Origin of the sequence: Desulforamulus aeronauticus DSM 10349, assembly GCF_900142375.1 — a bacterium.
Classification (GTDB): Bacteria; Bacillota; Desulfotomaculia; order Desulfotomaculales; family Desulfotomaculaceae; genus Desulfotomaculum; species Desulfotomaculum aeronauticum.
On sequence record NZ_FRAR01000007.1, the window covers coordinates 57,672 to 115,342 of the forward strand.

Consider the following 57,671-nt stretch of genomic DNA (forward strand, 5'->3'; position numbering starts at 1 on the left):
GAGGATTTCAAAATCACAGCCATAGATTTCAGCCAAGACATGGCGGCCCAAAGGTTTCATTCTAGTTATCCTCCTCCATTTCTTTAATAAAATGTTGGAACTAACAAGCCCAGTTACCAAATTACGGGCTGGCTAATTCCAACCAAAATCAATTTTAGCATAAACTTGCCTCTTGTCAATAAATTTTTACGCAAAAATTGCCTTTATGTGGCGAATTTATTTGTTAGCACCTTTATTCACGAATTTAATGAATTTACCTGATTATTCTACCATTATTTATAGGTTTTACTCACACTTAGTTCTCTTTGCACTAGCTTATTTTATGTTTGTCACCATATTTTTGTTCTGAAAGCACCAGATAGACCAACGGTGGTGCGCCAAAAATCATGGTTGTGGCCGCCGCCACAACACCGGAGTCATTAACGGCAAAGGCCACTAGTGCACCAACAACCACTCCAATAAATCCTTTATAAAGGTAGGGATACTTGATTCTGATATTTTGCATAACACCCCGGGGGCGGTAAAATAACAGTGCCAAAACCGCCAAACTCGCTAGCAATACCCGGCTCCAAACAGTATACCGTAATAGTTTCATATTCATAGCCCATTTTCTTTGCATAATGTCTAACGCCTGACCCGGGCCTGAATGTAGAATTAAAGAAGCCGTTGTTCCCATATGGGAGCGTAATTCCGGGGGGCGCGAAAGATCAAAGGCGATAAAAGCCAATACTGCCATAGCAACGATCCCCGCCACCATGATCACCGTGCGCAGCCCAAAACGCACATTATACAGCAGTAGGAACGTTACCACAAGTGCCGCGGTGCCGGCGATGGTACCACCCACATTTGTTCCCAGAAAGGGAGCCGCCAGAGCATAAATTGTAAAAAGATATGCTATACCCGTGATGACAATAAGAGGCTTCCTGCAATTTGACCAGGACTGGATAGCAGCTGTTGTACCTATAATAAGTGAGCCGATCAATACCCCCATATATTCATTACCAATACCATAAAATCTGGCTCCTACAATAGGATCATAGCCTAATAATGATTGCTTCTGTAAATAAGAGGCATTCACCACGTCAATTAAAATAGTCCCTGCTGTAGCGATACAAATAAAAATAAAGGGGTCTAAATTAAACTTCCTCTGCATCAAGATAGCGATCCCGGCTATTAACAGGGTAGTAATAATCAGTTGTATCGCCAAAAGAGCCACAGATTGTACTGGCAACAACGGCATTAAGAGCTCTGCTAGCGGTACAGCCATGATAACTAATAGAAAGGGTTTAATATGTTCTGCCATATGACGTTTAAAAAATATACCAAAAAGACCCATGAAAAGTACAATTATTTGTACTAAAACATAGGCAGATTGCAGTGGTGCTCTACCTTGATACGTTGTTATCAAACGATCATTGACATTTTTTAAGTAGTCAATGCTGTCACCCTGGGGCAAAACGGCGGATGAAACAAAGGGACGCCCGGACATTTCAGCCACTGGCTGTAACCCGAAGCTCTTTAAAATAGTTGGAGCAATATCTGTGTTCATGATGATACCATCTCGCTTAGTCGTTCCAGAGGTGAGTAATGTACCCGGTTCAAAGCCAGGTCCCACTGCGAAGATTGGTGTTAAATTTTTACTTTCTTTCAGTGCTTCACTGGTTGGGGTAGGAGTGACCACCAGTAATATTTCTTGATCAAAGTCCATCTGCTTAGTTAAACTGTCCACAAAACGGTCAATCTCTACTAAAGCAGTTCTCCTTTGTTGGTTGTAAGCCTTATCCAAAGCAACTCCCCGAGACTCAAAGATTCTCGTCATATCCCCTGTCTCTATAACAATCAAAGATGCTCCGGCTTTTCTATATTCTTCCATCCTCTGCAATACCTTCGTAAAATCTGTACGAAAGGAACCTAACCGGGTTTTCTTTTCGGTTAAAATAGCCCGGTCGATGGCGCTAAAATCTGTAATGCCCTTTTGGTCCATGGTGATGGTGGTTGCTAATCTTCTATGTTTTTCCCTGGTGTCGGCATTACCGATCACCGCTGTTTGATACCCGGCATCTCTAATAGCTTGCCCCAATGCACCCGGAATAGCCGGGTATCGTAGCTCATTATTTAGACGCGCAAGTTTGCCGAGTCCCAGTTGAACTGCTGAACCAGCAGGCGCCTGCCACCCTGTCCGGCTTTGATATTCTTCAGAGCCAAAGGCATCTACTATCTTTTCCCGCTCTGCAAAGGCATAGTTTCCTTCATCGGTGCCAACGAGATGTGCTCCGCCCCCAATGCTGGGGTAAGTGTGTTCGGAATATATACCCGCTCCCGTGTTGTTATTAAGCAGGCCTACACTTCCCTTTTGAGTTAACGACTTTATATGTTCTAAGGTATTATCCTCGTAGTCATCAATAGTTATCTTATCCACAATAACCATAATCACTCTACTAGCCTTCTGGCTTTGCTCTACCGCAAAGGAAACCTTGCCAAAGGACAACGTAACCACAAATAGTACTAGTAAACTGGCAAATAATTTCTGCCAGAAAGAATCTTTCAAGCTTATCCCTCCATGCCTCCAGGTATGTCTTTGGGCTGGTCAGGCGGACCATTGGTGTCTAAATTCTTTTCTGCCAGCAAGTGCGCATACAACTCCATCGTTTTATCTGCCATGTGCTTAATGGTAAATTTCTCGGCAACATGCTTTTGACCGTTGGCACCCATTCGATTCAATTTATCTCTCTCGGACAACATACCGGCTAAAGCTACTGCTAACGCTTCCGGGTCCTTGGGTGCCACCACTAAACCTGTTTTACCTTCCAAAATGGCTTCCGGCACACCCCCAACCCTGGTAGCTACCACAGGTTTGCCTGCTGCCATGGCTTCTAGGATGCTTAAAGGCAGGCCCTCAGTAACAGAGGGTAAAACAAAGATATCCATAATAGATAAAATTTCCGCTATATTCTCTCGCTTCCCAGCAAAGATCACCCTTTTTTGTAAGCTTAGCTCTGCAACTTCCTGTTCTAAAGCTTCTTTTAGGGGACCATCCCCCACCACCAGGAAATTAACCTGATATTCTTTAAGAAGAGAAGCAGCCTTTAAAAAATAGCTGACCCCCTTCTGAGGGGCTAACCGGGCAATTGTACCAATAACCGGTCCCAGTTCGGGAATGGCAAGGCCTCTTCTGGTGGCTACGGCGTCCACCTGGGCAGCAAAGTTCTCCACTTCTATGCCATTATAAATTATAGATATCTGTGGGGCGGGGATGCCCTCTTTTTCCATCAATTCTTGTTTCAAGGCATCTGAAACAGTAATAATTCGATCGGTGAAGCGTGCCAGAAAACGTTCCACAGAAGCAAACAACTTCTTCTTCCACTCGGGCCATTCCTCATAAAAGATGCTATTGTGAGCCGTAAAAATAACCACCGGCGTTCTGGCAATCATGGCGGCTATGCGTCCCACCAGTGCACCCTTGGAACTATGGGCATGAAGTATGGTCGTGCCGGATTGGTGAAGATATTTAACCAAAGTATGGATTGCTGCATAATCTCTGGTTGGTGAAAGTTCTCCGCTCAAGGAAATAGGCAAGGTTTTTATTCCCTGGTTGGCTAGTTCTTCAAATAAAGGACTATTTGGGGGACAAGCCACCGTAACCTCAAACTTGTTTTTATCAGTATACCGCACTAGGTTGATCAGGTGGTTTTTTAAACCTCCCGCGGCGGGTCTGACCACGTGCAATATTTTTATTTTGGACAATGGTTTTCACCCCTGCAACTGTATATCTTTTCCAAAGGGCCCCAATTGTATGCATCCCACCAGTATTCGCCACTTTAAAGGGTTTCACCTGCCCCAGTCCAGAAAAAACCATTTGGAAAGAGAGCTCTAGAAACGAAAAATGGCCGCCAGATAGGGCGGCCTTCCTCATTAACTTACTTTAATAGCTTCGGTGGGACAGCCATCAGCTGCTTCTTTAGCTTGCTCTTCCTGCCCATCGGGTACCTCTTCTACAATAGCATGGGCCTTTTCCTCGTCATTCCATTCAAAAACTTCCGGACAAACATCAATACAGGCACCGCAGCTAATGCAAAGGTCCTGGTCTACCACTGCTTTCATGGTAACACCTCCATTTCGTTTAGCAGCCCTAGTTGGCTGCCAATATCGGGAATTATGCCCGTTTTTAGGTAATTTTATCCACGCCTTAGAGCAGTCAACACCAACTTGCAAATCTAAATATTTTCTTTCTTACGTATGGTAAGTGCCCTAGCGTAGTCTAATAGTGATTCCTTCCAGTATCAACTCTTTTTTCATCATCTAAACCAACCGTGGCAAATAACTCTTGAAATCTTACAAAATCCTCCACGCTCATAACTTCAGTATTCGAATAAAAGACCCGCCCGGCATTGTTTACTGCACCCCAAGTTACTTTAACAATATCTTTATCTAAGCCCTGGGTGGTCTTAGTCTTGATAAATAATTTAACACTCATGGTAGCTCCTCCATTTTCGGTAACTATTAGATAGATTATAGCATTAGAGAAACGTAGCTGCCACTAAGTCTTTAGAAGCAGGGAAAGCCTTGGTTCTTACTATTATCATTTTCTGATGGAGCCGAATCTAGTTGGCATGTAGGTCTTACACTCCTGCAAATAAAAAAAAAGAAAGGGCGGTTAACCCGCCCTTTCAAAAGTGTTACTCGTGGCAATCGGAGGAAAGAGTTCCACAACCGTCGGAAGATGAGCTGCAACTGTTAGGGCACTCACTGGAACAACTGGAACTAATCTGTTCCGTTTCTTCTTGAACCTTAGTGGTACGTTTCTCTTTAGCCATTTTTGTAACACCTCCCGTACTATATTGCCCCAAAACAGCAAAAAAACACTTTCCTTTATTTTCTTTTTTTAAATTTTTATTACCATTCCCTGGTGGGAAAAGCCATTTGCTCCAAAAAAACGGCTTGAAAATTAGCCTCAGCGGCCAATTCTCTATGAATAAACCGTTGGCTAAGTTGCTCAGCCCTTTGCCTGGATTGATAGGAGAGCAACAGCAGCACTGCTCCGGCCCCGGCTGCATTCCCTACTTGTTGAGGATTCATATTACGTTGCTCTCCCAGTAAACCAATTCTTAAAGCATTGCTTGGGTTAAGATAACTACCAAAACCACCGGCTAATAGTACTAAAAGAGGCTTGTGGCTTACCTGAGCCTCAGTGGTTACTAACTGGATACCGCCAGCCACCGCCGCTTTGGCCAGTTGTACTGCCCGGATATCTTTTTGGCTAAGATAGACCTGCTCGGCTAAGACAAATCTCAGGTTTTCTCCAACTTGTTTAAGCCGTTGTTTAATTTTAAAACTGACGATCGGAGGCACCTGAGAGGCTGGGAGCAGCTTACCACTGCTGTCAATTAAACCTAAGCGAAGCATCTCAGCGAGGGCGTCTACCAAGCCTGAGCCGCAAATTCCTGTTGCCCGTCCGCCGCCAATAACTTCCAGCCGAACATCGTAATCCAGAGTAACCCTGCTAATCGCTCCTGCTGATGCCACCATACCACACTCAATGCCGGCACCTTCTAGGGCAGGGCCTGCTGGCACCGAAGCTGCCAGCAGCTGTTCGCCAACTTGCAACAGGATTTCACCGTTGGTGCCGATATCCACCAGCATTTTCTCAGTGCCTGCACTGCCAAAGTTTTGGACTACCGCCGCTGCCAAGGCATCGGACCCCACAAAACCTCCGATAAAGGGAGGAACATAGCAAATTGCTTGAGGGACTGTAGTTACTTCAAGCTCAGCAGCCTTGCGATAAAAGGGACCCTTTTGATAGGGTTTGAAAGGAGCAACCGCCAACCCCTGGATCGGTAGGTTTAAAAAGAAATGCATGATGGGTGTATTGCCAACTACCACCAGTTCCCTAACCAGGTCAGTAGTTGTCCCTACAGACTGACAACAGCGCTCAATTAAGTCGTTGAGGCTGTCTAAAAGCCTCTGACGCAACTTCTGATAGTTTTCCTGTCCTTGCAAGGCATAACCCAAGCGAGAGATAACATCCGCACCAAAAATTCGTTGGCCGTTGACTACCGAGTTAACCGCCAACAAACTGCCATCCAGTAAGTTATACAGATACGCCACTAACGTAGTGGTTCCTACATCTACGGCCAGTCCTAGGACTTCCTCCCTTTGGTTGGCCGATGGCAACAGAGGAAAGCCCTGCTGATGATAAAGTTCACCCTGGTCATCCCGTTGTACGGCCGGGTCCAGTGGGATAGCTGTTGTCTCAGCCGCTTCCAAAATAACCGGTGGCTGGGTTGCTAGCTCCACGCTAAGGTCATCTGTAACCACTGTTTTGCAGGCTAACAGCCAACCTTCCCCTTGTTGAGAAACGATTTTGACCAAACACTTGCCGCAACGACCCGTTCCTCCACAGGGAGCGGCCAGGTTTACACCCGCCAGTCTGGCTGCTTCCAGGATGGTGGTACCAACCGCAACCTCAATCACTGGCCCTCCTGGGTGAAAGGAGATTTTCACTGTTTCCTTGTGCAACCTGCATCAGCTCCGTAATCTAGCTTACCAGTTTTTTAGCCAAATCCACAGCTTCCACCGCATCAAAGGCATAGCCGTCCGCACCAATTTCCTGGGCATACTGGTCGGTCACCGCTGCACCACCCACCATGACTTTACAAGATAAACCCGCTTCCTTCACCTTGGCGATACAATCAGGCATATGTACCATGGTGGTGGTCATCAACGCACTGAGGGCAATAATGTCTGCTTGGTGTGCTATGGCCGCCTGCAGGATTTCCTGATTGTCCACATTTTTCCCCAGATCAATGACCTCGAAACCATGGTTTGCCAGCATTACCGACAGTATGTTCTTACCAATATCGTGAATGTCACCCTTAACCGTGGCCAATATCACCGTCCCCAGCTTCCTGGAGGGGCCTTTGGCCAGTTCCGGCTTCAGCCGTTCAAAGCTCTTGGTCATGGTTTCTCCGGCCATCATCAACTGTGGTAAAAAATAGATCCCTGCTCCGTACCGCCGACCCACTTCTTCGATGCCTGGGATAAGGGCTTTATCCAACAATTCCATCGGGCTTAGGCCGCTGTCTATCGCTTTATTAATATGATCCACCACATTATCCTTATCCCCGGACAGCACCGCCTGGTATAACACTTCCAAAGGAGTGCTAGCCACTGGCTCCGATACCTTTGGGGGTTGGTTCCCCCCCTGGGCGGTCTGCTCCCGAGCAATATATTGTTCCGCTCGTACATCCCGTCCAGTGAGAACTGCAGCTGCCCGCAAAGTTTCCATCATCCGTTGATCCTGGGGATTTAGAATAGCGGCATCCAGCCCTGCTGCCAGCGCCATGGCAAAAAAGGCGGTATTGATCAGCCCCCGATTTGGCAGACCGAAGGAAACGTTACTTACCCCCAGACTGGTGGTAAGGCCCAAATCCCTTTTGATGTACCGGATGGCATTTAAGGTTTCCGGTACTCCTTCCGGTTGAGCACTGACAGTCAGTACCAGGGTATCAATCATCAAGTCTTGCTTAGGAATTCCCAGTTCCTCCACCCGCTGCATCAGTTTGCGGGCCACAGCTAACCGTTCCTTGGCCGTGGCGGGAATTCCCTGGTCATCCAAGGTTAAGCCAATGAGTGCTGCCCCGTAACGCTTTGCCAGCGGCAGGATCGTGTCCAGGCTTTGTTCTTCCCCGTTCACCGAATTGATTAGGGCTTTGCCATGATAATTTTTCAAGGCCTGTTCAATGACTTGGGGATCAGTGCTATCAATACAGAGGGGTGCATCCACCAGCACCTGCACAGCATTGACAGCCCGTTCCATGGCGGCTACTTGATCAACCCCACCAACACCCACATTGACATCTAAAATGGCAGATCCGGCTGCCACCTGGGCCAGGGCGTCGCGACGGGTGATCTCTGTTTTTCCCTCCCGAATTTCTGCCTGCAGGGCCTTTTTACCCGTAGGATTCAAACGCTCTCCAATGGCTACGGGCATCCCCTTTGGGTCTATGGTGGCGGTTTTTACCCGACTGGCAAGCCGCAAGCCAAAGAGCCGATGCCTGGGTTTTAGCGTTAATTCTTTTACACTTTGCCTAATCGCTTTAATATGTAGCGGGGTCGTGCCGCAACACCCCCCGAGAATGGATGCTCCGTATTCTACAAAACGTACCGCATAGTCAGCCATCATTTCCGGAGTTTCCCGGAAAACGGTCTGCCCCTCTACCATCTCAGGCATGCCCGCATTGGGGGAAACCAAAATGGGTAGGTTGGTGCTCTGGGTTAACCTTTGCACCACATCGGCAAGCTGCCGGGGACCCACTGAGCAATTGACCCCAATGGCAGACACCCCCAGCCGTTCCACCACCACGGCAGCTGTTTCTGGGTCGGTTCCCGTAAAGGTGCGGCCTGATTCATCAAAGGTGAAACTGGCCACCACCGGTACATCACCAGCATCCGCTGCAGCAATTAAGGCCACCCGCATTTCTCCGATATCACCAAAGGTCTCAAAAAGAATTAAATCTACCCCGGCCTCCACCATGGCCTGACACTGTTCAAAAAATTGCTGATAGGCCTCGTCAAAGGATATCTCACCCAACGGCTGCAGGAATTTGCCTAACGGTCCTATGGAGCCAGCAACCAAGGCTCCATAAGGCTTGGCCACTTCTTTGGCCAGGGTTACAGCGGCCTGGTTTAACTCCTTAACCCGGTCCTCTAGACCGTAATCGGCCAGTTTACTACGGATAGCGCCAAAGGTGTTGGTGGTAATAATATCTGCTCCTGCCTCTAAGTAAAGCCTATGTACTTCTTGAATGACTTCCGGGTGACTAACATTCCACTCATCGGGGCACCACCCAGAGGGTAATCCCCGTTGCTGCAGCAAGGTACCCATAGCTCCATCAATTACTAGAATTTCTTTTTCTACTCTATTCCGAAAGGACAACAATGACCCTCCCTTTCATAAATTATTCTTCACTTATCCAATGTCAAGGTAATTTCCCTGGGGAGCATGGCGGAAATAACAACTATGATTATGACACTGCTTGCATTTATGACCGTCCAGCGTTGGCTGATGGCTCCAGCCCACCAGAAAAACCAAGGATTTTTTGGGGTGCATCTGACCATATTCATCGCTCGTCAAGCCAATCTGCTCGGCCCCAGCCCAGGTTAAAAACCGGGAAGTCTGCAAAAGATCCACCCCTGGGTAACCGGGACCGATTTTAGCCGTGGCATAAAGTCCTCTCAACCGCTGCTGTCTAGCCTTACCTGCCAAAACCCACTGGGCAGCTTCCTCCACTGCAACAGTACCTAGTGCGTCGGTGGCTAGTCCGGCGGTGGGTTCTTTTACTTTAAAAAGACGGTTGACTTCATCCTCTATAGCCTTGCCAACCGTTACGGCTATTACGCTTGCAGTTTTACAGCAATGCAGTGTGCTACTGATAGCGGGTGATAAAAAAAACTGCGGTGGAATAGTACAGTCGTTACAAACGGCCCGGGGGTACACCAAATGCTTAGCCCCCTGTACCATCCTTCCGATCTGTTGTTGAAGTTCTTGGCTTTGTTTATTAACCGGCTGCCCCATATATCGTAAGACTTGCTGTGGATCGATGGCAATCGGTATTTCGGCGAAGAGCACTACCTCACCCCTTCGTGATAAGATAACACCATACCCTGCGACAGTATCATTTTCCGATATGCCAAAAAAACACCCAATTAGGGTGTTTTCGGTATTAATGCACATTAAACCTCAGCACCCTCATCTCTCAGAACCTTTTCTGGTTCCGCAGGAGTTGGCACCGTCGCCAGTTATTATGGCCGGTTGCCGGGCTTCATAGGGCCAGTCCCTCCACCACTCTAGATAAGATCGCTACATTTTATATTAATGGTAATTTACACTAAGAACGTTCATTCGTCAAGTGCCTTCCTGGGCTAAAGAAGCCGCTGCTTCCCCGGCCACATACCCCGTGCTAAAGGCCACTTGCATATTAAACCCCCCTGTATGGGCATCCACATCGATAATTTCCCCGGCAAAGAACAACCCTTGGATAAGCTTTGAGGCCATGGTGCGGGGGTCAATTTCCTTGATATGCACCCCACCGGCGGTTACAGTAGCCTCTGCCAGAGGTCTCGTCCCGGTAATCCTAATGGGTAGTGCCTTCATCTGACGAATTAGGAACTCCAAGGAAGATCTGTTGAGTTTTTCAAAGGGGCATTCGGAGTTAAGTTGAGCTAAGGAAATTAGAACTTTACACAATCGTTCCGGCAAAATGGCAGACAAAATATTCTTCAGAGTCCGCTTACTGCCTGTGGCAGCCTTCCCTTTGACTAACTCCTCCAGGCTTTGCCAGGTATGTCCGGGAAATAAATCTATTTCTCCCCGTAGTGGTCCTTGTCCTTTAGCACAGGCTAAGGCCACCACCCGCCCCAACCGCAACGCTCCGGGGCCGGACAAGCCCCAGTGGGTGATGATGACATCTCCTGCCTCTGAGGCCAGTACTTTGCCGTTTTCACGATAAAGGGTAATGGTGACCCGAGGCAACGAAACACCCTGTACTTCCCTTTGCACAATCCAAGGATCATTGCAGGTAATGGCAACTGCCGAGGGATACAGCGGTGTAATGGTATGTCCAACAGTTTTAGCCATTTTATGTCCTTCTCCAGTGCTGCCTGTCTTGGGGTAGGAAAGACCCCCAGTGGCTATCACCACTGCTTTAGCCGGTAAGAACCGATCCCCCACCCAAACACCTTGACAACTTCCATGCTCAATTTGCAATGCGTCCACCAAAGTTTGATAACCCAAGGTTACTCCCCGCTGCTGTAGGTATTTGATGAGCGTATTCACTACATCTACCGCTTGATCACTGGCCGGAAAAACCCTGCCTTGTTCCTCTACCTTTGTTCGTAGCCCCAATTGCTTCAGTAAGGAGCGTACATCCTGCCCAGAAAATCGATGTAGCACACTATAAACAAATTTGCCATTGCCAGGTATGTTGGCAATGGTCTCTTCAAGATTGGCATCGTTGGTTAAATTACAGCGCCCACCACCGGTAATGAGCATCTTTCTGCCTAAGACATCGTTTTTTTCTAACAACAGTACCCTGGCACCTATTTCTGCTGCCCGGGCTGCCGCCATCATGCCCGCCGGCCCACCACCGACAATAATCACATCATAACCCTTGGTCAATCCTATCGACTCCTATTACATCTGCTTAATGATTGATAAATGCTACTATATTTTAACACTTTATGACAAAATTCATCTGTGCTTTGGGGATTATACTTGGGTTGTTGTACTGAAAAACCCCGGCTAGCCGGGGTTATCTGCTATACGTTAAATCTGAAGTTTATGATGTCGCCGTCTTTGACAATATATTCCTTGCCCTCCAGACGAAATAACCCTTTTTCCTTTACTTTGGCCATAGAACCGACCTCTGCCAAATCTTCAAAGGCTACTACCTCAGCGCGGATAAAGCCCCGTTCAATATCAGAGTGAATTTTACCTGCCGCTTTTTTGGCATCCGTACTTTTTTTAATAGTCCATGCCCTTACTTCGTCTTCACCCGCGGTTAGGAAAGAAATTAAGCCCAGGTAATCATAAACCGCTCTGGCCAGCCTGTCGATGCCCGGCTCGGTAATGCCCAGGTCCTCCATAAAAAGGGCCCGATCCTCTTCCGGCAACTGGCTGATTTCCATTTCCATCCGGCCACAGATTTCAATGACAGCAATCCCCTTAGAGGCAGCATAGCTTACTACCTCTTCTTTGCCAGGATAGGTTCCTGCCCGGAACTGGTCTTCATCAATATTAACCACCAGCATCATGGGCTTCTCGGTTAAAAAGGCATAGTTACGAAGGGTTACCTTTTCCTCCTCTGTGAGACCCAGTTGACTGATGGGAGATTCCTCTTCCAGGGCAGCCAAGCATTTCTTTAAGACTTCTAATTCGAAGGCATTTTCTTTGGTGATTTTTTTACCGGATTGAATTCTTTCGATCCGCTTTTCCACCAAATCCATATCTGCCAGCAGAACTTCCACTGCAATGGTTTCAATATCCCGCAAGGGGTTAACATCATCTTCTACGTGAGGTACATCTGAATTGTTAAAGGCTCTTACTACATGCACCAATAAATCAGCATTCCGAATAGCACTGAGGAACTGGTTGCCGACACCTTTACCTTCACTGGCACCACGAACTAAGCCGGGAACTTCGCTAAACTGAATCTGCGCAAAGGTGATTTTGCGGGGCTTGTACATATTCGTCAAAAAATCGATCCGCTTGTCCGGAACCTTGGCAGAAGCGGTGATGGTTTCCGTTTTACCACTTAAAAAATTGGATATTTCTTGATTAGAGTTGGTTAACAAATTAAAAATGGTCGTCTTTCCCACCAGCGGCAAACCAATAATGCCACTTATCAAATTTGTTGACACGTTGTGATCACCTCTATTATTTCACTACCAGAGGATTGTATCATATATTACCGTACTTTACCACTCCTGGCAAAAGTATGGAGTGGCGTAAAACTATTTCTGGTGCCACTTCCCTTTTTGCCATCAGCCATCGACCTTCAGCCGCTAAATACCGCCCAGGACAATGCCCATGACCAGGATAAATAGAGCAACACCGGTAAAAACATACTTGCCGAGGTAACCCCACCACTCACCCACTGGTTTTACTGCCCCTTTGTTTACTTGAGCCACCGCTCTTTTTACACCATAAACCCAGAAGAACACAAAGGCTGCTAGCACAGCACCAAAGGGCACCATATAAATGGTGACAAAATCAGAGAATTTGCCAAAGATTTCTATGTTTAAGTCGAGGGGTAACCCGATCACAAAGCCTGTTATGGCCACTATTATAGAAGCCTTTCTACGGTTCATCTTAAAACGATCCATCACCGCTTCCACCGGCACCTCCATTAGATTAATAGCAGAGGAGATCGCGGCAAAAAGAACTGCCAGGAAAAACAACAAACCAAAGAAAAAACCCCCAACCATGTGGCTAAAGATATAGGGAATCGTGATAAACAATAATGGTGGCCCTGCCTGTGGATCCTGCCCAAAGGCAAAGGCCGCAGGAATAACAACAAAGGCTGACAGCATTGAAGCGATGGTAGTCCAAAAGGCAGTATGGAAAGCGGAAAAGGGAATATCTTCGCTTTCACGCAGGTAACTGCCATAAACCAACATGGCCGCTCCCCCCAAGGATACAGTAAAAAAAGCTTGGCCCAGTGCATTTACCCAAGTCAAAGGTTCCTGCAATTTAGACCAATCCGGTACGGTTAAAAACCTAATTCCTTCTGAAGCTCCCTCCAAGCTTAAGGAACGTACCAATAGTAGCACCAGAATAATAAACAAACCTGGCATCATGATCTTGTTTGCTTTTTCGATTCCAGCAGCAACACCTTTTACGATGATCGCTAACGTTATTAGCAGTGCTAAGGCATGCCAGAAGATGCTTTCCGGTTGCCCGGCAAAACTGCCAAAATATGAGCCAGGATTAATCTTAGTAAAGGCTCCTGTTAGTGATAGCCACAAATACTTTAGGACCCAGCCACAAACGATTAGGTAGAAGGTAAACACCCCGGTTACACCCAGCACCGGAATAACCCCCAAAGCTGCTCCTAATCCTCCCTTGCCCTTTTCCTTAAATACATTTTCAAAGGCACTAATGGCTCCTTTTTGCTGACTTCGGCCAAAGGCAAATTCACCCATCAGTCCAGTTACACCCAGAACGAAAGTAAAAAACAAATAGGGCACCAAAAAGGCACCGCCTCCAAAGGCTCCGATCCGAAAGGGGAACATCCAAATGGACCCCAAGCCCATGGCAGCACCCACAGCAGCTAAAATAAAACCATGCTTACCTGACCAAGCTTCACGTTCAGCCATCGTTCAACTCACTTCCTTTTAATGAATCTAAGGGTATAGCTTGATACTTAACCATTCACAAAAGGTTGGGAAATAATTTTTCATCGGGATAAAAAGCAAAAAGCAGTTAGCTATTAGCCAACTACTTTTTGTTTCTTACTATTTAAGGTACATAGTTACCATCAAATTCGAACTCTAAAGCACGTGCACCCGATTTTACTTTACAGTAAGATGCCTCGGTTTGATCTGTAAATGCATCTTTTAAGGTAGGGTTAGCGGTTCTTTGGCTTGTTGCTAGAGATTTATTTATTTTTGTCATACTGTTTACCCCCCTAATCTTTTTCTAAGTAAATTCAATGTAAGTATTAGATTTTATCTTGTTAAAAATACCTGGGATATTTTTACTGTTATTTTTTTTAAAAGTTTATGTCCAACTTGGATAAAAATCAGTAACAGTTACAAACTATTGTTGTCAATGCTAAAAATAGTAGCAATAGCGTTTATGAGGTAAGCAAGCAAAAACAATACATAAGGAGGAAGTGCAACTAATGGATCATAAGTATATGGCAGAACCTTATAAGGTGAAAGTAGTAGAACCCATTGCTATGTCGACCCAGCAGGAAAGAACAGAGGCCATTAAACGGGCCGGTTACAACACCTTTCTATTAAAATCCAAGGAAGTGTACATTGACCTCTTAACAGACAGTGGCACCACAGCCATGAGTGATAACCAGTGGTCTGGTATGATGATTGGCGATGAGGCCTATGCCGGTAGTGCCAACTTCTATCATTTAGAACAAGCTGTTCGTGAGCTTTACGGTTTTAAATATGTTGTTCCCACCCATCAGGGGCGTGGTGCAGAGAATATTCTCTCCAAGATTGCCATTAAGCCTGGAGATTATGTGCCTGGCAACATGTATTTCACTACCACCAGAGCCCACCAGGAAATGGCAGGCGGTACCTTTGTCGATATCATTATTGATGAAGCCCATGACTCCCAAGTTGAACACCCCTTTAAAGGCAACATCGATCTAAAGAAAGTCCAGGCACTGATCGACCGCGTCGGCGCCGATAAAATCCCTTACATTTGCCTGGCTGTTACTGTTAACCTGGCTGGTGGTCAACCCGTCAGCATGCAAAATATGCGTGAGGTTAAGCAATTGGCCAGTAAACACGGTATCAAGGTAATGTTTGATGCCACCCGCTGCATAGAGAATGCCTTCTTTATTAAAGAGCGTGAAGATGGTTATCAAAACAAAACCATAGCAGAAATTGTTAAAGAGATGTTTAGCTATGCCGATGGTGCTACCATGAGCGGTAAGAAAGATTGCCTGGTGAACATTGGCGGTTTCTTAGCCCTCAATGATGAAGATCTTTACCAGAAGGCTACCCAATTAGTGGTAGTCTATGAAGGTATGCCCAGCTACGGTGGTTTGGCCGGTCGGGATATGGAAGCTATGGCTCGTGGTATGTATGAATCTGTAGACTATTACTACATTAAACACAGAATTGAGCAAGTACGCTATTTGGGTGATAAACTTACTCAAGCTGGCGTTCCCATTGTTAAGCCCATCGGTGGTCATGCTGTGTTCCTGGATGCCCGGGCCTTCCTGTCTCACATTCCCCAAGATCAGTTCCCAGCCCAAATGTTGGCTGCTAAACTTTACGAGATTTCTGGTGTGCGGAGTATGGAACGTGGTATCGTATCAGCCGGTCGGGACAAAGAAGGTAACCATTACTTTCCAAAACTGGAACTTGTGCGCTTGACCATTCCTCGTCGTGTTTACACCTATGCGCATATGGATGTCGTAGCTGATGCCGTAATCGAGCTTTACAAAAAGCGCGATAGTATCCCTGGTCTAAAAATGGTTTACGAACCACCGGTGTTACGCTTCTTTACTTCTCGCTTTGAACCTCTCAAGTAAAAAGGAACAAAAGATAATTTACGAAAGGGCCGATTCGGATTAACCATTTCGGCCCTTGTGTTACATTATCGTAAATAAAAGGAGTATGCCCATGAGTATCTTTCGAACTAAAGACGTAGAAGTAATGATCAGAGAGTCAAAAAGGCATGGCCTAATCAAATCATTAGGTGCTTTAGATATTACGCTAATCGGCATAGGTGTTATCATCGGTACCGGTATTTTTGTGCTAACGGGTGTGGCCGCTGCCAAATATGCCGGACCAGGCCTGATGTTATCCTTTGTTCTGGCAGGGTTAACCGTGGCCTTCGTTTCTTTGGCTTTTTCGGAGCTGGCATCAATGATTCCGATAGCAGGCAGTGCCTATACTTATACCTATACCGCATTAGGTGAATCTTTAGCCTTTTTTGTTGGTTGGGGCTTAGTGCTGGAGTATACGGTGGGGGCCAGCGCGGTGGCAGGCGGTTGGTCTGCTTATTTCACTGGCATTTTGGCATCCGGGGGAGTACATTTACCAGAAGCTTTAACAAAGGTACCAGCTGACGGCGGTATTGTGAATTTACCCGCTGTTTTAATTGCACTATTTCTAATGTTATTACTAGTCAGAGGCACTAAGGAAAGTGCAAATCTAAATAAAATTCTGGTATTCATTAAGCTGGGCGCCATCTTTATTTTCTTAATACTGGCAGGGCCCAAGGTTAACCCAACCAACTGGAGCCCCTTTTTACCCTACGGCTGGCATGGGGTGGCTACAGGGGCAGCGGTAATCTTTTTTGCCTACTTGGGCATAGATTCCATTGCTACCTCAGCAGAGGAAGCCAAAAATCCCAAACATGATATGCCCATTGGTATTCTCACTTCACTGGCCGTATGTACCGTATTGTATATCGCTGTGACTGCAGTATTGACTGGCACCACACCCTATCCACAATTAGATACAGCCGAACCGGTAACCTTTGTTTTGCGTAATCTGGGCTATAGTGTGGGTTCCGCAATAGTGGGCACCGGGGCTATAGCGGGCCTAACAACGGTTCTCATGGTAATGATGTACGCGCAAACCCGAGCTTTCTTTGCCATGTCCCGTGATGGCCTGATTCCCCGTTCCCTATGCAAACTTCACCCGAAATTTGGCTCACCCTATCTCGTCACGATCCTTGTTGGTATTGCCGTTGCCACCATGAGCGGCTTTACTCCCATTCATCTGGTGGCGGAAATGTGTAGTATCGGCACCTTGTTTGCCTTCTTTATGTCCATCATCGGCGTGATGCGGCTCCGCAAAACCAAACCTGACTGGGAACGTCCCTTTAGGTGTCCGGCACTATTCGTGATTGGTCCGTTGGCTCTGATTTTCTGTGCTTTCGTGATGGGAAATTTACCAGCTCATACTTGGAGAAATTTCTTCGTCTGGATGGCCATTGGTATTATAACCTATTTTGCCTATGGTCGTACCCATAGTGTTCTAGCCCAACAAGAATCTGATGCTTCCAAAAGTTAAATGAAAAAGGAGGCCATGTCATGGCTGAGAAAGAAAATGGATTAGGTTTCTTTGGTGTTACCTTTGCAGGAGTTACCAAAAAAGACAAGGATAATGATTATAAGGAAGAATACTCCAGTGATGTAGCAATACCCAGCAAAAAAATCGAAGATACAAAAACCAAAAAGAAATCCTAATTAGTAAAGGCCGGGCATAATCCCGGCCTTTACTTTAGTAGTTTTCACACAGTAGCTCATAGTGGGCCTGTGGATGGGCACAGGCTGGGCATAACTCTGGTGCTTCGTTACCTTTATGAACATAGCCGCAGTTACGGCACTTCCATTTTACTTCTTCATCTCTTTTAAATACTTTACCCTCTTCAATATTCTTTAACAGGGCTAAGAAGCGTTTTTCATGCTCCTCTTCCACTTCACCGATTTCCCGGAACACATCTGCTATTTCAGTAAAGCCCTCTTCCCGGGCAATTTTCTCAAATTCTACATACATACTAGTGTATTCATAATTTTCGCCAGCAGCCGCTTCTTTGAGGTGAGTTTTAGTATCGGTAATACCATTTAAAAACTTAAATAGCCGCTTAGCATGTTCCTTTTCATTATCGGCAGTTTCTACAAAGATAGCCGCAATTTGCTCATAACCTTCTCGCTTAGCTGCGCTAGCCCAATAGGAATACTTATTGCGGGCTTGGCTTTCCCCTGAAAAGGCAGCTTTTAAATTTTCTTCGGTTTTAGTTCCTTTTAAATTCATGTTGACCTCCTTATGGATTTTTCTATATTTTTTAATATATTTTATTTATTCTCGTCAAGATAAATATTCTCCTCTCAATTCATCAATTATTAATCATTTGTTCATACTTTTGTTATTTTGTAGGAAAAACGAAGCCTCCGCCAAGTCTTTAGATCCGGCGGAGGCTTAGGTTTTCCTTATGTAAATCGGTTCTACCTTCCAGTAAATTACTTACCCTAGCAAAGATCACGGTCAATTTCACCTTATTGCAAAATGGGTGAAATTAGTATCTACTTTCCCTGCTAGCTTATTTATGGTAAGTAGAAAATGCTTCTTCCCATATCACGTCTTTAAAACCCACCAGCACTTTTTGTCCATCCGTCAGAATAGGACGCTTTACCAACATACCGTCTGAGGCTAAAATACCGTATAATTCCTCCTGCGTGGCTGTTTTTATTTTATCCTTAATCCCTAGTTCCTTGTATTTTACACCACTGGTATTAAAGAACTTTTTCAGTTCTAAGCCACTTTTCTGATGCAATTCCTTTATTTCGTCCCGAGTAGGCTTCTCTTCTACGATATGTCGAGTCTCAAAGGGAATACCTCTTTGCGTAAGCCAATCCTTGGCTTTCTTTACAGTTGTTCATCTCGGATAGTCAAACAAAATCCAGGGCATGAGTTAATCCTCTTTTCCATATTATTAACGAGCTACTGTTTTTCCTTTAAAAATAGAGCAATCTCAAATTCCCCAATGGAGGTAATTAAAGGCAGCAAAAGAGCTTTTTCATTGCCTACAGATAAGGATTTGTATTCCCCGATCAAGACCTGCGGTGTCGCAATATCACAAGTATAATCGTGGTTTGCCAGGATTGTCACTGCATTGCCACCGATAATATTCGCCACCTCACCGATGGCCGAAGAAACAAAGCTGTCTATTTCAGCCATTTCCATCCCGCTCATAATTTTAACCATTTCCAAAACCATATCTTTAGGGAAGGTAAACAGAATCGTGCCTCTCAGGTCACCGGTTACGCCAAGGATAACACTGGCATCTTTACTTAATACCATATCTTCCAGTAATTTCAGTGTTCCTCTTTCGGCTTGTAAATCTAACATCAATTGAAATACATCCGTAGTTGCTTGGTAAAAGGAGTTTACATATTCCGCTTTCATTCAATCTTTCCCCCTTGGGCCTCTACATATTCGCCAATTTTCTGATCTGTTGCAGCCACATGCATAATTAACCATGCCATGAGTTTACCGCCAAATTCTTGCATAAGTTCTTCGCTATAGCCTTCCTGATCTAAACGATTGACATAGCCATTGACAGCCTCTTTAAATTTAGCATGAGCCTGCTTGTGATTTTCCAAATCTGGATAGTTGATTTGTGCTTGGTAAACTTCCTCTTCATCAAAATGAACTACAACATATTCTTGCATGAAAGCCATCGTTGCTTTAATTGTTTCTAACTTTGCTTCCCAGGCACCCTCTTGACGAACCGTCTGGATAAAATCTGATACCCGGTTAAAGAGCTCTTCATGCTGCTGATCAATGAGAGGTACGCCTATTTTATACTTCTCTTTCCACATCATCTAACAAACCTGCCTTTCAAGTTAAGATCGATCTTTCCGGCAATTAACAAACCCATGATTCATAAGACGTTGGTTGATTAACTAATTTTATTTAATATTAGAAAAATTTACAAGGCTCCAGATTCAACTTTAACCCCAAATGATTGTTAATGAACCCATAGAAAATTTGGCTTCCGTCAAGTCTATTAAACACACCTGTGGGATCATTACCCCCTGTCTATCGCGGCCAAGATTCCCTTGATAATCAAGGCTGGCGTGGGAGGGCAGCCGGGGACATAAACATCCACGGGGAGATGCTTGCCGACGCCACCTCCGGCAGCGTAAGCCTCTTTAAAGATTCCTCCCCCACAGGCACAGGCTCCAACAGCTACAACCAGAGTGGGCTTGGGGCAGGCTTCATAGGTTTTTTGCAAAGCAATCTCTAGGTTTCTGGTTACCGAACCAGTGACCAATAGCATATCGGCGTGACGGGGAGATGCCACAAAATCAATCCCATACTGTTGGATGTCATAAACAGGGTTCGTAACCGAGTTAATTTCAAAATCACAACCGTTACAAGATCCCGCGTCAACATAGCGAATGTGTAGAGATCTTCGACAATCCTTTTTTAGTTTACTTCGTAGTTCCTGACCTAGTTGTTCAGTTGAAACGCTGGAGGAAATGACCGGGATTTCAGTCTCTGTTATGGCATTGACAGGGCAAGAACGGAGACAGGAATGACAAAATATACAGCCCCTGGGGTTGATAACTTTATTTTTTAAAGCCCCCGTGGGACATGTGTTTTCACATTTAGGGCAATCGGCCAGACAAGACTCTTGATGAATAATGGGTAGTCCCCTGCCAAAGCCCTCACCCCAGGAAGTGGAATCCTCAGTGATGATTCGACTATTGATTAATGATTTTACTAAATTTAACATTTTGCTTTAATCCCACCTATCGATCTAAACATGCGTAACACAATTCAAAACTTTTATTGATTAACGGAAAATCAGGTACAATATTGCCGGGTACACACAGGGGCAAAACAGGCCAATTACAGTGAGAGGCAGAACGAACCATATAACGGAAAATCCTATTGTCAGGCCCACTCATCACCCAATGCACATTGGCTCCCCGGGCGGATTCAGTGTATCCCACAGCGGTTCTGTAGGGTGGCAAGTTAGGAAGTTCTACTGCCAAAGCTCCCTCTGAAAGATGTAAAAAAGCCTGCTGTAAAATGGCAAAGGTTTGTTCACTTTCTTCTATTCGTTGATTTAATCGACTAAGAACATCCCCCTCAATTTGCGTGGGGATCTTGAATGCAAAATCCGCATAGGCTCCATAGGGTAATTCTGTTCGCAAATCCCTTTTAACCCCCGACGCTCTGGCGGCCGGACCAACTGCCCCTAAGGCTAATGCTACTTCCTTTGGCAGGATGCCGGTTGTTCTCATCCGATCCACTAATGACTGTGAGGCAAGCATGATAGAGGTAATTTTTTTAAGTTCTTGCTCCACTTCTTTTAATTCTGAACTAATTTCCGATGTATTGGCTACGTCCTTTTGTATTCCACCAGGGATAACCATTCCTCTTAGATACCTGTGTCCGGTCAGGCGCATATTCATTCTCATCAGTCGTTCCTTGAGCATAGCTCCACGGCTAATGCCAAAGGAAAAACCTATCCCAGCACACATATTCCCAATATCGCCTATATGATTGTAAAGTCGTTCCATCTCCAGCAAGATAGTTCTGATGTACAAAGCCCTTTTCGGTACAGCGACTCCTGCCAAGGTTTCAATAGCTTGGGCATAGGCCACTGAGTGAGACGCAGAACAAACACCACAAATTCTTTCGGCAACCAGTGCTGCATCAGCATAGTGCTTTCCTTCAGCGGCTTTCTCAATACCCCGGTGGGTATAAAATAGCTGGGCCTGTAAATCTATCACGTCTTCTCCAAAGGTAAAAAATCGGAAATGACCTGGCTCAATGATACCCGCATGAATTGGCCCCACCGGTACCTGAAAAAGCCCCTCCCCTTCCACTGAACAAAACTCCAATTTCCCGGTAACCCTCGGAACTACTGTATTAGCAGCAAAGTCCTTTCGTAAGGGGTAAATATCTTCAGGCCAATCCCCGTGAACAGCTAGTCTACGTAAATCCGGATGCCCCACAGGAATGATGCCAAACATGTCTTTCATTTCTCTTTCCAGCCAATGGGCAGCCGGTATCAGCGGTGTAATAGAAGGATAGCTTGGCTGCTCAGCATCCAGCACTACCTTTAATTCAATGATGGTATTTTCCCCAGGGAGGGCAAATACAGTGTATACTGTAAAAATTCCAAACTGCTGCCTTTTATCTGTGGCAGTCATAGTTACTAAAAAGGCCCCTTGTTTTTTTAACATGTCTACGGCTTCGGAAAATTTGCTTACTGGTACACCAAGCTTAATGTTTCGCACAGCACCGTTAGTCGTTATTTTTATTAAGTCACAGTCCGGGTGTTCAGAAAAGACTTTCCAAAAGGGTTGATTACACACTTGGCATCCCTCCTAACAGCATAAACTTTACTACCTGGTTAATTAACTGCTGAATAGCGTGTGGCATATAGATTCCTTGCAGTAGCAGCAAACCAAGGGGCAAAAGAAGCAATACATGGCTGACCGAAAACCCTTCTCTCTTAGAGGGACAAGTGGTTACCGGATCGCTGAAATACATTTTCCCGCCAAAGTAGATTAACCCCGCGAAAACAACCGCGATCACCATTAAAAAAACAAAACCTACGAGAGCCCCTTTGACCTGAAAACCTTGGCTGGCAATGGTGAGTTCACTGAAAAACAAACCAAAGGGCGGTAAGCCTCCGATGGCCAGCAAACTAGCCATAAAGATGGCAGAGGTAACGGGCAGCCATTGGCCAATCCCGTGTATTTTAGGAATTAATTTACTTTTATACCTTTGTGCCAGGGTACCCGCACTGAGAAATAAAACCGATTTTCCCAGGGCATGGTTAATGAGGTGCAGTATTGCCCCGGTGTATCCTAATGTTCCGCCCAAGCCCACACCCAGGATGATAATACCAACATGCTCAACACTGGAATAGGCCAATAGTCTCTTAATGTCTTTTTGCACCAGGATAAAGGGCAGGGCAGCAACCATCGACATTAAGCCAAAGATAATTAACAGTTGGCCGGAGAAACCCTCGCCCACAGCCATGGTCGTTAGCAGATGGAAGCGAATAATGGCATAAATAGCGCAATTCAGCAAAACACCCGACAACAAAGCACTAACTGGTGAAGGGGCTTGGCTATGAGCATCCGGCAGCCAGGTATGTAATGGGAACAAGCCCGCTTTGGTGCCATAGCCAACCAGAATAAAGATAAATGCCAGTTTCATCAGAGAAGGATCTAATTGATCGGCCACCAGATAAAGCTGTTGCCAGCTAAGACTTATTTCATCACTACCCAACACTCCTCTGGCTGCATAAAAGGTTAGAATAATCCCCAGCATGGCAAAGGCAATACCAACTGTACAGATAATGAGGTATTTCCAGGCGGCCTCTAAAGCTGATTTATTTCCGTAAAAAGCAACCAACAGAGCGGAAACGATGGTGGTACCCTCGATGGCCACCCACATAACCCCCAAATTATCGGCCAGCACAGCTAAATACATGGTAGCCACAAAAAAATGAAGTAAGCCGAAAAAAAGCCCTACCCGTTTTTCCGCTATTTCCCCATGGCTGCGCTCCTGCCGCAGGTAGGTCACCCCATACAGACAACAGGTTGTTCCCACCACCCCGATGATAAAAACTAATATCGCAGATAATTCATCCAAAATAAGTATTTTGTAGATTTTGTGGCTATTGAGCTTTTGTGCCGTTCCAGTCATAAATGGTGTGAGACAGCAATAAATGGCTGTGATTCCCGTCAGCAGGGAACCTAGTATGTTGATTAACTCCGCATTCCTGGCTTTCGTGAAACAACATAGTAGGCCGCTAATAATCGGCAGTGCTAATAATAAATACAGCATTTTTTACCCCTTCAGTTTATTTAAGAACTTTGTATCAATGGTCTCAAAGGTGTCGTTAATCTGGTAAGTCATCAGGGCCATGACCAAGGCTCCCACGAGAATATCAAAAAATATGCCTAATTCTATAATTAAGGGCATGCCGCCGGTAACAGCTACGCCACAAAGGAACAGCCCATTCTCCATAGCTACCACCCCGATTAATTGACTAAGGGCCGAACGCCTGGAGATCATGAAAAAACAACCCAGCAAAATACCGGCCAGAGCTGCCGAAATAAGATGCCCACCCACCGGAATATCCTTTAATAACACCGGGACTATGTATCCGTAAGCCAGCCCAATCAATAGTAGTCCTATTAATATGGAAGAAACCAAGCCAACAGAAAGTGAAACTTCACGGTGTAGATTTACTTTATACACCAATTTGTAAAATACCCACGGGAGTATAATAACTTTGACCACCAGAGTTAGTCCCCCAACGATAACCATGTGCCAATTGGTTTCCTGGGTGGATAGACCCAGGTAGAAGGCTATCAGGCAGAGAGCCAATGCCTGAACGGTCAGCAAGGTTATCGTATTGGTGATACTTCTCCCGGCCAACATAAATAATGAAGCAACTAGAAAAATAAGTGCAAAAAGGTCAACCACTAACAAGCCCCTCCCCACCTAGATTAAATATGTACTTAATACAGCCAGTAAACAAAAGGCCATGCCACCTGCCATAAGTTCTGGAAGTTTAAATAACCTCATTTTAGCCAAAGCACTCTCAATCATAGCCAATACCAGTCCCAGGAAGCTAACTTTAGCAAATATAAGAACTAATGCCACATAAACTGGGGCATTCGGGTTTTGCGGCCAAAACAAATGAATTAAGAGAATTAGTAAAACCACCTGTTTTATCATCGCCGCCAGGTGCAGCAAACCCACCTGCCTGCCCGCATATTCCAGCAGCATTCCCTCATGTACCATTGTTAGTTCCAGGTGAGTATCGGGATTATCCACAGGAATGCGTCCGGTTTCGGCCAAAACTACGATCAGTAACCCGATAAAGGTAAGCAATCCCGCAGGATTCTGGCCTGCACCCATGATACCGTTTATATCAGTGGTTCCAGCAGTTGCTGCTAAACTAAACAGTCCCACCACCATAACTGGTTCCACCAGAGAGGAAATCATCATTTCACGGCTGGAGCCCATACCTCCAAAGGCACTGGCAGGTTCCAAAGCTGCCAAGGCAAGAAAAAACCTGGCCATAGCAAAAAGATACGTCAGCGCAATCATATCACCGATTCCCAGGTTTTCATGTTGCCACAGAGGAATCATGCTCCCGGCCACCAAGTAGGAAGCCAAGCAAATAATCGGAGTTAGCTGGGTTAGCCATGAGGTATGCACCGACACAACAGATTCCCTACGCAAAAATTTAATAATATCAAAATAAGGTTGTAAGAGGGATGGACCCCTCCGGCACTGGAGTAAGGCTTTGCTTTTTTTTATTATTCCATTGATTAACGGGGCAACCAAAAGCAAGAAACTAAACTGCCCCAAGATTATTAATAGTTTACCCGTCATTTTTTAACCACCTATCTAACCCAAACTAAAAGAACTATCAAAGTTATAAAAACATACCCTAAATAAAAGTTAATGTTACCACTTTGAATACACCGCCACTTTTTTGACATACTGATGGTTAAACTTCTTAAAGGCCTATATAAAAACTCTTTAAGAACCGATTTAACATGCTCCTCAAAATAAATCTGGTAGCCAAAATAAGGTAATAGGCTGCTTTTTGTTTCTACCTTTCGCTGGGGCTGCAGTAACCCACGGTACAAACGCCTGAACGGTTGGGAGAAGGATGCGGCAGAATATTCCATAGCAGCATCTGTCTCAATGCCACAACCCCAGGTTGCCGTTTTTCTTACCCTTGGTGTACCCAACAGTCTACTTAACGCCAACAATACTAGAATAGTAGCTAGCAGCAGTAAAGCTAAATTGAAGTTATAGGTTGTCACCCCTGAAACTCTCGAACCAGGAACCAGTTGTCCCACCACGCCCAGCAGACTATTCATAGCCACTTGAGGGAAAATGCCTAACCCTAAGCATAACGCTGCCAGTGGAGCCATACTAAACCTCATACTAAGGGGAACCTCCCGGGCTGCCGCAGATTTTTGTGTTCTGGGCAATGCCAGAAAAGAAATCCCAAAGGCCTTAACAAAACAGGCTGCTACTAAAGTACCGGTCAGGGCCAGAGCAACAGCAGCAAGGATACCGGCAATACTCCAAAATCCTGATACCCGGAGGGAAGAGATCGTTACTAAAGATTGATAAATTTGATATTCACTGGCAAAACCATTAAAGAGAGGCATAGCCGAAATTGAAATGGCACCTATCAGAAAAAGTAGTGCTGTTTGCGGCATTTTCTTAATTAAGCCGCCTAATTCTTCCATGTTTCTAGTGTGAGTTGCGTAGTAGATGGCTCCTGTGGCAAGAAATAACAGACTCTTAAATATGGCGTGGTTGAATAAGTGGAAGAGTCCCGCTGCCAGAGCAATAGCTGCGGGTACAGGCATTGACAAAGAATAAAAAACAAGACTTGTGCCAATACCCATCAAGATAATGCCTATATTTTCTACGCTACTAAAGGCCAGTAGCCGCTTTAAGTCCTGCTCCATCAGTGCATAAATTACCCCAATAACCGCGGAGATAATTCCCAACGTTAAAACTAAGCCACCCCACCAAGTAGGACCGGGGCCTAAGATATCGATTATTAAACGAATCATACCGTAAATGGCTGTCTTGATCATTACGCCACTCATCACTGCAGAAACATTACTGGGTGCCGCAGGGTGAGCCAAGGGCAACCAGACATTTAGAGGGACAATCCCTGCTTTGGTGCCAAAGCCAATCAGTGCTAAAAGAAATACCCAGCTTTTCTCGGTAGCAGTCAGGCTGATACTGTTCCTAGCTAATACTTCGTAACCCCATCCGCCAAATCCGTTAGACATAATCAAAAAGGCACCTATAATAAAAACTGTACCCAAATGGGTCATTACGATGTAAACAAAACCCGCTTTACGAACATTTTGCGAGCGATACTCAAAGGTAACCAATAAATATGAAGTTAAGGTCATTAATTCCCAGAAAATAAGAAAAGCGATGGCGTTGTTCACTGTCACCACAAAAACCATCGATAGTACAAAAATATTATAATAAAAACTCCACCAGGCAATATTCTCCTGTCGGTATATTTTCATATACTCCCAAGAATAAAGACTAACTAGGAAAGTAACCAGGCAGATGGTAGATAAAAAGAAGCCACTCAATCGATCTATTTGAATCATAAGCTCTACCCCTGGTAAAACATGGCCGAAACTTACTCCAAATGGATCTGTGCTAAACAGACCTGCAAGTCCTAGCACTAACCCTATTACTCCGGCAATACTCCCTGGGATACATCCTGTAATGAAGGACATTTTTGAATTCACTTTAAATAAAAATGGCATCACCGCTCCGATTAAATAAATAGCAATCATTATAAAGATGATATTACCCTGGATGCTCGCAAACATTACACTGCCCTCCCAATAATATTGTTTATAAAAAAGAAAAAGCGACCACTATAGTACATGATACTCCTAATATTAATATTAACCAATACATTTTACATCAAATATTAAAGATAAAACAAATAGCAAGAAGCAAAAGTCATTACTGTAGTGACAAATTTAGTTGCGTAACCTATATTTTTTAACTACTAGCTTTGAAATTATTTAAGACCTAACGTGTTATTACTATCTAATAACTCATTAGGTCTTACTATATATTACTATAAAAAACATATTTGTAATGTCCAAAACACCTTTCATAAATCATTTGATATACTGGTCAAACCGGCAAAGCAAATTATTTTATTGATAAATAATCACTAAGGGCAAAATAATGTATGTTACTTTATTCTAAAAGCAGTGACTAGTTCATTTAAATCCTTAGCCAAACCCAAGAGTGACTCAGCAGAAGCTGAAATCTCTTCCATCGAAGCAGTTTGTTCTTCAGTGGAGGCTACAACATTTTGCACACCACCAGACATTTCTTCCATAGCAGAGGTTACATCTTGAATCTGTTCAGTAAGTTTCTGTACCGAGGCTATGATATTGCCAAATAAAATTCCTACCTCATTTACTACCTTTTTTCCTTCCTCCACTTCCTTATTGCCTTTTTCCATTGTCTCTACTGCTTTTCCAGCTTCCATTTGCATGTTATTAATAAGCCGGTTGATCTCCTTAGTAGCTTCTGCCGACTGCTCGGCTAGCTTACGCACTTCTTCAGCCACAACGGCAAAGCCCTTCCCCTGTTCCCCGGCCCTAGCCGCTTCTATAGCCGCATTGAGGGCCAGTAGATTGGTTTGATTTGCTATCTTAGAAATTAATTCAACGATCTGGGTAATTTCCAACGATTGTTGATTTAGCCCATAGATAGCCCTAGATACGCCCTGGGTTGAAGTTGTAATAACTTGCATCTGGCTGTTTAAATTAGCAATGCCCTCACTACCTGAATTTGCGTCACGATTTGTTCCTTGAGAAAGTTCGGAGATGCCGTTTAAGTTCTCTGAAATATGTTCTATCGTTGTGGACATTTCAGACATGGTTGATGCTGTTTCGGTGGCACCAGCGGAGGTTTGTTGAGCACTGGATGAAAGGACTTGAGCCGAGTAACTCACAGTATCTGCTTTTTCGTTAATCTTAATGACAACATCGCGTAAATTACTGGTCATAGCTTTAAAGGAACTGGCCAACTGGCCAAGCTCATCCTTTGTTTTTACTTCTAAGGTATTAAAGGCCAGATTACCGGCGGCAATTTCTGTTGCCTGATCGGCAAGAACTTTAACCGGACCAATCATTTTTTTGGTAACAAAATACGTTACGCCAATGCAAATTGCCATAACCAGGATGGTTATGAAAATTACTGTACTTACAATTTTTCTAACTAGTTGATCTAATTTATCCCGAGGTTCTCCGGCAAAGATTACCCCCATCGCTTTCCCATCCGGGCCCTTTAGTGGCATATAGGAAGTGATATAGGGTATCCCTAGTATATTTGCTTCACCTATATAATTTTGCTGCTTTTGCAACACAATATCTGCTATTTGGGGATCTAGTTTTGTCCCTACTAAGCGTTTGCCGTCCTTGGTAAGGGTCGTATTTACCCTAACATCTTGCAAAAACAGGGTTATTTCTGTCCCAAAAAGTTCCTTCAGGGAATCCACCAATTCCTCACGGGATAAATCATAACCTAGGGATAACGTGCCAACAATAGCGCCCCGTTGATTCTTTATCGGTACCCCTGCCCTGGCAGATAATTTTACAACAGTACCGGATTCAATAAAGGAACTGGTTTCTCCTTGCAGTGACAGTTGAACATTCTTTTGGTTCAAAATACTGTCACCCCGCTTATTGGGCTCATGCGTTCTGGCGATTACCGTGCCGGCCGCATCACCCACCGTAATAAAATCCAAACCTAACCCTTTGGCTAGGGGAGTCAATATGGTCAATACTTTCTCAGTGTCTCTTTCTTCGATAGCCTGGGCAACTCCCGAGTACTCGGCCAGAAGTGAAGCCTGTAAAAGGGCTTGCTTGCGCCGATCTTCTATGGTTTTGGAAACCCCTTCCATACCCTCTTTGGAATGGTCTAGCAAAATATTTTGGGTGATATTGCTGCAGATATAGGTAGTGGGTCCAACGGTAAGGGCAACAGCAACAAGAATAATTAACACAATAAAAATGGTAAACTTACCTTTAATAGATCTTGTCATGCTGCACAACCACCTCTCTCCTAATTTAAAGCCAGCTTCTGCACCTCCTCGTTGTTAAGCAAACCTGTAATAACCAAATTATGCTGATTCTTTAAATCAACGATCTCCTTTGTTTCAATAATTTTAATGACAGGCCTAAAGATAAGCTCTTCTTTTAAATCAATTACGATCCCCTTCAGTCCATTGCTTAATGTTACTGCAGAACCCACCGGATAGGGTTTTATCAGTTTTAGTAAGGTTAAAGCTATCTCATTTTTAAACATAAGATCTCCCGCCGCCATGATCATCTCATAGGCTTCATGGGGTGGCAGTGCCTTTCTATAAATACGATCAGTGGTTATTGCGTTATAAACATCTGCCACTGAGCATATCGCAGCCATATCCGATATTTTTTCACCTTTGAGACCCCGAGGGTAGCCCGATCCGTCATATTTTTCGTGGTGGTTGAGAATAATTTCTTTACTCAGGACGGTAAGATCATAGATTGCTTTAGACATTTCATAACCGTAATCCGAGTGTCTCTTCATCTCCTCAAATTCCTCTGGAGTAAGTTTCTCTGGCTTATTTAATATCATCAACGGCACCTTAATTTTACCGATGTCATGCAGTAAACTTCCTGTTCCAAGTGTTAAAAGCTTCTTTCTATCATAATTAAGCAGCACACCCGCGGCGATGGAAAGAATGCAAACGTCTACACAATGGGCAAAGGTATACATATCCACGGAACATAAATTTGTTAAATTACTGGTAACCTCTTTACCCTCCAGTATTTCTCCAATGATCGAGTCTACTGTCAAAAGGATCTTTTTATAATTGACCGTCCCACCTCCCATCACCAATTCTTCTACCAAACTAACAGCATTAAGTCTTACACCATAGTCAATCTCGTTGCTTGGTGCTTCAAAGTCTTTAGACAAAATGGTTACATCAGCAACAAGAATACCGAACTTTTTAAGAGATGAAATGATTTTTGCAGTTAATATTACGCCCTTACCTAAAAGTAGTTGCTTGTTATTACTGATAATTGGACTGGCAAGCACCATCCCTGGTAGCAGATAACGAACCGGTAGTTTCATAGCATCACCGCCAAAACATTAACTATTTACTATCTCTGACAACTCCTTACCGGTGCAAATTGCCGGCCGGTAATACTCCAATCTATTCCGGGATACCCTTTTTGCCTGATATAGTGCCGCATCGGCACAGCGAATTAACTCTTCAACATTTGAACTATTCTCCGGGTACACCGAGATACCAATGGACACCGTAACTTTCCCACCGGGTAGGCATTCTTGACTAGGAAAAGGATGATTAGCAATACTAAGTCTCAACCGTTCCCCTATGTCTATCGCTTTGTTTAAGTTTGCCCCCTGCAGCACAATGACAAACTCGTCCCCACCGTAGCGAGCAACCATATCGTCATCCCTGACCGCATCCATCATAATATTTGCTAATTCTCCCAACAGGCGATCCCCAGCTAGGTGTCCCAAGGCATCGTTATATATTTTAAAATTATCCAGGTCAACCATTAGCAAGGCAAAATGACCTTGGCTCTGATAAAAAGCCCTTTGTTGCATATGCTCAATAAAGGCTCGATAATTGTATAGGCCAGTCATTGAATCCCTTTCTGCCTTTTCCCTCAGGTCTATGTTTTCTGCACTTACCTTTTGCTTTTCCGTCCATTGTTCAGTATAATCCCTGACAACAGCCATACCTCCAAGGATTTTTCCACGCTCATCCTTCCAAGGGATGGTATCCATTAGCAAACAAATTTCGTTATTATTAGGACCTAGAAAACAAACTTCCTGGCCTACCATAAAATGATTCCCTTGTATTGCTAAGGCTAACAGTCTACCAGGTTCACCTGCTTCAGCTAAGGGTATACCAACCATGTTTTTCTTCTTACAGCCTCCCAGCAAATTACAGAAGGCATCATTCGAGACCGCTACACGTCCTTTTTCGTTACCAACCAGAATCCCGTTGGTGGTTCCTTGCAGAATAACTTTTGTCAGTAAATATTCCCGAGCTAGCCTGTGTAACCCCCAGGCCACTGCTACACCCAAAATGACCGTAATAATAATAGAGGTTATTAGGTTTTTAAATCCCCGGCTGATGATTTCCGTTTCCAGCAACCACAAGTCATTACCCAAACGTCTTTGTTGAAAAGCACTTAATTCCTTGCAGTTAGTTACCAATTTGGTGAGATCTCCACCGTTTTTAACGTTTTCAATAGATCCAGACAGATTTTGTACCAGTATTTTGCCTTCTAAGGTATGCATTACTGGTAACAGTTGCTGGGTAATCTGTTCCAGTTCACGAATTTGTATCTGAGAAGCTTTTCCATCGCTAAATATTCTTTCTGATAGTTCAACGGCCTTGGCAATTTGATTAATCTTTAGCCTACGTTCTTCAATTCTTTCCAGTATATCTTTTTGTGTTGCGTAATTATTCATAGACTGAAAGACAAATAATATGAGTAACCCCATTATTAGGGCAGAAACAGTAAAAAATAGGCGCTTTCTGACACTGGGGATAATCACCATATTTACCACCCCATTTAGTGATAATTTACCCTGTCCCTTATGTTTCGTTTATCTATGTCAGAAGCTTATTACTTTGGAGCCTAACAAAGAGAGACAATAAGGTCAATGGTTTAGTTTTATATTTCACTTATTTATTTCTTCTATTGTATGGGTTAATTATTATAAAAACCATTATATAAGAATTAATAATTTATTACGAAATGAAAACTCATCAGGTGATGAGTTTTCATTTGCAAAGCAAATATAGTTGTCATCTTTAGCATTAAATTAAATGCAATTTAATAACTCTCTGTTTACTAAAAAAGAGTCATTTTTTGTCACTTAGGCTAGTTTCCACTTACTACCTTGCCTCAATAGAGTTTAATAAAAGATTATTCTCCTTAGAAAAATGTGGCTAACCCTATGCATATGAGAAGTTATATTTTCTGATATGCCTTAGGCTACGATGCCAAATTTTTTGGTATCAAACCAGTTATTTTTGTCAATAAATTCGACAACAACTATAAAAATTATTATGAATCGTTGTTAAAATACTGAAATCAATCCAGGATTACCTCCGGTAATACATCTGCCACCTTGGGGGGTAACGATAAAGGTATTCTCAATTCCCACCATGCCAACATTGGCAATCCCCTTCTTAGGTTCCAGGGCAAAAGTCATTCCTTCCTGTAGGGGTTCATAAAACCCTTCCGCAATGACAGGTGATTCATCAATGACTAAGCCAATCCCATGACCTAAAAACTTTACTTTACGTCTTCCGAAACCCATAAAATTTTCCAAAAACTCAGGGCTCAGGTCATTCATGATCGTGTTGTAAATATGAGCTGGTGTAACTCCGGGTTTCAGCATCTCAGCTATGCTGTCTTGTATAGTCACACATTTCTGGTGGACAGAGATCACCTCTGATGGCAAGGGTTGGCCGAACATGTACGTCATGGTCTTATCAGTATGGTAACCCTCTACCCCACACCCTACGTCGATGAAGACTAAGTCTCCTTTTTTTAATCTACGCTCACGACTGCCTAATAACGGTACAGCGGGACTCATGCCATAACAACCACCAGGACCGTTAAAATAAGTCGGATAAATTGAGCCTTCACCAAAGCCAACTTGCCCTACTAGCATTTCAGTATCAAACATACTAAAACGGACTATCCCCTGATGTCCTTCCTTGACCATTAAGGAATACAAGCTAGTGCCCAGCTCTACTTCGCTCATACCTTCTTTGAGTATGGCTGGAACTAAATCTTCCAATACCCTTTGATGAATTCGGCCAGACCGCTCCATGCGAGAAAGTTCATAGGGGCTCTTCACTGCTCTTACTGCCGCTATATCTGCATCAACTGACTTTACATCAGTAAAAGAAAAATACTTTCGCAACCGTTGATAAAAGGCCAGCGGCATAACCTCGGTTTCCAGGTATACTACCTTTGGCAACTTACTAAAGTGAGTTGCCGCATCACGGAAACTGTTCATTTCCTGAATCCGGGGAAATAATGATTCCTCCCTAGCACGTTCATAACTACGCCGAACCCAAAGGATTGCTTCATCATGCCGCGGAATCAATAACATACCATCCTGCATTGTACCAGTAAAATAATACATATTTATTTTACTAACAATAACAATAATCTCCCAATCGGGACTGGTTGCTTCCATTCTAGCCCGCAGGCTATTCATCCGGGCTTGTAGTTCAGTTAGCGGTACCTGCATTTTCATTCTTTTACTCCGTTCCTTAACTAATTACTGTCCTGCTAAAGGGGGCGTGCCTCACCTCTTAGACCTAGGCGATGGTTTGCTCGGGGATTTAACAGCTCGCTTGCCTTGGCCGGGGCCAACAATGGCTCCTTTAAAGACTCTTTTTCTAGCAATCTTTACCATAAGTTCTTTTTCATATCTTTTGATAATCGGTACTTCCCTTTCAGTTACGATGGACACAGCGGTACCCAACTGGCCACTTCTGCCGGTTCTACCACTCCTATGTAAATATTCCTTTGCATCTTCGGGAAAATCCAAATTAAAAATATGAGTTACTCCTTTTACATCTAGACCTCTGGCAGCGATATCCGAAGCCACTAAAAGCTGTGTTTCTTCACCTCGGAAGCCTTCTAACGCCCTTTGACGTTCTTCTTTAGACATTCTGCCAAGGATTTTGTAGGCTTTATAGTGATGATATTGGAGTCTTTCTGTAATCCTTGCGATTTCTTCATTATTATTAACAAATACAATTGCTTTTTGGGGTTTTAGTGCAGCAACCAGTTTTCTTAAAACCTCCAGCTTATCCCGTTGGCTCTCGGCCATGAAATAAAGGTGCGTAATATTGGAATTGACCAAAGGCTTGTCGTCAATCTTGATGACTTCTGCCTCAATCATTAGCCCCATTGCCTCAGCCAATACTTTGCCGGCAATATGTGCCCCAAAAACCATTAATTGCCTGTCCTTCATGGTAGCTTTAATCACGGCTTTTACCCGATTGATATCATTTTGGCCCAATAGCCGATCGCCTTCATCAATAACAATGGTTTTAATGGTATGCGCACTAATCTTTTTTTTACCTATTAACTCCTGAATTCTTCCCACGGAGCCCACAATAATATGTGGCTTCTCCCTTAGGGCCTCGATTTGTCTTGCAATATTGACATCCCCAATAATCGGAGTAGAAGTGACCGCTACACCGGAGTTCTCTGCCAATATTTTTATCTCTTTATGAATCTGCATAGCCAATTCATGGGTTGGTGCCAAAATAATCGCTTGCATTTCTCTTTTGTCACTATTAATTTTTTGAAAAAGGGGCAATAAGTAGGCTAATGTTTTACCGCTTCCTGTTTGCGATTGCCCGATAATATCTTTATTTTTTAACAATAAGGGTATTGCTTTGGCCTGAATCTCTGTGGGCTGGGTGATTCCTCCCTTATGCAAGCCTTCTATCAGTTTTAAAGGTAAGCCAATTTCATCAAAAGTTGTCATAGTATCGATTCAGTTCTCCTACTCTGTTAATAATTTGGGCCAATATAACACAAAAGAAAAGGTCGGTCAAGTTAGCAAGACTTGGCGTAAGCCAAGTTTTGCTTATACTTTTGTCAATAGAAATTTTATACTTTCTGAAAGTGAAACAAGGACCTAGTCAGTATCTATTTTATAAGCAATGGCTCACTTCCGACAATTTTATATTGATATTCTGTCATAACAGTTCCATCTTCTTTTGTCTTCTTAAAGATAATGAGGTCATAACCATCGTTAGTTTTGCTTTGGGAGGTTTCATAAATATATCTACCATCGTTTTCCATGATTTCCCTGGTACCAATCCAATAGGGGCAATTGTTTAGAAACGAATTATATTTAGTAAGTTCTGCAAACAACTTGTTGGAAGCCTCAACATCGATATCGGGTAGTTGCTTATCCACATGCTTTTCACTTACCTGGGCTATTCTGCCAATGCTTTTCAAGTATTCTGCCGCTTGTTCTTCTTGCTGCATGGCCAGTTTAGGATACTCTTTGTGGGCAGAAAGCACTTGGTTATGTAGCCTATTAGGAAACAGCTTTTTGATAGAATCTGTATAGTATTCTCCGTCCTTTGGCTCTTTATATGCCAGCAAAGAGTAGTCACCGGTTTCATTTCGGGCAAATATCATCACTGTAGGTATGGCTCCACTGCCGCTGATCTTTGTAAAAATGCCATTTTCAAAACCAAAGAAGCCAAAGCTAGCGATTGTAAAGACGGTAACTGCTTCTGCCTTTTTCTCCGAGTCAAGAATAAGGTGTCCTTCTGTGGCAAATTCACCCTCTAAATACGACTTTCTTTGCTCTTTGATAGCAAGACTTACTGCTTGGTCAAGGGTCGTAGAGCCTTTTATTGTAGTAGCTGTCCTTACCCCATGTCCCTCGCTTACCCGAGAACTCTGCTTGGTGAAGCCACTGCTCAGAGCTACACCGCCCAACACCACTACCAAAAATATTCCCACACCAAGCACAAATTTTCCCTTGTTATTGAAACCTGACATTACTCTCACCCCCCTCTCGTCAACTCATATAAAATTTCCTTTCTAATTAGAAAAAGGTAGCTTGCACCAAGTTTAGACGCACCCTCTAGGTAATCTAAAGGTCACAAGCAAGCCAGCGGAAACGTAGTTTCAGGGATCTACCCGTCATTGAATTCTTCCTTAGTTTGCTTATTCCCTTCATCGATTACACAAAAAACACCTAATAACACAGGTATATACCGGAATGTTAAAAAAATGGACCCTATTTAGACGTACTCTAAACAGGTCCATTTTTGCTTCCTTACTATATAGCTACAGTTTCCTATCTAAATGAAGCATTTAAAGCTTTTAACAGAGTGCGAACATCATACATATGGGGAGTAACTGGACTCACTTTTTTGGTAAGTCCCAGTAGGGTGTAAACAGCCATTCTTGCAGCACGGACTGAGTACTCCTCCGTGAATACCATATCCTCTGGAATTTCTACAAACTGACCAATAAAGGCTAGGTTGGTTGAACCTTCAGGAACCACCTTCGGTCGATCACTCATGGCCCGGGGCTGGAACATTGAAACAATGTAAGGCATCATACAGGGTATGACATTGACTACGGTATCCATAATTTCATCGATTTCCTCTTCAAAATGCAAATGGTGGAGGAGCTCAATGAGTATCTCTTCCCCTGTACAGTCACGCATCGGCTTCTTCACATAGTTGCCTGGCTTGTCGGTATAGAGACCATACCCCCAGAAGATGGTGGTATCCGCCGGCTGATTTTTAAAGTGAGGCTGTGCAGCAACCACGATAGACATCAGCCAGTTAGAATCTTTAAAGGTCATTAAAGCGCCGCTGCCAGGTTTGTTGCGTGAAAATCTCTCAATCATTTTGAGCAACTTGTTACCCTTTAAAGTAACCGTAAAGGATTGCCAATTCGTCTCCTCAGGCTTACTAAAGAATGGTTGAGGATTTCCCAGGCCTTCTTTTTTCCCAGCAATATTGGCCCAAAGACCACCCGAAATAGGATTCTCAATCACCATCCGGGCAGGTGTATCAAAATCGCCTAGTTTTGAATTATCTGTCATACAACCATTGGTTACGATACACAAGTCGCCCTCGTTAAGCTTTAGTACACCTTCTGTGCCATCCTGCTCATAGTGGATCGCGATAACGGTAATACCCTCTCCTGCTGCAAAATCCAAATCTGTTACAGTATACTGCAAGCTAAAATCAACACCAAAACTATCTAAATAAGACTTGACAGGCAATATAATAGATTCATACTGATTGTATTTGGTTCTGGTTACCCCCTCCAGGGTATGGATACGGGAGTATTCGAAGATCATGCGCTGCATATAACGTTTAAACTCAAACAAGCTGGACCATTTTTGGAAGGCAAAGGTTGTCTGCCACATATACCAGAAATTTGTCTCAAAAAAATGAGGTGTGCTGGCAAACCAATCGCAGATACGCAGATTATCAAGCTTTTCTTCAGGAGTAATCAGTAGTTTGCCCAATGCCATGCGGTCTGCATCATTAAAGCCCATGGACATAACATCGATTACTTCACCGTCTTTATTAACTAGTCTGGCATTGGCATGGGTTGGATGGGCTAGGTCAAAGGCCAGAATTTCATCACAGACTGACATTCCATCCTGCTCTAGGGAAGGTATAGAGGAAAGCAACTCCCAGGTATTTTCGTAAGTTTCCTCGTTTAGCATTCTGCCACCGCGAGCCACAAACCCACCTGTGGCATTCCCTGCCCCATCATTACTGCCGCCGAGAATAGGCATTCCCTCTAAAATATGAATATTTCCACCGGGGAAATTACAATCTCTTATCAAATAAACAGCTCCGGCAAGTGAGCCTAAACCACCTCCCACAAAATATACGTGCCTGTTTTGATATTCGTTTTTCAAAGTAATCGCCCCCACTCTTCAAGTTTCAAAGATAATAATCATCTTTGGATGGCTTTACTATAATACCCTTATGTTTTGATAGGTATAGTCAAAAAGTAGGGGCTGTATATTTTTTATACAGTCTGATCTAATTGTATAAGAAGTTTTAAATCTAAGGTCTTTTACGACTTTTTCTCGTACCTTTGCAGAGCCCTCATAAAACTTCCTTCAATTAATTCACTAAGCTTTTCAATGATCAGCTTGGGACTTTCCTTCATACCCTCCTTCATCCACTGAATAACCAAGCCAGTGAAGGCAAGGGTGTAAAAATTTGCGATAAAGTTCTTATCCACTTCTTTAACTTTCATATTGCTAGAAACCTCATTAACCACCCTTAAAAGCAGTTCATTGGTAACCGAATAAAGGTACATGTCTAAATGATTTCTACCCAGTGAATTTAAGGTATTCACACAAAACGGCTTGTTATTTTCTATGTATTGAAAGATTTTATAAAACCCATCTTTCCAGGTATTATAAGTGGTATAGTGAGCGATGCTTTCAATAGCTTCTGTATTGTAAATCCAGCCAACTAAATCAAAAATATCTTGAAAATGATAGTAAAAGGTTTGCCTGTTGAGACCGCAAGTGTCAACAATATTTTTAACAGATATTTTGTGCAGAGGAGTATCCTTCATTAATTCCTTTAAAGCATTAGCAAGGGCTTTTTTCGTTAGTAAGGAGCTAGACATTTAACCACCTGCATACCTCTTTTATTTCTAAATGACTATATTTCCTAGCTTTATCATTTCATTTATCTGTTTAATCATACTTTTGCAACTAAATGGGTAAATAGCAACCTAGCGTAACAACTGCAATGCAATAAACACAGTTTTTACCTTCCAGCAGAAACAACCATGAAAAATCTTTATTTACTATATATATTCAAAGAAATATAGTAATTTTTTTAAAAACTTGTTACACATTCTAATTTTATTCATCTTTACAATAATATTACAAATAAAGGAGGAGGAGAAATGATTAAAAGATTGGTTCCCTGGCTTAGTGGACTAGTACTTACATTATGTCTATGTGGAACGGCTATGGCTGCGGAACCAGTGATAGCTGATCAACAACAGGCGTTGGAACTAGCAAAAAAATTACTTCCGGAAATTGTTGGGAACCAGGACCCGGAAGTAGAATTCCTTGAGGATAATTACCGCGGTACAGATATTTGGTCCTTGAGGCTCCGTAACGAATTACCTCGCCCATTTGGACCCTACAGAGAAGGGCATATCGAAATTAATGCAAAGGATGGTTCACTAGTTAGCTTTTACTACCGCCCTAATCCCGAAGATAAAAAAACAGATCAACAGGTTGTTGATCGAAGCCAGGCAAGGGAAATTGCATTAAATTATATTAAAAAAATGCAGCCCAACCTAATCAGTCAAGTTCGTCTAGAAGATAATCCGGTTTATCCTTACTATCAAAATGCTACCCTGGAATTGGCCTACTCCTTCTACTGGAAGCGAGTAGTTAACGGCATTCCCGTTCAGGGGGATGGTATCGGGGTCAGGGTTGATGCGGTCACAGGCAAGGTTATTAGTTATGATTTTACTTGGAATGAGGAGGCTACCTTCCCCGCACCTGGTAATGGCTTACTAAGAGCGGAATCCGTCGCCAATCTTGTTTTGGAGAAATTAGAACTTTACCCCAACTATCAAATGAATCTTGAAAACGGCTCTAAACAAAAGCTTACACCAGTCTATCAGCTTAACAGTAAGTACCAGGAGTTTGATGGTTACACCGGGCAACCAATCGACCAGGAAGGTAACAGTAAAGAATTTGCCGAGAGTAAACGTTACCAGCAAACCTTTTCTCCCGTCATAGGTGGAGCAGCGGTTCCTGGGGAATACCATCCTGGACAACAGATTAAACCTACTGATGCACAAACAATTGCTGAGCAATTTTTTAAGCAAATGGGCTACAGCGGTAAAGTAAGCCGCGGCGGCAATGGCATTGAAAGTGGTCCCGGCTATACTATTGAACGCTGGAATTACCGGATTGAGACAGATCAGACGGAAAAAAACAGGATTCAACCACAAATTGATGTTTCTATTGAAACCACCACCGGAAAAGTAGTGGGTTTTCGTACCTGGAACAATGAACCTACTCAATCCGATGACAAAACAATCTCTTCTGAACAGGCCAAAGCTATTGCTGAAAAATTTGTGACCGGTGTTTTGGCTATCGGTAACCCCGTAGTGCTGCGTGACGAGAACTATCTTCGTCGCACTTCTGATGAGCCCTATCAATTTTCCTTTGTCCGGTTAATTCACGGAATTCCCTGCGAATACGGGGGTTTCCTGGTAAGTGTAGATTCCCACAGTGGAAAGATAACGGATTATCATCTGGGAATTTTACCCGTGGGCATTTCTTCACTGAGTTCCATCATCGATCCAGTAACAGCCGGCAAAGCCCTTAAAAACAGTCAATCCTTGGAGCTTAATTATCGGTATGCCAGGGATAAAGAGTATCGTCCTATGAATAAAGTCCAATTGGTTTACCGACTAAAATACTATGGTTCTGGTATTGACGCAGTTACCGGCCAACCCCTGGGAAGAGACGCTCTTGAGATAAAGCCAAAGCTTGCTAATCACTGGGCCCGGGGACCCCTGGAACTCCTGGCGGATAGCAGATTATTGCCGCATGGAGACTTTAATCCTGATGAAAAAGTTACCCTTCGGGAGGCCCTCAGGGTACTGACTGCCACTCCCCGTTACTATGATACAAACCAAATCAAGCTTAATTTCTCCGACATTAAAGAAGGCGACCCAGACCGTAGCATCTTTCAAAAGGCAGTTCAAATGGGTATCCTTGACAACAAGGGTGTGTTAAATCCAAGTAGTGTCCTAACCAGAGAACAAATGGCAGTATGGCTTGTCAATGCACTGGGCTATCAAGAATTAGCTAAGTCTCCGATTAAAACTGAAGTTACTTATCAAGACCTTGAGAATAATTTGTATCAAAACCATATTGCCTTCGTCACCGCCCTGGGACTCTTGGTAGGAGATAAAGACGGTTATTTCCACCCGCAGCAACCGGTTACTTGGGCCGAACTAGCCACGATTGTAACAAGAGTGGCCCCAAGAATGAACAACGGGTACTAATTGTAGGTTTTTAAGACTCATTACAACCAATGAAAAATGTAATTTTTTCCGTCAACGATTTCACTCTACTGCCATACCACTGCTGACAACCAGCCGTGGTATGGCTTTATATTGATATTACAAAAACCACTCCGCATGGAGTGGTTCCATTATTTCCTTTTGCATTAATTTGCGCCAGCGATCATTTAGGGGAAATAGATCAGACAGCCTTACTCAGCTGCTTTAAAATTATATATCGACTTAATTGTATCCATAATCTCCACGGTATCGTCAATATTGTTTACAATATCCTCAATAGGCTTATAGGCAAGAGGACATTCGTCAAGGGTTTCTTTATTAACCGAGGTGGTGAAAATCCCCGCCATTATGTCTTTATACTGGGTCAGTGTAAAAGAATGTCTGGCTTGTGTCCTGCTCATGATTCGTCCAGCACCATGCGGGGCAGAGAAGTTCCAATCTGCATTTCCTTTCCCTCGGCAAATAAGGCTGCCATCACGCATATTTATTGGAATCAATAGCTTTTCGCCCTGTTGGGCAGAAACTGCACCTTTTCTTAAAATCATTTTTTCCATATCTATGTAGTTGTGAATCGTCATAAACTGCTCAACAATATTGAGCTTCATCCCCTTAATTAGTTCCTGTAGCATGGCTTTACGGTTCAGTTCCGCAAAACGCTGTACTATTTTCATATCGTGGATGTAATCATGAAACAGTTTCCCGGACACATAGGCTAAGGGCTTGGGAATTTCGGTTAATAACTCTGTTTTTTTCCTTTTAAGTTGTTGCTGAATCTCCTTTTTGCGCCCTGTTGCTTTAAGCTCCTTGATATATGCATCCAGGTCGAGTTTGGTTTGTTTGTTGAGCGATTTAAAGGCTTCCTCTTGATAGAGGCTGGCAACCTCATGGCCTAAATGACGGCTGCCAGAGTGGATTACGATATATAGATTGCCCTCGCTGTCCTTATTGGCTTCAATAAAGTGGTTACCACCACCTAATGTTCCAATACTGCGCCTTGCCCTGCCAAGATTGACTTCACCTTTGCATGTTAGCTCGTTTAAGTTTATATCGTCGTTAAAAGGGTGCTCCTTCTCCCGTATGTTAAAGCCACAGGGTATTTTATCATAAATGAGCCGATCAAGCTTCTGCAGTTCTATGTGTCGATTCGCAATCTTTATTACTTCCATACCGCAACCAATATCAACACCAACAAGATTAGGAACAACCTTATCCTTAATAGTCATTGTGGTTCCTATGGTACAACCTGCGCCACTATGTACGTCCGGCATAATCCTTATTTTACTGCCTTTAGCAAACTCCTGACTGCATAAAGTTTCAATCTGCTTGATGGCACCCGGCTCAATATTTTTACTGTAAACGATGGCAGTATTATAGCTACCTTTTATTTCTAGCATCAGGAAGATTCCTTTCAAAATATTGTTCCATTTTTAAGAAGAGCCTCTTTTATCAATACCTCCTGCATACCCGGTCAGGCTTCCGTTGGAACCCACCACCCTGGTATGGAATCCCCTATCTCTCCAGCACATCTCTATTCACAAGATTAGGTGGTGTTTTCCCCGCTAATGCTGTCAGTAGGTTTTCTGCTGCCAGATTAGCCATAGTTGTTCGGGTCTTTTCACTGGCACTACCAATGTGCGGCAGAGCTACCACATTGGGCAGGGTAAGTAACGGATGATCTAAGGCAACCGGCTCATTTTCAAAAACATCTAACCCCGCAGCCCAAAGCTCACCCTGCTTCAGCGCGTGATAGAGAGCCTCCTCATTAACAATACCACCTCTGGCTGTATTAATTAGAATGGCAGTCTTCTTCATCAGCGATAATTCCCTAGCCCCAATTAAATTCGTAGTTTCGGGAGTATAGGGGGTCATGACACACACAAAATCAGACTCCCTTAGCAATGTGTCCATAGCAACATATTCTGCGCCAAATTTCTCTTCAGCTTCCGGTTTTCTAGTTCTGTTATAATATAAAACCCTCATATCAAATCCTTTTGCCCGTTTTACTACCCCTTCACCAATTCTACCCATACCAATAATCCCCAGGGTTGCTTCGTAAATGTCTTGACCTGTTAAAAGCATTGGCGACCAGGTCTTCCATTTTCCCTGCCGCAGAAAATTTGCTGCCTCAATCATCCGTCGTGCAGTTGCTAAGAGTAACGCAAAGGTAAAATCTGCTGTGGTCTCCGTTAATACTCCTGGTGTGTTGGTAACCATCATGCCTTTTTGGCTTGCTGCTGCTAAATCAATATTATTAAATCCCACCGCCATATTGCTGATTACTTTTAAATTTTTAGCCTTTTCCAACAGGGCCTGATCAATCTTGTCTGTCAGTAAGCTATAAAGGCCCTCTACCTCTGTAATCTCCTTTTCCAGTACTTCGTAGGGCACCGGAACATCTTCCTCATCCCATATTTTGACATCACACACTTCTTTAATCCTAGTTAGGGTTTCTTGAGGAATTGTTCTTGTAATATAAACTCTTGGCTTCAACTAATAATCCCCCTTCTTAGGCCATTAGATTGATCTCTACTTCCCTGCGGCGGTACTCTTCAAGAGTAAACTGCAGTCCTTAATCTTTTAGCACTTCCCGTATCTCTATTGATTTTATTATAACATTTGCTTAGAAGTAACGGAATTTCCGAAGTATCAGGGCCACCCCTTCCAGAAATTGAGAACCACATCTCCGTGAATTGAACTTTACTAATGGGATTATGAATTTGAGATTACGATCCTAGTCGAAAGGAAAATATACCAGGCATATTAGCAAAAAATAATTTATTAAGGGTTACCCTAAAAGTCACTCTCACATAGTATGTGATAGCTAATGACTTAGTTTTAACTAACTATCTTAGACCGGGTTAATAACTCTATTTTTCTTCGGCAAATTGTTAGCCCTGGCTAAGTTTTAAACAAAAGAGGAGGGTATACAGATGAAAAACAACAGCGGGGGCTTTAGAGAAGAGAATGCCATGTCCCTCTACGATTTACCCATTGGTAAAACAGCCCTGGTTAATGCCATCCAGGCAGAGGGGATCACCAGAAGAAGAATGTTGGACCTTGGCCTGGTGCCGGGTACCAAGGTAGAGGCTCTGCGGGAAAGTCCTACCGGGGACCCAAAGGCCTTTAGAATCAGAGGTGCTGTGATCGCCTTCAGAGAGGAAGAGAGTACAAAAATATTGATTAGCTATAAGGAGGATTAAGCCATGGGTCTGACAAACCAATCCTGTGGTACCAGAGTAAACAAGGAAACCTTTACGAAAAGTACTGCAAAAGTTGACTATGTGATTGCCCTGGCAGGTAATCCCAATACAGGTAAGAGTACCGTCTTTAATGCTTTAACCGGGCTTAATCAGCATACCGGTAACTGGCCCGGTAAAACGGTCTTACGAGCCGAGGGCAAATATATCGATCATGGATTGGTTTTTAATCTAATTGATTTACCAGGCACCTATTCTCTGCAAGCAAATTCAGTAGAAGAACAGGTAACCAGAGATTATCTATGCTTCCAAAAACCAGACGCAACGATTGTTGTGGTAGATGCTACCTGCCTAGAAAGAAATCTAAATCTGGTTTTACAAGTTCTTGAGATCACCTCTAAAGTTGTAGTATGTGTAAATCTTGTTGACGAGGCCAAGAGGAAAAAGATTTGCGTAAATATAGATGCTTTAGCCGCTAAACTCGGTGTCCCAGTGGTAGCAACCGCAGCTCGTGATGGTATTGGGCTTGATAAGCTGGTCAAAACCGTTACCGAAGTAGCTAACGGTACCCTTAAAACAGCGCCTTATTATGTGCAATACCATGACTCAATTGAAAATGCGATCAAAAAAATTCAACCACAAATTAAATTATTAGTCGGTGAAGAAGAATTTAATACCCGCTGGCTTGCCTTAAAACTGTTAGATAAAGATCAAACCGTACTTACAGAACTCGAAAAATATTTAAGACGAAAAGAGAATGTTACTACAGAAATCGGAGGTGAACTGTGGGCATGAGCCAGTCCATGAGAACTGGTCTTAACAGCATATTATCAGATGTTGATAAAATCAACCCCCATGGTACCCTCGGTATCAACGATTCCGTTGTCAGTAGTATTTACTATGCTGCTGAAAGCATTGCAAATGAAGTAGTTAGTCAAAAAGAAAAACCGAAAACTGATTGGGATAAAAAGCTGGATGATATTCTTACCTCCAGGGTCTTTGGTTTCCCTTCTATGTTGTTATTACTGGGCGTAATCTTTTGGCTGACCGTAGCAGGTGCCAATGTTCCCTCTGCCATGATTGCTGATGTACTCTTTTGGGGACAAGACCGTTTAACTGATTTATGTAACTATTTACACGCTCCTGCCTGGTTTCATGGTTTTTTTGTGGAAGGAATTTACCGCTGCCTAGCCTGGGTTATATCCGTTATGCTACCACCAATGGCTATCTTCTTTCCATGCTTTACCCTACTAGAGGATTTGGGTTACCTGCCGAGGGTAGCTTTTAACCTGGATCGCCTGTTTAAAAAGGCCGGTGCCCACGGCAAGCAGGCCCTAACCATGAGCATGGGCTTTGGTTGTAATGCTGCGGGTATTGTAGCCTGCAGAATTATTGAATCTCCCCGGGAACGTATGATTGCTATGCTAACAAATAACTTTGTTCCTTGTAATGGTCGCTTTCCCACCTTAATTGCTTTGGCTGGTGTTTTGGTTTTTGGTATGGGCAGTACCTTTGGTGCCACCGCCATTGTAGTTGGCATCATTTTGCTGGGGATTGCCGTAACCCTAGCTGTTTCCTGGACCCTATCTAAGACATTACTGAAAGGAGTTCCTTCCTCCTTTACACTGGAACTTCCTCCCTACCGTAAGCCTCAAATTGGCAAAATCATTGTTCGCTCGATCTTTGACCGTACTCTGTTTGTGCTAGGCCGTGCTATTTGTGTGGCAGCACCTGCCGGTGCAGTCACCTGGCTGTTGGCTAATATTTATGTGGGGGATCTAAGTGTTCTGGCTTACTGCGCCCAATGGTTAAACCCCTTTGCACAGGCTATCGGCCTGGATGGTTTTATTCTGATGGCCTTTATTCTCGGTCTTCCTGCCAATGAAATCGTACTTCCTATCTTAATTATGAGTTATTTAGCCACGGGCTCTATGACCGAGTTAGATAGCATTGAAGATCTTTATAATCTCTTTGTCGTTCAGCATGGTTGGACCTGGCTAACGGCAGTTTGTATGATGTTGTTCTCTCTGCTGCACTTTCCTTGTGGTACTACACTATGGACCATACGTAAAGAGTCCGGCAGTCTAAAATGGACCCTACTGGCTGCCCTAATGCCACTTGGCATAGCTTGTGCAATATGCTTTCTTGTGGCTCAGTCTGTGAGAGCTCTGGGTTGGGTCTAACTTTTATGGACAGTATACAGGCCACGGCCATTGTCGTAGCCTAAAGCTAAACCTTTTTAATCGGTTAAACCTCTCTTTGTGATATATAAATACAACTTGAATGATCAAATAAAGTTATCATATGATACAAAAGTTTATCAAAAAGATGCTTGAAAATTCAAGCAAATTATTAGTTGATTACTATTTGTATCTTATAATAAAGCTAATAATTATAGTGACAATCTATACCACAGCGTCACAATATATTTTCTATACTTATTGCTTGTAAGAACCTATCATGATCATGAAATAAGCTCATAAAGAACTATTTTTAGCTTACATTAACGTTGTAACCACGCTAAGTGTCCAAATAGACAGAATAAAATATATTATTTTTCCCCTGCCAATTGTGATTTTAAGAACAATTGGCATATTTTTTGCAATTATAATGTGGTCTGGGGATAAAAAAACACTTGTACTAGGTAACACCAACTTATAAATCAACGCTAAATAAAATGATGCTACTGATGCTGGATAAGGAGTGAAAAGTACAAATGAAATTGTGGAACAAAATAAAGGTCAAATTTACGATGGGATTACAAGTTAAGATCACAATATTTTTTATCTTAGGGGTTATTGTTTCTGTCAGCCTGCTAAGTTACTCTTACCTTACGACAATGCGTAGTGCTTTGGAAAAAGAAATACAAAATGAACAAATGATGATGGCGAATGCATTTGGAGCACAGGTTGAACAATATTTCAACGATGCCATGGGCGTAGTTAGAATGACAGCCCAGCTGCCAGCCGTAAAGGACGTGTCTTCCATCGGATTAATCAGAGAGGACATCAAAGGAGTGCCCCAGGAAGTTGACCGGCCCAAGAGGGATGTTATTAATTACGTATTAAAACACTACGGACAATTTGGTTACATGGAGCAGGTTACAGGCGATGTGGGTAATAATATTGTGATTGAACCCTGGGACTACCAACTGGATCTGCAAAGATTAGATTTTGGCTTTCGCGACTGGTTTAAACAGGCGGTAGCCAAGAGAAATACCCATATATCAGAGGTTTATGTAAGCTCATCGCTGCAAAAACCAGTCATTGCGATTTCCCACCCAATTATTAACGACCAGGGTGAGATAGCCGCTGTCTGGATGGGTGCATTGACCTTGGAGAAACTCAGTGAATTATGCAGTACATTAACCATTGGTAAAACCGGTTATGTTTATCTGGTGGACCAAAAAGGTGTACTGGCAGCCTATAAGAATTTTGACATCATCAAGGAGATCCGGGACTTATCTAAAACACCCGCGGTTCAAAGGGTCATGAAAGGTGAATCGGGAACGGCTTTGCTCACAGATCCCTTTGAAAAAAAGGAGTTTTTAACCTCGTATAAGCCTGTAGGCAAAACGGGATGGGGTATTATCGTTGTCCAAGACCCCGATGAAGCGTTTGCACCGATCCGGACTACGATGACCCGTGCCATCAACGTAGGTGTGATATTGGTGATACTATCGTTATTTGCAGCCTTGTTGCTGGCCCGCTCGATTAGTCGCCCGATAAGCAGGCTTGCTTCTGCTGCAGAAAAAGTTGCCGAGGGGGATTTGACAACAAACATCAGTATTCACTCTAATGACGAGATTGGCAAGTTAGCAGGTGCTTTTAGTCAGATGGTCAGCCAAATGCGTCAAATTGTCGTGGAAATAATGAACAAAGCCAACACTGTGACCAGTTCATCCCAAGTATTAAATTCCAGCGCCACGGAAACATCAGCCAGTGCCACTGAGACTTCGGCCACCATGACAGAAATCTCCTCCGTAGTTGATCACGTCAACGCCAACATCCAGGAGGTTTCCACATTAACCCAAACGGCAACCGAACAGGCTAGCGAGGGTTCTAAGGGTATTAGCCGGATCATTGAACAAATGCGGGCTATTACTAGTAAGGCCGTTGTAGTATCGGATTCCATTGATGGGTTAAATAAAAAATCCCATGAGATTAATAAAATTGTTGAATTAATAACCAGTATTGCCGACCAGACCAACCTGTTGGCCTTAAACGCCGCTATTGAGGCAGCCCGGGCCGGCGAGCAGGGTCGTGGATTTGCCGTAGTAGCGGAAGAAGTAAGGAAATTAGCCGAGCAATCAGCCAGCGCGGCCAAAGAGATTTATACTTTAATTCATGCCATTCAGCTTGAATCACAAAAAGCCGTAGTAAATATGGAGGAAAGTGGTAAAGAGGTTGAGGTCGGTACCCGAGTAGTCGGAGAAGTTGGGGAAAACTTTAAAGAAATCATTGGCTCAGTACAGGAACTATCATTAGAAGTAAAGGAAGTAGCATCAGCTGTAGAACAGATGTCTGGCGGGGTGCAGAATGTTGCCGCGGCCACAGAGGAACAAACTGCCATTATGGAGGAAGTCTCAGCTTCTGCTGAGTCTTTATCCCACCTTTCGGAAGAATTAAACGCCCTGATAGGCCGGTTTAAAGTTTAACAAAAACACATTATTAACTTTTATATATTCATTCTAGAATCTGCTATAATTAACTAATAAGCCCATGAACCGGGATGGGGTAGCTAGGGTTCCACCTTAGAGTTAAGGGTTGTGACCGAGGGCTACAGATCCTGCTGCGGCAGGAGGCACCTATTGGCATAAAAGGCCCGAGGGGGAAGGTTCGGCGTATTTTTTGTGCGCTGAATCTTTCTTCTCGGGCCTTTATTTTTTAAGGAGGAACGTGCATATGGCTGAAGTTAAGGAGATTCGTCCGGGAGTAGCTATCGTTATATTTAATAAGGAAGGTGAGGTATTACTACAAAAGAGGGCTGATGTAAACCTCTGGGGAATACCTTCTGGACATGTGGAACCTGGAGAAACAGTTAAAAATGCTGCTATCAGAGAAATATTAGAAGAAACAGGTCTGCAAGTTAAAATACTTCGGTTAATTGGGGTCTACTCTGACCCCAGTTCCCAGGTTTTCCAATACCCGGATGGCCGCGTAACTCATTTTGTAACCTGTTGTTTTCAAGCTAAGGTAATAGGTGGAGAACTTTCAGTGATTTCATCGGAAACACTGGATTTACGTTATTTTCCCTGTGATCGTTTACCAGCAAATATTTTAAAAATGCATCCCCACTGGCTGACAGATGCTCTTACTCCGACAGCACAATCTTTTATCCGCTAATTCATATGAAAAGGATCATTACCAGTAAAACTAATTTATCAGTTATCTGCTCTGGGGTTTGCTAGTGCCTGAAGTTTGGTAATTGTTTTCCAGTTGCGAACAGTTCCCGATGCGTCCAACTTCTGAAGATTATTTACAAGCTTGGAATTTCGTTGCGGAAATAGCTCCGGTCAGCCAAAGAAAAAACAACAATAATGAACCAATAACTACTGATCAGTCCTAAGAGTAAGTAATACAATCTCCGGCTTCATATTGAACCTAATGGGTAACACGCTTTCTCCCAAGCCTCCATTAATGATCATTGATGTCTTTCCAGAAGTAAATAACCCGTAATCCAGCTTTGGAAAAAGGTCCTGTCCAGGAATAACGATTGCACCCAAGATGGGTAGACGGACTTGTCCCCCATGAGTGTGTCCCACCATAACCAGATCAATCCCGGATTTAATTGCAGCATCATAGATGTTGGGAGCATGAGCTAATAATATTTTAGGAGCCGCATCATTAACATTCAATAAAGCTTGACCCAAATTATCTCTTCCCAGGTACGGATCATCCACTCCAACAACCCAAAAATGTTCCCCGTTTAAACTGAATTTTTCAGCTTGGTTTTCGAGGATTTTAACACCTGATTCTATAAGTTGTTCTCTAAATTTAAAGCCATTCCACCAATCATGGTTACCAGGAACAAAATAAACAGGTTTATGGCTAAGCTTTTCGACTAAATGAATACCTGGCATAACCCTGGGATTCCTTTTATCTACCAAATCTCCTGTTATTGCTACCAAATGAAACTCCTGCTTGTTGATTAGATTTAAAAGCTTTTCCTGCTTATGCCCAAATTCCTTATTATGCAGGTCGCTTAAGTGTAAGATTGTGAACCCATCAAAAGCTGGGGATAAACCTTTTACTAAGATAGTGTACTTCTTGACTAAAAGAAAATTCACTTCTAGTAGTGAGTAAGATAGTAAAGCTAAGGCACTACCTAAGATAAAGGATCGCCGTGAAATTTCTATCAACAAATATCCTCCTTTAAATTCCACTCCGCCAGATAGCAGCATGGCATCTAACGTCTGAGAATTCCTAAAGCTTCCTAACGCATCCATATCCACAAGTTTTGGAAATCAAAAAACCTATCAATTTATTTATAACTCACAACCTCAATCCCTTCCTTTTGAACTATTTTGCATAACTCGCTTAAATATTCCGGTGAGGGAGTTTTCCACTGCCTGGATGGCTTTGCCAAACCAAGAGCTTCATATTTGCTATCGCCAAATGAATGATAGGGTAGTAACTCTAATTTTGCTGTATCTATATTGGCTTTAACAAATTTAGCAGTGTTTCTAATATTCTCTAGATCGGAATTCACCCCATCAATTACCGGTATGCGAACTACCACGGGTACTTTCAATTCATTAAGCCTAGATATATTCTTTAATATTCTTTCGTTGCCAATCCCTGAATAAAATCTGTGTTTATTTTCGTCCATGTGTTTTATATCTACAAAGATTAAATTTAATTTTTCTAATATGTCTTTCACTTCGTCAAAATTAAAATAGCCGGATGTTTCCAGCGCTAAATCTATCGCCTTATCGTAAAGTTTAGATACAAGTTCTCTTAGCATATCTGCTTGTAGGGTTGCCTCACCGCCGGAAAAGGTGACCCCGCCCCCTGAATATCTATAAAATATTTTTTGCTTTTCAATTATTTCTAGTATTTGTTCACTATTATAATGGAAAATTAAATTTTTTCTACTACTTGTGGGGCAGGCATTCACGCAAAGGCCACAGGCTTTGCATTGTTTTCGTTCCAGAGAATGGTTTAAATGAATACCCACTCCATGGGGACATACTTGAACACACCGGCCACATCCTATGCAGGTCTTATCATAGTAGGCAATTTTGTTGAGATTTGTCTGACTTTCCGGATTAGAACACCACTGACATTTAAGGGGGCAACCGGCAAAAAAAATAATTGTTCTGATCCCATTGCCATCATTGACAGAAAAATTTTGTAATTGCATAAAATTTCCACTTATGCTGTTCATATAGGCCTCCCTACTAAAAAACGGGCGTTAAAGTAAAGACAAGGCCTTTGTTAAGCCATGTCTTTACTTTCATATTAATAATTTTCATGGGCTGTTCTGGCAATGATGGCATCCTGCATTGACCTAGATAAATTAACAAATTGTGTACTATATCCGGCCACCCTAACTAATAAATCTTTGTAATCTTCCGGGTTCTTTTGAGCTTTACGCAATGTTTCAGTAGATATTGTATTAAACTGAACATGGAATGCCCCTAGAGCAAAGAAGGATTGGATCATGGAGCCTAAGTTACTCTGACCCCTTTTCGTATTTACTAAATCTTCATTTAATCGTAAGTTTAATAACGTTCCTCCGGAATGTACATCCTGATTAAGTTTTGCCGCTGAACGCATGGCGGCCAAGGGAGTAGACGTATCGGACCCAGCAAAGGGCGATACCCCTTCGGACAAAGGTTCCTTTGCTTTTCTGCCGCAGGGAGTAGCACCAACAACCTTACCGGTTGGCAGGTAATTAGAAATGCCCATAAAAGCGGTGTTAAAATTGTTGCCATTAATGTCTTGATATTTGTGTCCTTCTTTGTAATAATAATTAGCCATTTTAATAGCAATATCATCCACATAGTCCAGATCATTGCCATACTTGGAAACAGCTAGCGCTAATTGTCTTAACTCTTCGTACCCCTGCCAATTGGCATTGAGGGCCTGAATTAAAGTTTCCATAGTGGTAACTTTATCTTCAAATACGAGTTTCTTGATAACAGCCAAAGAGTTAGAGGTAACAGCCAGACCAATCCCCGTAAGAACCGGCCCTAAGTTGTATTTTGCCCCGGCATCAACCAGGTCTTTTCCCTTAGTCAGACATTCTTCTATACAAGCTGATAAGAAGGGTCTGGGAACCATCTCCTGGTGGAGTTTTTGTGCTACCAAAGTGGCGATAATGGAGTGTTTAATTAAATTACTAAACTGTCTATAGAAGGCTTCTTCAACTTCTTCATAGGATTCAAAGCTGATTGGGTCTTTTTCGTCCAAACCTATTTTTTCACCGGTAATCCTGCTTTTGCCTTGGTTTAAGGCAAATTCTAAGGCTGCCGTAAAGTTGATATTGACGGCGGACGTCCATTCGCCTGTTTTACGAAAATGAGGTACTACGCAACCACAGTTGTTCCAGTCTCTGGCATCCTCTGGCTCATAACCGGCATTGATGAGCATTTGATAGCCCGCATTATCGTTATGGATGGCCGGAAAGCCAGTGCCTTTACTGACCAAATGGGTTACCGCCTCTAAAAATTGACTGGGACAATCTTGATGAATTCTCACACTTAAACCCGGTTGGTGCGTCTTTACCCTTTCCGTGGCTTGTAAACACATATAAGAAAGATCATTGGTGGCATCTTTTCCTTCTCTTGTTTTCCCACCCACTGTTAGGTTTTGAAATTGATTGTATCCTGCGAAAAACTCAGCGGTATTGGCTGAGATTGTCCACACCCATTCAGAAAGCTTGAGCCAAAGAGAGTCAATGAGTTCCTGCAGCTGATCTTTCGTCATTATGCCCTTAGCCAGATCAGCTTTAAAGTAGGGAAGCATAAATTGGTCAAATCTCCCCACATTAAGTGCCAGGGGATTTTCAGATAGGATGCCGCCAAGTTGCGTAAACCAGACAAATTGAATTGCTTCATAAAAGGTAGTAGGTGGATTTTCCGGTATTTTACTACATATTGTCGCGATCTTTAAGAGTTCTTCTTTCCTGATTGCATTATTTTCTAATGCGGCCATTTCTTCAGCTTTTTTAGCATATCTCTGGGCCAGGGTAATAATCCCTTTAGAAGTAATGATAATTGACTGATAAAAATCTCTTTTCTTCATATCTTCTGATGATGTAAGGGATAGCTCTGCCAGATGTTCTTTCGCCTCTCTAATGATGCCGCTAAAGCCTTTTTTGAATAGAACATCCTGATAATCAGGTGTTATTTCACCGACAGCTTGCCGCCATTTAGAATCATTATCAATAAAACCAGTATCAACTGCAACCTTGGCCGTTTCTGCCGGTAATTGCGCCAAAAAAGCTTCTTCTAAAGATTTTCCTTGCCAATAAGGAAATATATTTTTTCTAACGAAGGCCCTTTGCTCATCTGTTATGATATATGGGTCTTGAACTCTTTTATCGAAATCATCCATTTCCCGATCTACCCAGGTCCACGAGAACTCAGGCGTTAAAATACCACATTTTCTAAATTCACCAACAACGCCGACTATCAACTCTCCCTCAAAAATAGTAACGTCCAACTGTTCACAAGTGTCTCTGAAAGCTTTCGCCCTTCTGATCGCTGTTGCTTCACCCTCTGTATTCTTGTGAGACTCTGTCCAAATCCTGGCTCTTTGGTAAGAAATCACCGGCTTGGCATTAATATAATGCTGTCTAGCTGATTCAATTCTTTCTGTAAGCATAATTATCCCCTTTCATTTTGACCCGGATATGTTTTAACGTTTTTTGTTTGTCTTAACGGTCAAGGTTCCTAAAATTAATCCAGAACGCCAGTGCATTCCGGTTCAATTTTAATACTTAACTATATTTTGAAAGACTACTTCAGTGTCATAAGGATTACTATACGTGTGGTGCTTATTCGATTTGAAGGCTAATGCTGCCGGAGCACTAAGTTCGAAGCTTTGGTCTTCAACAGTTTGCACTAAAGTGCCTTGCGTTACCACAATATATTCTTCCGTTGAATTATTATGGGGCATAGACACATGTTTCGCGCCAGGAAGTAATCGAATGTAAAAATATTCAAAACCAGATATTGGGTTATAAGGAAATACATTATATAATATCATTTTCTCCTCTAATTCAAATACTGGCTCAAGATCATTTATTGATATTGGATCGTAATTATAGGTTTCACTGCCTAATAGCTCAGAAAATGAAATTCGTAACCCAGTGGAAATCTTCCATAACGTTGATATCGTGGGGTTTGATTCACCTCTTTCAATTTGACCAAGCATGGCCTTACTTACCCCAGTTAGATTCGATGTATCTTCCAAAGTCAAGTCTCTTTGAAAGCGAACCCTTTTTAAAACAGCACCTATATTAGAGGTTGGGTCTATCAATTATATCAACCTTTCTTCACACGTAGAAAATGTACTGACCCTCGTGATTTTATAAAAATAGTTCAGCGGTTATCCCATCAATACTATTATATTGTATTTTATGCGTTATTGCATACTTTTAAATATCTGTAAAATATGAGGAGTGGAATTACTTCTTCCTTCTTAATTTACCTTTTGCTTTTTTTATATTCTCAGCAACTCTAAATTTTACTATGTCGCTTATTAATCCATAAGGTAGTGGCTTTTCTAGAGGAAATTGCACGGATCCTTTTGCCCCTTTATATTCCGATAATTCACGTTTAAAGGCATCAATCCCGCTAGGAGTTGGGTAAAACCCTATATGATTTTTATAGGCAGCGAAATGCACCAGATTCCCATGCAACGCAAAGGTAGGCATTTGATAACTGATCTTTTCCTCTGCATCCGGTGCAGACTCTTTTATGACTTTTCTTAACATTTTTAGTATTTCCTGAACCTCCGGGGAAAACTGTAAAATGTATTCATCAATTGACTCATAGGTAATTTTATTGCTATCCATGTTTTCTCCTTAATTCATTCATTAAATCAATTTTCAAAAGATTGCATGGCAAGAGTTATGGCTATACACTCAATCTACAGACGGAAATACATTGTAGAATACCGTTTTACTCTTTTCAAAACGTGCATTATGAAATGCATGGGGGGTTGCCTCCTCATGGGGGTAGCCAAGAAGCAATATTGCGACCGGGACAATGCTTTCCGGCAAAGCAAACTTTTCTCTGATTGCTGTCGGATCAAAATGTCCAACCCAGGTAGAACCTAATCCTAAATTAGTAGCTTCTAACATCATGTGCGTGGCAACAATGCTTGCATCAATATCTCCGCTGTCCTTGCCATCGTATTTTCTTTTCCAGCTCACCGTTTGGTCATAGCAAATCAGTATAGCCAAAGTTTCATGGAAACGATAGGGAGTACAGTCTCTCATTTTATTTAGGCTGTCCTCACTATCAAGTACAAGGATCCGCTGCGGCTGATAATTTACAGCAGTTGGAGCGACCCTGCCAGCCTCCAAAATCAAATCCACTTTTTCCTGTTCGACTTTTTTATGAGTAAACTTTCTAACAGAGTAACGCTGTTTTGCTAATTCTAAAAAGTCCATATTAAATTACCTCCAATATTATTTTAAATATCTACACGTAACTTTATAATGCAAAGTATATATTCTAATAGAATTATATTCAAGCACGTACCTTTTCGTTAGATACTATCCTTTAGGTTAGTATTAACATACCCCTGCAATTTTTTACCTGGTGCCAAAAAACAAGGGCATCAGGATTATGCATCCCGATGCCCTTAGATTCTTCTATACAGATTTTATTGTAAGTAATCTTTTACCAGTTTCAGAAAATGCCGATGTACCAAGGGATCCTTTGTAAGTTCTGGATGAAAGGAAGTGACTAATTGGCGACCCTGTTGTGCCGCGACGATCCTGCCATTTATCCGAGAAAGAACATTGACATCCTCACCCACACTTTCAATATATGGCGCGCGAATAAACGGCATGGGGATTTGTTTTTCTCCTTCTCCATGAAAAGAAGCTACGGCGTTAAAGCTGCCCAACTGTCTGCCATAGGCATTACGAACAACTGAAATATCCATCGTTCCCAAATGCTTCATCGGACTGTTGACAATTGTTTTGGCAAGCAGAATCATTCCTGCACAGGTTCCAAAAACAGGCATGCCCTTGCTAATGTATTGTCGTATATCATCGATCATATCTAAATCACAGAGCAATTTCCCCATCACGGTACTTTCGCCGCCCGGCAAAATGATGCCGTCGAAAGACTTAGACAAATCCATTTTATTTCGGATTTCCATACTATTTACACCCAGCATATCAAGCATGTTCCGGTGTTCGATAAAGGCACCCTGTACAGCTAAAACACCAATTATCATTATTTTCCACGCTCCGACATCAGTAACTCAATTTCACTTTCGTTAATGCCGACCATGGCTTCGCCAAGATCTTCGGACAGTGCGGCAAGCATCTCTGCGTCCTGATAATTGGTAACAGCCTTTACGATGGCGTTAGCTCTTTTCGCAGGATTTCCCGATTTGAAAATTCCCGACCCGACAAATACGCCTTCCGCACCAAGCTGCATCATTAACGCGGCATCCGCGGGGGTGGCAATACCGCCCGCAGCAAAGTTGACCACCGGCAGCTTGCCATGCTCATGCACATATTTTAAAAGCTCATAGGGCACAGCCAAATTCTTGGCAGCCTCATACAGTTCATCCGCTAAAAGGGTTTGCACCCGGCGCATATCGGCATTAATTTTCCTCATATGACGCACAGCCTGAATAATATCACCCGTACCGGGTTCTCCTTTGGTACGAATCATCGCTGCGCCCTCCTGGATTCTGCGCAGAGCCTCCCCTAAATCTCTGGCACCGCAAACAAAAGGAACCTTAAATTTACTTTTGTCAATATGATGGGTGTCATCTGCGGGCGACAAAACCTCACTCTCATCGACATAATCGATCTCCAAGGCTTCCAATATTTGCGCTTCCACAAAATGTCCTATCCTTACTTTAGCCATCACAGGTATGCTTACTGCCGCCTGGATGCCCCGAATCATTTTGGGATCACTCATTCTGGCAACCCCGCTGGCAGCTCGGATATCAGCCGGAATACGCTCCAACGCCATAACGGCACAAGCTCCGGCTTCTTCTGCGATTTTCGCCTGCTCCGGTGTCGTGACATCCATAATGACACCGCCTTTAAGCATTTGCGCAAGCTCCTTGTTCAAATTGTAACGGTTATCTTCCACCGTATAATTCCTCCTTCGTATGAATGAATTTCCTCAATGTCATAAGTATAACTGAAAGAGGTATTGTTGAAATATCCAAATTGATATATATTAATAAGACCAGATAGGGAGATGAGTTGGATGCTAACCTATGATTTTAATAGTAAAGGCAAACTGCCTTTATATATTTGCCTTTACAACTATATTAAA

51 protein-coding genes and 1 riboswitch (2 of these 52 cut by a window edge) are annotated in these 57,671 nt (G+C 43.0%); of the genes, 10 read left to right on the forward strand and 41 right to left on the reverse strand.

The window, feature by feature from the left end:
* The 13 genes from speD to BUA78_RS20110 form a co-directional block, all read right to left on the reverse strand.
* A protein-coding gene (speD, locus tag BUA78_RS03740) for an adenosylmethionine decarboxylase (protein ID WP_072911092.1) crosses the window boundary here: on the reverse strand, positions 1–60 show its start. The gene continues 324 nt to the left of window position 1, outside the view; the window shows 60 of its 384 coding nt (coding positions 1–60); the start codon lies at positions 58–60; the stop codon falls past the left edge of the window.
* Positions 61–310: 250 nt separating this feature from the next.
* Positions 311–2,548 (reverse strand): hypothetical protein, encoded by a 2,238-nt coding sequence (locus BUA78_RS03745; protein ID WP_072911093.1) that lies wholly within the window; start codon positions 2,546–2,548, stop codon positions 311–313.
* Positions 2,549–2,550: 2 nt separating this feature from the next.
* On the reverse strand, positions 2,551–3,744 hold the full coding sequence (locus BUA78_RS03750) for a glycosyltransferase family 4 protein (protein ID WP_072911095.1): 1,194 nt from the start codon (positions 3,742–3,744) through the stop codon (positions 2,551–2,553).
* Positions 3,745–3,912: 168 nt separating this feature from the next.
* Positions 3,913–4,101 (reverse strand): ferredoxin, encoded by a 189-nt coding sequence (locus BUA78_RS03755; RefSeq protein ID WP_072911097.1) that lies wholly within the window; start codon positions 4,099–4,101, stop codon positions 3,913–3,915.
* A gap of 157 nt (positions 4,102–4,258) precedes the next feature.
* Positions 4,259–4,474 carry a hypothetical protein gene (locus BUA78_RS03760; protein ID WP_072911098.1) on the reverse strand — a complete coding sequence of 72 codons (216 nt, stop codon included), beginning with the start codon at positions 4,472–4,474 and terminating at the stop codon, positions 4,259–4,261.
* A 202-nt stretch (positions 4,475–4,676) separates the two neighbouring features.
* Positions 4,677–4,814, reverse strand: a complete 138-nt coding sequence (locus BUA78_RS20105) for a hypothetical protein (protein ID WP_175548963.1) — start codon at positions 4,812–4,814, stop codon at positions 4,677–4,679.
* A gap of 79 nt (positions 4,815–4,893) precedes the next feature.
* Positions 4,894–6,471 (reverse strand): ASKHA domain-containing protein, encoded by a 1,578-nt coding sequence (locus BUA78_RS03765; RefSeq protein ID WP_238456705.1) that lies wholly within the window; start codon positions 6,469–6,471, stop codon positions 4,894–4,896.
* Between the two features lie 64 nt (positions 6,472–6,535).
* Positions 6,536–8,935, reverse strand: coding sequence for a homocysteine S-methyltransferase family protein (locus tag BUA78_RS03770; protein WP_072911100.1), 2,400 nt, complete (start codon positions 8,933–8,935; stop codon positions 6,536–6,538).
* Between the two features lie 33 nt (positions 8,936–8,968).
* Entirely contained in the window at positions 8,969–9,733 is a 765-nt protein-coding gene (locus BUA78_RS03775) for a hypothetical protein (RefSeq protein ID WP_072911101.1), read from the reverse strand.
* A 12-nt stretch (positions 9,734–9,745) separates the two neighbouring features.
* A riboswitch (SAM riboswitch) is annotated at positions 9,746–9,857 on the reverse strand.
* 47 nt (positions 9,858–9,904) lie between these two features.
* Positions 9,905–11,176, reverse strand: coding sequence for a BaiN/RdsA family NAD(P)/FAD-dependent oxidoreductase (locus BUA78_RS03780; protein WP_139257230.1), 1,272 nt, complete (start codon positions 11,174–11,176; stop codon positions 9,905–9,907).
* A gap of 140 nt (positions 11,177–11,316) precedes the next feature.
* Positions 11,317–12,417 (reverse strand): redox-regulated ATPase YchF, encoded by a 1,101-nt coding sequence (ychF, locus tag BUA78_RS03785; protein ID WP_072911104.1) that lies wholly within the window; start codon positions 12,415–12,417, stop codon positions 11,317–11,319.
* A 144-nt stretch (positions 12,418–12,561) separates the two neighbouring features.
* The gene (locus BUA78_RS03790) at positions 12,562–13,875 is read right to left on the reverse strand and encodes a sodium-dependent transporter (protein ID WP_072911106.1); all 1,314 of its coding nucleotides are present in this window, start codon (positions 13,873–13,875) and stop codon (positions 12,562–12,564) included.
* Between the two features lie 142 nt (positions 13,876–14,017).
* A complete protein-coding gene (locus BUA78_RS20110) occupies positions 14,018–14,173 on the reverse strand; it encodes a hypothetical protein (RefSeq protein ID WP_175548966.1) in 156 nt (51 codons plus the stop codon).
* A 229-nt stretch (positions 14,174–14,402) separates the two neighbouring features.
* On the opposite strand from BUA78_RS20110, the gene BUA78_RS03795 reads away from it, so the two are divergent.
* The 3 genes from BUA78_RS03795 to BUA78_RS20115 all read left to right on the forward strand — a co-directional run bounded on the left by BUA78_RS03795 (position 14,403) and on the right by BUA78_RS20115 (position 17,447).
* Positions 14,403–15,779: a tyrosine phenol-lyase gene (locus tag BUA78_RS03795; protein WP_072911107.1), complete on the forward strand. Its 1,377-nt coding sequence runs from the start codon at positions 14,403–14,405 to the stop codon at positions 15,777–15,779.
* A 91-nt stretch (positions 15,780–15,870) separates the two neighbouring features.
* Entirely contained in the window at positions 15,871–17,271 is a 1,401-nt protein-coding gene (locus BUA78_RS03800; protein WP_072911109.1) for an amino acid permease, read from the forward strand.
* A 20-nt stretch (positions 17,272–17,291) separates the two neighbouring features.
* Positions 17,292–17,447: a hypothetical protein gene (locus BUA78_RS20115; RefSeq protein ID WP_175548967.1), complete on the forward strand. Its 156-nt coding sequence runs from the start codon at positions 17,292–17,294 to the stop codon at positions 17,445–17,447.
* 34 nt (positions 17,448–17,481) lie between these two features.
* On the opposite strand, the gene rbr is transcribed toward BUA78_RS20115, so the two are convergent.
* The 18 genes from rbr to dhaS all read right to left on the reverse strand — a co-directional run bounded on the left by rbr (position 17,482) and on the right by dhaS (position 38,549).
* Complete coding sequence (gene rbr / locus BUA78_RS03805) at positions 17,482–18,015, reverse strand: rubrerythrin (protein WP_139257231.1); 534 nt, start codon at positions 18,013–18,015, stop codon at positions 17,482–17,484.
* A gap of 286 nt (positions 18,016–18,301) precedes the next feature.
* Positions 18,302–18,670 carry an arsenate reductase family protein gene (locus tag BUA78_RS03810; RefSeq protein ID WP_084082294.1) on the reverse strand — a complete coding sequence of 123 codons (369 nt, stop codon included), beginning with the start codon at positions 18,668–18,670 and terminating at the stop codon, positions 18,302–18,304.
* 32 nt (positions 18,671–18,702) lie between these two features.
* Positions 18,703–19,167: a chemotaxis protein CheX gene (locus BUA78_RS03815; protein WP_072911112.1), complete on the reverse strand. Its 465-nt coding sequence runs from the start codon at positions 19,165–19,167 to the stop codon at positions 18,703–18,705.
* Positions 19,164–19,586, reverse strand: a complete 423-nt coding sequence (locus tag BUA78_RS03820; protein ID WP_072911113.1) for a bacteriohemerythrin — start codon at positions 19,584–19,586, stop codon at positions 19,164–19,166. The genes BUA78_RS03815 and BUA78_RS03820 overlap by 4 nt, the downstream gene beginning before the upstream one ends.
* A 206-nt stretch (positions 19,587–19,792) precedes the next feature.
* Entirely contained in the window at positions 19,793–20,503 is a 711-nt protein-coding gene (gene nuoB / locus BUA78_RS03825) for an NADH-quinone oxidoreductase subunit NuoB (protein WP_072911115.1), read from the reverse strand.
* A gap of 16 nt (positions 20,504–20,519) precedes the next feature.
* Complete coding sequence (locus BUA78_RS03830; RefSeq protein ID WP_084082295.1) at positions 20,520–22,097, reverse strand: hydrogenase large subunit; 1,578 nt, start codon at positions 22,095–22,097, stop codon at positions 20,520–20,522.
* Positions 22,090–23,583, reverse strand: a complete 1,494-nt coding sequence (locus BUA78_RS03835) for a hydrogenase 4 subunit F (RefSeq protein WP_072911116.1) — start codon at positions 23,581–23,583, stop codon at positions 22,090–22,092. The genes BUA78_RS03830 and BUA78_RS03835 overlap by 8 nt, the downstream gene beginning before the upstream one ends.
* Positions 23,584–23,586: 3 nt before the next feature.
* A complete protein-coding gene (locus BUA78_RS03840; protein ID WP_238456706.1) occupies positions 23,587–24,228 on the reverse strand; it encodes an NADH-quinone oxidoreductase subunit K in 642 nt (213 codons plus the stop codon).
* An 18-nt stretch (positions 24,229–24,246) separates the two neighbouring features.
* Positions 24,247–25,146 carry a respiratory chain complex I subunit 1 family protein gene (locus tag BUA78_RS03845; protein ID WP_072911119.1) on the reverse strand — a complete coding sequence of 300 codons (900 nt, stop codon included), beginning with the start codon at positions 25,144–25,146 and terminating at the stop codon, positions 24,247–24,249.
* An 11-nt stretch (positions 25,147–25,157) separates the two neighbouring features.
* Positions 25,158–27,143, reverse strand: coding sequence for a proton-conducting transporter transmembrane domain-containing protein (locus BUA78_RS03850; protein WP_072911121.1), 1,986 nt, complete (start codon positions 27,141–27,143; stop codon positions 25,158–25,160).
* Positions 27,144–27,520: 377 nt separating this feature from the next.
* On the reverse strand, positions 27,521–29,383 hold the full coding sequence (locus BUA78_RS03855) for a methyl-accepting chemotaxis protein (RefSeq protein ID WP_072911122.1): 1,863 nt from the start codon (positions 29,381–29,383) through the stop codon (positions 27,521–27,523).
* 20 nt (positions 29,384–29,403) lie between these two features.
* A complete protein-coding gene (locus BUA78_RS03860; protein WP_072911124.1) occupies positions 29,404–30,459 on the reverse strand; it encodes an HD-GYP domain-containing protein in 1,056 nt (351 codons plus the stop codon).
* Positions 30,460–30,477: 18 nt separating this feature from the next.
* Entirely contained in the window at positions 30,478–31,926 is a 1,449-nt protein-coding gene (locus BUA78_RS03865; protein ID WP_072911125.1) for a sensor domain-containing diguanylate cyclase, read from the reverse strand.
* 525 nt (positions 31,927–32,451) lie between these two features.
* A complete protein-coding gene (locus BUA78_RS03870; protein WP_072911127.1) occupies positions 32,452–33,645 on the reverse strand; it encodes a M24 family metallopeptidase in 1,194 nt (397 codons plus the stop codon).
* Between the two features lie 51 nt (positions 33,646–33,696).
* Positions 33,697–34,893: a DEAD/DEAH box helicase gene (locus tag BUA78_RS03875; RefSeq protein ID WP_072911128.1), complete on the reverse strand. Its 1,197-nt coding sequence runs from the start codon at positions 34,891–34,893 to the stop codon at positions 33,697–33,699.
* A 164-nt stretch (positions 34,894–35,057) separates the two neighbouring features.
* Positions 35,058–35,927, reverse strand: a complete 870-nt coding sequence (locus tag BUA78_RS03880) for a transcriptional regulator (RefSeq protein ID WP_238456707.1) — start codon at positions 35,925–35,927, stop codon at positions 35,058–35,060.
* A gap of 301 nt (positions 35,928–36,228) precedes the next feature.
* The gene (locus BUA78_RS03885; protein ID WP_072911130.1) at positions 36,229–37,821 is read right to left on the reverse strand and encodes an oleate hydratase; all 1,593 of its coding nucleotides are present in this window, start codon (positions 37,819–37,821) and stop codon (positions 36,229–36,231) included.
* A 161-nt stretch (positions 37,822–37,982) separates the two neighbouring features.
* Complete coding sequence (gene dhaS, locus BUA78_RS03890; RefSeq protein ID WP_072911131.1) at positions 37,983–38,549, reverse strand: dihydroxyacetone kinase transcriptional activator DhaS; 567 nt, start codon at positions 38,547–38,549, stop codon at positions 37,983–37,985.
* A 285-nt stretch (positions 38,550–38,834) separates the two neighbouring features.
* Between dhaS and BUA78_RS03895 the strand changes: the two genes are divergently transcribed.
* A complete protein-coding gene (locus BUA78_RS03895) occupies positions 38,835–40,967 on the forward strand; it encodes an S-layer homology domain-containing protein (protein ID WP_072911133.1) in 2,133 nt (710 codons plus the stop codon).
* Positions 40,968–41,176: 209 nt separating this feature from the next.
* On the opposite strand, the gene BUA78_RS03900 is transcribed toward BUA78_RS03895, so the two are convergent.
* Together BUA78_RS03900 and BUA78_RS03905 are read right to left on the reverse strand one after the other, a co-directional pair.
* Positions 41,177–42,379, reverse strand: coding sequence for an RtcB family protein (locus tag BUA78_RS03900; protein ID WP_072911134.1), 1,203 nt, complete (start codon positions 42,377–42,379; stop codon positions 41,177–41,179).
* A 115-nt stretch (positions 42,380–42,494) separates the two neighbouring features.
* Positions 42,495–43,475, reverse strand: a complete 981-nt coding sequence (locus BUA78_RS03905) for a 2-hydroxyacid dehydrogenase (RefSeq protein WP_072911136.1) — start codon at positions 43,473–43,475, stop codon at positions 42,495–42,497.
* A 440-nt stretch (positions 43,476–43,915) separates the two neighbouring features.
* Between BUA78_RS03905 and BUA78_RS03910 the strand changes: the two genes are divergently transcribed.
* The 5 genes from BUA78_RS03910 to BUA78_RS03930 all read left to right on the forward strand — a co-directional run bounded on the left by BUA78_RS03910 (position 43,916) and on the right by BUA78_RS03930 (position 49,527).
* Positions 43,916–44,185 (forward strand): FeoA family protein, encoded by a 270-nt coding sequence (locus BUA78_RS03910; protein WP_072911137.1) that lies wholly within the window; start codon positions 43,916–43,918, stop codon positions 44,183–44,185.
* Between the two features lie 3 nt (positions 44,186–44,188).
* Entirely contained in the window at positions 44,189–44,977 is a 789-nt protein-coding gene (locus tag BUA78_RS03915; protein ID WP_072911139.1) for a FeoB small GTPase domain-containing protein, read from the forward strand.
* Positions 44,974–46,365, forward strand: a complete 1,392-nt coding sequence (locus BUA78_RS03920; RefSeq protein WP_072911140.1) for a nucleoside recognition domain-containing protein — start codon at positions 44,974–44,976, stop codon at positions 46,363–46,365. The genes BUA78_RS03915 and BUA78_RS03920 overlap by 4 nt, the downstream gene beginning before the upstream one ends.
* Before the next feature lie 533 nt (positions 46,366–46,898).
* Complete coding sequence (locus BUA78_RS03925; RefSeq protein ID WP_072911142.1) at positions 46,899–48,839, forward strand: methyl-accepting chemotaxis protein; 1,941 nt, start codon at positions 46,899–46,901, stop codon at positions 48,837–48,839.
* 247 nt (positions 48,840–49,086) lie between these two features.
* Entirely contained in the window at positions 49,087–49,527 is a 441-nt protein-coding gene (locus BUA78_RS03930) for an NUDIX domain-containing protein (protein ID WP_072911143.1), read from the forward strand.
* Between the two features lie 206 nt (positions 49,528–49,733).
* On the opposite strand, the gene BUA78_RS03940 is transcribed toward BUA78_RS03930, so the two are convergent.
* The 8 genes from BUA78_RS03940 to pdxS all read right to left on the reverse strand — a co-directional run bounded on the left by BUA78_RS03940 (position 49,734) and on the right by pdxS (position 57,482).
* On the reverse strand, positions 49,734–50,543 hold the full coding sequence (locus BUA78_RS03940; protein ID WP_338011600.1) for a metallophosphoesterase: 810 nt from the start codon (positions 50,541–50,543) through the stop codon (positions 49,734–49,736).
* 122 nt (positions 50,544–50,665) lie between these two features.
* The gene (locus tag BUA78_RS03945; RefSeq protein ID WP_072911146.1) at positions 50,666–51,571 is read right to left on the reverse strand and encodes a glycyl-radical enzyme activating protein; all 906 of its coding nucleotides are present in this window, start codon (positions 51,569–51,571) and stop codon (positions 50,666–50,668) included.
* Positions 51,572–51,645: 74 nt separating this feature from the next.
* Positions 51,646–54,015 carry a glycyl radical protein gene (locus BUA78_RS03950; protein WP_072911148.1) on the reverse strand — a complete coding sequence of 790 codons (2,370 nt, stop codon included), beginning with the start codon at positions 54,013–54,015 and terminating at the stop codon, positions 51,646–51,648.
* Positions 54,016–54,123: 108 nt separating this feature from the next.
* A complete protein-coding gene (locus BUA78_RS03955; RefSeq protein ID WP_072911149.1) occupies positions 54,124–54,672 on the reverse strand; it encodes a helix-turn-helix domain-containing protein in 549 nt (182 codons plus the stop codon).
* Between the two features lie 148 nt (positions 54,673–54,820).
* Complete coding sequence (locus BUA78_RS03960; RefSeq protein ID WP_072911151.1) at positions 54,821–55,210, reverse strand: iron chaperone; 390 nt, start codon at positions 55,208–55,210, stop codon at positions 54,821–54,823.
* A gap of 69 nt (positions 55,211–55,279) precedes the next feature.
* The gene (locus BUA78_RS03965; RefSeq protein ID WP_072911152.1) at positions 55,280–55,810 is read right to left on the reverse strand and encodes a nitroreductase family protein; all 531 of its coding nucleotides are present in this window, start codon (positions 55,808–55,810) and stop codon (positions 55,280–55,282) included.
* Between the two features lie 215 nt (positions 55,811–56,025).
* Complete coding sequence (gene pdxT, locus BUA78_RS03970) at positions 56,026–56,607, reverse strand: pyridoxal 5'-phosphate synthase glutaminase subunit PdxT (protein WP_072911154.1); 582 nt, start codon at positions 56,605–56,607, stop codon at positions 56,026–56,028.
* Positions 56,607–57,482 (reverse strand): pyridoxal 5'-phosphate synthase lyase subunit PdxS, encoded by an 876-nt coding sequence (gene pdxS, locus BUA78_RS03975; protein ID WP_072911155.1) that lies wholly within the window; start codon positions 57,480–57,482, stop codon positions 56,607–56,609. The genes pdxT and pdxS overlap by 1 nt, the downstream gene beginning before the upstream one ends.
* 120 nt (positions 57,483–57,602) lie before the next feature.
* On the opposite strand from pdxS, the gene pdxR reads away from it, so the two are divergent.
* Positions 57,603–57,671 carry the beginning of a MocR-like pyridoxine biosynthesis transcription factor PdxR gene (pdxR, locus tag BUA78_RS03980; RefSeq protein ID WP_072911157.1) on the forward strand. The gene runs 1,332 nt beyond the window's last position, so only the first 69 of its 1,401 coding nucleotides appear in the window; the start codon lies at positions 57,603–57,605; its stop codon lies off the right edge, out of view.

Coding starts and splice junctions, on each gene's coding strand:
- BUA78_RS03755 (WP_072911097.1), bottom strand. CDS start 4,101: ATGAAAGCAGTGGTAGACCAGGACCTTTGCATTAGCTGCGGTGCCTGT.
- BUA78_RS03760 (WP_072911098.1), bottom strand. CDS start 4,474: ATGAGTGTTAAATTATTTATCAAGACTAAGACCACCCAGGGCTTAGAT.
- BUA78_RS20105 (WP_175548963.1), bottom strand. CDS start 4,814: ATGGCTAAAGAGAAACGTACCACTAAGGTTCAAGAAGAAACGGAACAG.
- BUA78_RS03775 (WP_072911101.1), bottom strand. CDS start 9,733: ATGTGCATTAATACCGAAAACACCCTAATTGGGTGTTTTTTTGGCATA.
- BUA78_RS03790 (WP_072911106.1), bottom strand. CDS start 13,875: ATGGCTGAACGTGAAGCTTGGTCAGGTAAGCATGGTTTTATTTTAGCT.
- BUA78_RS20110 (WP_175548966.1), bottom strand. CDS start 14,173: ATGACAAAAATAAATAAATCTCTAGCAACAAGCCAAAGAACCGCTAAC.
- BUA78_RS03795 (WP_072911107.1), top strand. CDS start 14,403: ATGGATCATAAGTATATGGCAGAACCTTATAAGGTGAAAGTAGTAGAA.
- BUA78_RS03800 (WP_072911109.1), top strand. CDS start 15,871: ATGAGTATCTTTCGAACTAAAGACGTAGAAGTAATGATCAGAGAGTCA.
- BUA78_RS20115 (WP_175548967.1), top strand. CDS start 17,292: ATGGCTGAGAAAGAAAATGGATTAGGTTTCTTTGGTGTTACCTTTGCA.
- rbr (WP_139257231.1), bottom strand. CDS start 18,015: ATGAATTTAAAAGGAACTAAAACCGAAGAAAATTTAAAAGCTGCCTTT.
- BUA78_RS03815 (WP_072911112.1), bottom strand. CDS start 19,167: ATGAAAGCGGAATATGTAAACTCCTTTTACCAAGCAACTACGGATGTA.
- BUA78_RS03820 (WP_072911113.1), bottom strand. CDS start 19,586: ATGATGTGGAAAGAGAAGTATAAAATAGGCGTACCTCTCATTGATCAG.
- nuoB (WP_072911115.1), bottom strand. CDS start 20,503: ATGTTAAATTTAGTAAAATCATTAATCAATAGTCGAATCATCACTGAG.
- BUA78_RS03835 (WP_072911116.1), bottom strand. CDS start 23,583: ATGCTGTATTTATTATTAGCACTGCCGATTATTAGCGGCCTACTATGT.
- BUA78_RS03845 (WP_072911119.1), bottom strand. CDS start 25,146: ATGACGGGTAAACTATTAATAATCTTGGGGCAGTTTAGTTTCTTGCTT.
- BUA78_RS03850 (WP_072911121.1), bottom strand. CDS start 27,143: ATGTTTGCGAGCATCCAGGGTAATATCATCTTTATAATGATTGCTATT.
- BUA78_RS03855 (WP_072911122.1), bottom strand. CDS start 29,383: ATGACAAGATCTATTAAAGGTAAGTTTACCATTTTTATTGTGTTAATT.
- BUA78_RS03860 (WP_072911124.1), bottom strand. CDS start 30,459: ATGAAACTACCGGTTCGTTATCTGCTACCAGGGATGGTGCTTGCCAGT.
- BUA78_RS03865 (WP_072911125.1), bottom strand. CDS start 31,926: ATGGTGATTATCCCCAGTGTCAGAAAGCGCCTATTTTTTACTGTTTCT.
- BUA78_RS03870 (WP_072911127.1), bottom strand. CDS start 33,645: ATGAAAATGCAGGTACCGCTAACTGAACTACAAGCCCGGATGAATAGC.
- BUA78_RS03875 (WP_072911128.1), bottom strand. CDS start 34,893: ATGACAACTTTTGATGAAATTGGCTTACCTTTAAAACTGATAGAAGGC.
- BUA78_RS03880 (WP_238456707.1), bottom strand. CDS start 35,927: ATGTCAGGTTTCAATAACAAGGGAAAATTTGTGCTTGGTGTGGGAATA.
- dhaS (WP_072911131.1), bottom strand. CDS start 38,549: ATGTCTAGCTCCTTACTAACGAAAAAAGCCCTTGCTAATGCTTTAAAG.
- BUA78_RS03895 (WP_072911133.1), top strand. CDS start 38,835: ATGATTAAAAGATTGGTTCCCTGGCTTAGTGGACTAGTACTTACATTA.
- BUA78_RS03900 (WP_072911134.1), bottom strand. CDS start 42,379: ATGCTAGAAATAAAAGGTAGCTATAATACTGCCATCGTTTACAGTAAA.
- BUA78_RS03910 (WP_072911137.1), top strand. CDS start 43,916: ATGAAAAACAACAGCGGGGGCTTTAGAGAAGAGAATGCCATGTCCCTC.
- BUA78_RS03915 (WP_072911139.1), top strand. CDS start 44,189: ATGGGTCTGACAAACCAATCCTGTGGTACCAGAGTAAACAAGGAAACC.
- BUA78_RS03920 (WP_072911140.1), top strand. CDS start 44,974: ATGAGCCAGTCCATGAGAACTGGTCTTAACAGCATATTATCAGATGTT.
- BUA78_RS03925 (WP_072911142.1), top strand. CDS start 46,899: ATGAAATTGTGGAACAAAATAAAGGTCAAATTTACGATGGGATTACAA.
- BUA78_RS03930 (WP_072911143.1), top strand. CDS start 49,087: ATGGCTGAAGTTAAGGAGATTCGTCCGGGAGTAGCTATCGTTATATTT.
- BUA78_RS03945 (WP_072911146.1), bottom strand. CDS start 51,571: ATGAACAGCATAAGTGGAAATTTTATGCAATTACAAAATTTTTCTGTC.
- BUA78_RS03950 (WP_072911148.1), bottom strand. CDS start 54,015: ATGCTTACAGAAAGAATTGAATCAGCTAGACAGCATTATATTAATGCC.
- BUA78_RS03960 (WP_072911151.1), bottom strand. CDS start 55,210: ATGGATAGCAATAAAATTACCTATGAGTCAATTGATGAATACATTTTA.
- BUA78_RS03965 (WP_072911152.1), bottom strand. CDS start 55,810: ATGGACTTTTTAGAATTAGCAAAACAGCGTTACTCTGTTAGAAAGTTT.
- pdxT (WP_072911154.1), bottom strand. CDS start 56,607: ATGATAATTGGTGTTTTAGCTGTACAGGGTGCCTTTATCGAACACCGG.